The organism is Neisseria brasiliensis (genome assembly GCF_009671065.1).
Classification (GTDB): Bacteria; Pseudomonadota; Gammaproteobacteria; order Burkholderiales; family Neisseriaceae; genus Neisseria; species Neisseria brasiliensis.
Genome location: NZ_CP046027.1, coordinates 226,136 through 282,335, shown reverse-complemented (window position 1 = coordinate 282,335; position 56,200 = coordinate 226,136). Strand labels below are relative to the sequence as shown.

General features: G+C 49.8%; 57 protein-coding genes, 6 tRNA genes, 2 pseudogenes and 1 riboswitch (1 of these 66 only partly in view). Of the genes and pseudogenes, 46 read left to right on the top strand and 19 right to left on the bottom strand.

Translation table 11 applies throughout. From position 1 onward, the window contains the following. The 12 genes from GJV52_RS01575 to greB form a co-directional block, all read left to right on the top strand. Positions 1-406, top strand: partial view of a gamma carbonic anhydrase family protein gene (locus tag GJV52_RS01575; RefSeq protein ID WP_100563251.1) — the 3' portion only. Its footprint begins 119 nt before the window's first position; the window shows 406 of its 525 coding nt (coding positions 120-525); its start codon lies off the left edge, out of view; it ends in the stop codon at positions 404-406. Between the two features lie 54 nt (positions 407-460). Beyond that, positions 461-1,063, top strand: a complete 603-nt coding sequence (locus GJV52_RS01570; protein ID WP_100563253.1) for a Maf family protein — start codon at positions 461-463, stop codon at positions 1,061-1,063. A gap of 122 nt (positions 1,064-1,185) precedes the next feature. Next, positions 1,186-1,965 carry a 16S rRNA (adenine(1518)-N(6)/adenine(1519)-N(6))-dimethyltransferase RsmA gene (gene rsmA, locus GJV52_RS01565; RefSeq protein ID WP_100563255.1) on the top strand — a complete coding sequence of 260 codons (780 nt, stop codon included), beginning with the start codon at positions 1,186-1,188 and terminating at the stop codon, positions 1,963-1,965. Positions 1,966-1,979: 14 nt separating this feature from the next. Next, positions 1,980-2,549: a nucleotidyltransferase family protein gene (locus GJV52_RS01560; protein ID WP_095503638.1), complete on the top strand. Its 570-nt coding sequence runs from the start codon at positions 1,980-1,982 to the stop codon at positions 2,547-2,549. Between the two features lie 30 nt (positions 2,550-2,579). Beyond that, positions 2,580-3,308 (top strand): amino acid ABC transporter ATP-binding protein, encoded by a 729-nt coding sequence (locus GJV52_RS01555; RefSeq protein WP_095503639.1) that lies wholly within the window; start codon positions 2,580-2,582, stop codon positions 3,306-3,308. A gap of 67 nt (positions 3,309-3,375) precedes the next feature. Then, entirely contained in the window at positions 3,376-3,735 is a 360-nt protein-coding gene (locus tag GJV52_RS01550; RefSeq protein ID WP_095503640.1) for a hypothetical protein, read from the top strand. Between the two features lie 2 nt (positions 3,736-3,737). Then, the gene (locus GJV52_RS01545; protein WP_095503641.1) at positions 3,738-4,181 is read left to right on the top strand and encodes a protein YgfX; all 444 of its coding nucleotides are present in this window, start codon (positions 3,738-3,740) and stop codon (positions 4,179-4,181) included. Positions 4,182-4,249: 68 nt separating this feature from the next. Then, positions 4,250-5,527 (top strand): bifunctional tetrahydrofolate synthase/dihydrofolate synthase, encoded by a 1,278-nt coding sequence (gene folC, locus GJV52_RS01540; protein ID WP_095503642.1) that lies wholly within the window; start codon positions 4,250-4,252, stop codon positions 5,525-5,527. 12 nt (positions 5,528-5,539) lie between these two features. Further along, positions 5,540-6,577: an SPOR domain-containing protein gene (locus GJV52_RS01535; protein ID WP_100563257.1), complete on the top strand. Its 1,038-nt coding sequence runs from the start codon at positions 5,540-5,542 to the stop codon at positions 6,575-6,577. After that, positions 6,570-7,082 carry a CvpA family protein gene (locus GJV52_RS01530; RefSeq protein ID WP_095503644.1) on the top strand — a complete coding sequence of 171 codons (513 nt, stop codon included), beginning with the start codon at positions 6,570-6,572 and terminating at the stop codon, positions 7,080-7,082. The genes GJV52_RS01535 and GJV52_RS01530 overlap by 8 nt, the downstream gene beginning before the upstream one ends. Before the next feature lie 99 nt (positions 7,083-7,181). Then, positions 7,182-8,717: an amidophosphoribosyltransferase gene (purF, locus tag GJV52_RS01525; protein ID WP_100563259.1), complete on the top strand. Its 1,536-nt coding sequence runs from the start codon at positions 7,182-7,184 to the stop codon at positions 8,715-8,717. 87 nt (positions 8,718-8,804) lie between these two features. After that, positions 8,805-9,296 (top strand): transcription elongation factor GreB, encoded by a 492-nt coding sequence (greB, locus tag GJV52_RS01520; protein WP_100563261.1) that lies wholly within the window; start codon positions 8,805-8,807, stop codon positions 9,294-9,296. 188 nt (positions 9,297-9,484) lie between these two features. Here greB and ykgO read toward each other — a convergent pair whose 3' ends face one another. Both ykgO and GJV52_RS01510 read right to left on the bottom strand, forming a co-directional pair. After that, on the bottom strand, positions 9,485-9,610 hold the full coding sequence (gene ykgO / locus GJV52_RS01515) for a type B 50S ribosomal protein L36 (RefSeq protein WP_002222621.1): 126 nt from the start codon (positions 9,608-9,610) through the stop codon (positions 9,485-9,487). Beyond that, a complete protein-coding gene (locus GJV52_RS01510) occupies positions 9,610-9,885 on the bottom strand; it encodes a type B 50S ribosomal protein L31 (RefSeq protein WP_100563263.1) in 276 nt (91 codons plus the stop codon). The genes ykgO and GJV52_RS01510 overlap by 1 nt, the downstream gene beginning before the upstream one ends. Positions 9,886-10,161: 276 nt before the next feature. Between GJV52_RS01510 and GJV52_RS01505 the strand changes: the two genes are divergently transcribed. Then, on the top strand, positions 10,162-11,619 hold the full coding sequence (locus tag GJV52_RS01505) for a TrkH family potassium uptake protein (RefSeq protein WP_095503648.1): 1,458 nt from the start codon (positions 10,162-10,164) through the stop codon (positions 11,617-11,619). 62 nt (positions 11,620-11,681) lie between these two features. On the opposite strand, the gene galU is transcribed toward GJV52_RS01505, so the two are convergent. From galU to ampD, 4 genes are all read right to left on the bottom strand, one after another. Continuing rightward, positions 11,682-12,548, bottom strand: a complete 867-nt coding sequence (galU, locus tag GJV52_RS01500) for a UTP--glucose-1-phosphate uridylyltransferase GalU (RefSeq protein ID WP_100563265.1) — start codon at positions 12,546-12,548, stop codon at positions 11,682-11,684. Positions 12,549-12,617: 69 nt separating this feature from the next. Further along, complete coding sequence (gene ligA, locus GJV52_RS01495; RefSeq protein ID WP_100563267.1) at positions 12,618-15,086, bottom strand: NAD-dependent DNA ligase LigA; 2,469 nt, start codon at positions 15,084-15,086, stop codon at positions 12,618-12,620. Between the two features lie 133 nt (positions 15,087-15,219). Continuing rightward, positions 15,220-16,455, bottom strand: a complete 1,236-nt coding sequence (locus GJV52_RS01490; RefSeq protein WP_095503651.1) for a cell division protein ZipA C-terminal FtsZ-binding domain-containing protein — start codon at positions 16,453-16,455, stop codon at positions 15,220-15,222. 161 nt (positions 16,456-16,616) lie between these two features. Then, positions 16,617-17,174, bottom strand: coding sequence for a 1,6-anhydro-N-acetylmuramyl-L-alanine amidase AmpD (gene ampD, locus GJV52_RS01485; protein WP_100563269.1), 558 nt, complete (start codon positions 17,172-17,174; stop codon positions 16,617-16,619). A 118-nt stretch (positions 17,175-17,292) separates the two neighbouring features. Between ampD and mltG the strand changes: the two genes are divergently transcribed. From mltG to GJV52_RS01465, 4 genes are all read left to right on the top strand, one after another. Then, positions 17,293-18,288 (top strand): endolytic transglycosylase MltG, encoded by a 996-nt coding sequence (mltG, locus tag GJV52_RS01480; RefSeq protein WP_100563271.1) that lies wholly within the window; start codon positions 17,293-17,295, stop codon positions 18,286-18,288. 83 nt (positions 18,289-18,371) lie between these two features. Then, positions 18,372-18,992, top strand: coding sequence for a dTMP kinase (tmk, locus tag GJV52_RS01475; protein ID WP_095503654.1), 621 nt, complete (start codon positions 18,372-18,374; stop codon positions 18,990-18,992). A gap of 264 nt (positions 18,993-19,256) precedes the next feature. Beyond that, positions 19,257-20,537 carry a malic enzyme-like NAD(P)-binding protein gene (locus tag GJV52_RS01470; RefSeq protein ID WP_095503655.1) on the top strand — a complete coding sequence of 427 codons (1,281 nt, stop codon included), beginning with the start codon at positions 19,257-19,259 and terminating at the stop codon, positions 20,535-20,537. Positions 20,538-20,679: 142 nt separating this feature from the next. Continuing rightward, the gene (locus tag GJV52_RS01465) at positions 20,680-21,159 is read left to right on the top strand and encodes a YqhA family protein (protein ID WP_157798110.1); all 480 of its coding nucleotides are present in this window, start codon (positions 20,680-20,682) and stop codon (positions 21,157-21,159) included. 61 nt (positions 21,160-21,220) lie between these two features. Here GJV52_RS01465 and GJV52_RS01460 read toward each other — a convergent pair whose 3' ends face one another. Next, complete coding sequence (locus tag GJV52_RS01460; RefSeq protein ID WP_195690075.1) at positions 21,221-21,670, bottom strand: c-type cytochrome; 450 nt, start codon at positions 21,668-21,670, stop codon at positions 21,221-21,223. 130 nt (positions 21,671-21,800) lie between these two features. On the opposite strand from GJV52_RS01460, the gene GJV52_RS01455 reads away from it, so the two are divergent. The 10 genes from GJV52_RS01455 to GJV52_RS01410 all read left to right on the top strand — a co-directional run bounded on the left by GJV52_RS01455 (position 21,801) and on the right by GJV52_RS01410 (position 32,238). After that, positions 21,801-22,631: an SDR family oxidoreductase gene (locus tag GJV52_RS01455; protein WP_095503658.1), complete on the top strand. Its 831-nt coding sequence runs from the start codon at positions 21,801-21,803 to the stop codon at positions 22,629-22,631. 117 nt (positions 22,632-22,748) lie between these two features. Further along, a complete protein-coding gene (locus GJV52_RS01450) occupies positions 22,749-23,219 on the top strand; it encodes a Fur family transcriptional regulator (protein WP_095503659.1) in 471 nt (156 codons plus the stop codon). Continuing rightward, positions 23,210-24,133 carry a CobW family GTP-binding protein gene (locus tag GJV52_RS01445; protein ID WP_100563275.1) on the top strand — a complete coding sequence of 308 codons (924 nt, stop codon included), beginning with the start codon at positions 23,210-23,212 and terminating at the stop codon, positions 24,131-24,133. Before GJV52_RS01450 ends, GJV52_RS01445 begins: the two co-directional genes overlap by 10 nt. Before the next feature lie 119 nt (positions 24,134-24,252). Beyond that, a complete protein-coding gene (locus tag GJV52_RS01440) occupies positions 24,253-25,299 on the top strand; it encodes an ABC transporter permease subunit (RefSeq protein ID WP_095503661.1) in 1,047 nt (348 codons plus the stop codon). A 9-nt stretch (positions 25,300-25,308) separates the two neighbouring features. Continuing rightward, a complete protein-coding gene (locus GJV52_RS01435) occupies positions 25,309-25,650 on the top strand; it encodes a hypothetical protein (RefSeq protein ID WP_095503662.1) in 342 nt (113 codons plus the stop codon). 42 nt (positions 25,651-25,692) lie between these two features. Beyond that, positions 25,693-26,715, top strand: coding sequence for an ABC transporter permease (locus GJV52_RS01430; protein WP_100563276.1), 1,023 nt, complete (start codon positions 25,693-25,695; stop codon positions 26,713-26,715). Positions 26,716-26,887: 172 nt separating this feature from the next. Next, a complete protein-coding gene (locus GJV52_RS01425; RefSeq protein ID WP_100563278.1) occupies positions 26,888-28,438 on the top strand; it encodes a fatty acid--CoA ligase in 1,551 nt (516 codons plus the stop codon). Between the two features lie 51 nt (positions 28,439-28,489). Further along, a complete protein-coding gene (locus GJV52_RS01420; protein ID WP_100563286.1) occupies positions 28,490-30,037 on the top strand; it encodes an ABC transporter ATP-binding protein in 1,548 nt (515 codons plus the stop codon). Between the two features lie 62 nt (positions 30,038-30,099). Further along, positions 30,100-30,432: a thioredoxin TrxA gene (gene trxA / locus GJV52_RS01415; protein WP_095503665.1), complete on the top strand. Its 333-nt coding sequence runs from the start codon at positions 30,100-30,102 to the stop codon at positions 30,430-30,432. A gap of 486 nt (positions 30,433-30,918) precedes the next feature. Beyond that, positions 30,919-32,238, top strand: coding sequence for a DUF445 domain-containing protein (locus GJV52_RS01410; protein ID WP_100563280.1), 1,320 nt, complete (start codon positions 30,919-30,921; stop codon positions 32,236-32,238). An 812-nt stretch (positions 32,239-33,050) separates the two neighbouring features. Here the strand turns inward: GJV52_RS01410 and GJV52_RS01405 are convergent. After that, a complete protein-coding gene (locus tag GJV52_RS01405) occupies positions 33,051-34,247 on the bottom strand; it encodes an acetate kinase (RefSeq protein WP_095502864.1) in 1,197 nt (398 codons plus the stop codon). A 283-nt stretch (positions 34,248-34,530) separates the two neighbouring features. On the opposite strand from GJV52_RS01405, the gene GJV52_RS01400 reads away from it, so the two are divergent. The 8 genes and pseudogenes from GJV52_RS01400 to GJV52_RS01365 all read left to right on the top strand — a co-directional run bounded on the left by GJV52_RS01400 (position 34,531) and on the right by GJV52_RS01365 (position 39,593). Continuing rightward, entirely contained in the window at positions 34,531-34,848 is a 318-nt protein-coding gene (locus tag GJV52_RS01400) for an HLGFF motif protein (protein ID WP_095502863.1), read from the top strand. Continuing rightward, on the top strand, positions 34,848-35,042 hold the full coding sequence (gene ccoS / locus GJV52_RS01395) for a cbb3-type cytochrome oxidase assembly protein CcoS (RefSeq protein WP_095502862.1): 195 nt from the start codon (positions 34,848-34,850) through the stop codon (positions 35,040-35,042). The genes GJV52_RS01400 and ccoS overlap by 1 nt, the downstream gene beginning before the upstream one ends. Then, positions 35,039-36,337 (top strand): MFS transporter, encoded by a 1,299-nt coding sequence (locus tag GJV52_RS01390; RefSeq protein ID WP_100563282.1) that lies wholly within the window; start codon positions 35,039-35,041, stop codon positions 36,335-36,337. The genes ccoS and GJV52_RS01390 overlap by 4 nt, the downstream gene beginning before the upstream one ends. Positions 36,338-36,427: 90 nt before the next feature. Next, the gene (locus GJV52_RS01385) at positions 36,428-37,405 is read left to right on the top strand and encodes a DNA polymerase III subunit delta' (RefSeq protein ID WP_095502860.1); all 978 of its coding nucleotides are present in this window, start codon (positions 36,428-36,430) and stop codon (positions 37,403-37,405) included. Positions 37,406-37,414: 9 nt separating this feature from the next. Continuing rightward, positions 37,415-37,765 (top strand): PilZ domain-containing protein, encoded by a 351-nt coding sequence (locus tag GJV52_RS01380; protein WP_095502859.1) that lies wholly within the window; start codon positions 37,415-37,417, stop codon positions 37,763-37,765. A gap of 17 nt (positions 37,766-37,782) precedes the next feature. Further along, positions 37,783-38,559 carry a TatD family hydrolase gene (locus GJV52_RS01375; RefSeq protein WP_095502858.1) on the top strand — a complete coding sequence of 259 codons (777 nt, stop codon included), beginning with the start codon at positions 37,783-37,785 and terminating at the stop codon, positions 38,557-38,559. Positions 38,560-38,621: 62 nt separating this feature from the next. Beyond that, positions 38,622-38,858: a putative hemolysin gene (locus GJV52_RS01370; protein WP_095502857.1), complete on the top strand. Its 237-nt coding sequence runs from the start codon at positions 38,622-38,624 to the stop codon at positions 38,856-38,858. 58 nt (positions 38,859-38,916) lie between these two features. Beyond that, positions 38,917-39,593: pseudogene (locus GJV52_RS01365) on the top strand (IS1595-like element ISNme3 family transposase). A 190-nt stretch (positions 39,594-39,783) separates the two neighbouring features. Here the strand turns inward: GJV52_RS01365 and lysM are convergent. Further along, the gene (gene lysM, locus GJV52_RS01360; RefSeq protein WP_095502856.1) at positions 39,784-40,260 is read right to left on the bottom strand and encodes a peptidoglycan-binding protein LysM; all 477 of its coding nucleotides are present in this window, start codon (positions 40,258-40,260) and stop codon (positions 39,784-39,786) included. A gap of 178 nt (positions 40,261-40,438) precedes the next feature. Between lysM and GJV52_RS01355 the strand changes: the two genes are divergently transcribed. Next, positions 40,439-41,107, top strand: coding sequence for a sulfite exporter TauE/SafE family protein (locus GJV52_RS01355; RefSeq protein ID WP_095502855.1), 669 nt, complete (start codon positions 40,439-40,441; stop codon positions 41,105-41,107). A gap of 175 nt (positions 41,108-41,282) precedes the next feature. Here GJV52_RS01355 and GJV52_RS01350 read toward each other — a convergent pair whose 3' ends face one another. From GJV52_RS01350 to xseA, 3 genes are all read right to left on the bottom strand, one after another. Continuing rightward, the gene (locus GJV52_RS01350) at positions 41,283-42,089 is read right to left on the bottom strand and encodes a sulfite exporter TauE/SafE family protein (protein ID WP_100564557.1); all 807 of its coding nucleotides are present in this window, start codon (positions 42,087-42,089) and stop codon (positions 41,283-41,285) included. 6 nt (positions 42,090-42,095) lie between these two features. Next, positions 42,096-42,848, bottom strand: coding sequence for a CDP-diacylglycerol--serine O-phosphatidyltransferase (gene pssA, locus GJV52_RS01345; protein WP_369832077.1), 753 nt, complete (start codon positions 42,846-42,848; stop codon positions 42,096-42,098). Between the two features lie 133 nt (positions 42,849-42,981). After that, on the bottom strand, positions 42,982-44,337 hold the full coding sequence (xseA, locus tag GJV52_RS01340) for an exodeoxyribonuclease VII large subunit (protein ID WP_100564561.1): 1,356 nt from the start codon (positions 44,335-44,337) through the stop codon (positions 42,982-42,984). 181 nt (positions 44,338-44,518) lie between these two features. On the opposite strand from xseA, the gene lpxK reads away from it, so the two are divergent. The 3 genes from lpxK to kdsB are packed head-to-tail and all read left to right on the top strand — an operon-like array spanning position 44,519 to position 46,554. Beyond that, positions 44,519-45,565: a tetraacyldisaccharide 4'-kinase gene (lpxK, locus tag GJV52_RS01335; RefSeq protein ID WP_154212840.1), complete on the top strand. Its 1,047-nt coding sequence runs from the start codon at positions 44,519-44,521 to the stop codon at positions 45,563-45,565. 51 nt (positions 45,566-45,616) lie between these two features. Further along, positions 45,617-45,799, top strand: coding sequence for a Trm112 family protein (locus GJV52_RS01330; RefSeq protein ID WP_095502851.1), 183 nt, complete (start codon positions 45,617-45,619; stop codon positions 45,797-45,799). After that, positions 45,796-46,554: a 3-deoxy-manno-octulosonate cytidylyltransferase gene (gene kdsB / locus GJV52_RS01325; RefSeq protein WP_095502850.1), complete on the top strand. Its 759-nt coding sequence runs from the start codon at positions 45,796-45,798 to the stop codon at positions 46,552-46,554. The genes GJV52_RS01330 and kdsB overlap by 4 nt, the downstream gene beginning before the upstream one ends. Positions 46,555-46,710: 156 nt before the next feature. Here the strand turns inward: kdsB and GJV52_RS01320 are convergent, their stop codons facing one another. Then, the gene (locus GJV52_RS01320; protein ID WP_095503172.1) at positions 46,711-47,853 is read right to left on the bottom strand and encodes an RNA-guided endonuclease InsQ/TnpB family protein; all 1,143 of its coding nucleotides are present in this window, start codon (positions 47,851-47,853) and stop codon (positions 46,711-46,713) included. Positions 47,854-47,897: 44 nt separating this feature from the next. Between GJV52_RS01320 and tnpA the strand changes: the two genes are divergently transcribed. The 7 genes and pseudogenes from tnpA to GJV52_RS01285 all read left to right on the top strand — a co-directional run bounded on the left by tnpA (position 47,898) and on the right by GJV52_RS01285 (position 55,448). After that, positions 47,898-48,314: an IS200/IS605 family transposase gene (tnpA, locus tag GJV52_RS01315; RefSeq protein ID WP_095503171.1), complete on the top strand. Its 417-nt coding sequence runs from the start codon at positions 47,898-47,900 to the stop codon at positions 48,312-48,314. Between the two features lie 200 nt (positions 48,315-48,514). Continuing rightward, on the top strand, positions 48,515-49,162 hold the full coding sequence (gene adk, locus GJV52_RS01310) for an adenylate kinase (protein ID WP_095502849.1): 648 nt from the start codon (positions 48,515-48,517) through the stop codon (positions 49,160-49,162). Between the two features lie 147 nt (positions 49,163-49,309). Beyond that, a complete protein-coding gene (pyrF, locus tag GJV52_RS01305; RefSeq protein WP_100564569.1) occupies positions 49,310-50,047 on the top strand; it encodes an orotidine-5'-phosphate decarboxylase in 738 nt (245 codons plus the stop codon). A 125-nt stretch (positions 50,048-50,172) separates the two neighbouring features. Then, positions 50,173-51,135, top strand: a complete 963-nt coding sequence (gene rfaE1, locus GJV52_RS01300; RefSeq protein WP_100564571.1) for a D-glycero-beta-D-manno-heptose-7-phosphate kinase — start codon at positions 50,173-50,175, stop codon at positions 51,133-51,135. A 68-nt stretch (positions 51,136-51,203) separates the two neighbouring features. Then, a complete protein-coding gene (gene rfaD / locus GJV52_RS01295; RefSeq protein WP_100564573.1) occupies positions 51,204-52,208 on the top strand; it encodes an ADP-glyceromanno-heptose 6-epimerase in 1,005 nt (334 codons plus the stop codon). A 124-nt stretch (positions 52,209-52,332) separates the two neighbouring features. After that, positions 52,333-52,430, top strand: a riboswitch (TPP riboswitch). 98 nt (positions 52,431-52,528) lie between these two features. Then, positions 52,529-54,403 (top strand): phosphomethylpyrimidine synthase ThiC, encoded by a 1,875-nt coding sequence (gene thiC / locus GJV52_RS01290; RefSeq protein WP_095502845.1) that lies wholly within the window; start codon positions 52,529-52,531, stop codon positions 54,401-54,403. Between the two features lie 368 nt (positions 54,404-54,771). Continuing rightward, positions 54,772-55,448, top strand: a pseudogene (locus GJV52_RS01285) (IS1595-like element ISNme3 family transposase). A 131-nt stretch (positions 55,449-55,579) separates the two neighbouring features. Here GJV52_RS01285 and GJV52_RS01280 read toward each other — a convergent pair. From GJV52_RS01280 to GJV52_RS01255, 6 genes are all read right to left on the bottom strand, one after another. Then, positions 55,580-55,669, bottom strand: a tRNA-Leu gene (locus tag GJV52_RS01280). A 30-nt stretch (positions 55,670-55,699) separates the two neighbouring features. Beyond that, positions 55,700-55,773 (bottom strand) — tRNA-Cys (locus GJV52_RS01275). A gap of 41 nt (positions 55,774-55,814) precedes the next feature. Further along, a tRNA-Gly gene (locus tag GJV52_RS01270) sits at positions 55,815-55,890 on the bottom strand. Between the two features lie 28 nt (positions 55,891-55,918). Continuing rightward, a tRNA-Gly gene (locus GJV52_RS01265) sits at positions 55,919-55,994 on the bottom strand. Positions 55,995-56,022: 28 nt separating this feature from the next. Further along, positions 56,023-56,098: transfer RNA gene (locus GJV52_RS01260), tRNA-Gly, on the bottom strand. Positions 56,099-56,115: 17 nt separating this feature from the next. Continuing rightward, positions 56,116-56,191, bottom strand: a tRNA-Gly gene (locus tag GJV52_RS01255). Positions 56,192-56,200 lie beyond the last annotated feature (9 nt).

The window sequence follows — 56,200 nt, the reverse complement described above, 5'->3', positions numbered from 1 at the left end:
GGTGGCCATGCGCGGCGATGTGAACCACATCCGCATCGGTGCGCGCACCAATATTCAAGACGGCAGCGTGTTGCATGTCACCGGCGTACGCCCCCAAAAGCCGGAAGGCTCGCCTTTAATCATCGGCGAAGACGTGACCATCGGCCACAAAGTAATCCTGCACGGCTGCACCATCGGCAACCGTGTATTGGTCGGCATGGGCGCGATTGTGTTGGACAACGTGGTGATTGACGATGAAGTGATGGTCGGTGCGGGCAGCGTGGTGCCGCCGGGTAAGCATCTGCAAAGCGGCTTTTTGTATCTCGGCTCGCCCGTCATACAAGCGCGTGCGTTGACGGATGAAGAAAAAGCGTTTTTAAAACAATCGGCTGTGAATTATATTAATCTTGCTGAAGAGTATAAATAAGTTTCAGACGGCCTATCTTGAGGCCGTCTGAAAATACAATAAAGCGATCACCTTATGAACTACATTTATCTCGCTTCCGGCAGCCCGCGCCGCCGTGAAATTTTAGAAAACTTAGGCTATACCGTGCAGCGCCTGCCTGCCGAAATCGATGAAACGCCGTATCCGCAAGAAAAGGCTGCCGATTATGTGCAACGCTTGGCGCGTGAGAAAAATGCCGCTGCAGTGGTGCAATGGCAGGCTAAGAATACCGAGCCGCCCGAGTTTCCGATTCTCACCGCCGACACCACCGTCGCTTATCAAAACCAAATCTTAGGCAAACCGGAAAACGAAGCCCATGCGGCGGAAATGTTGACGCAATTATCCGCCACCACGCATCAGGTCTATACCGCCGTCAGCGTGTATTGGCAGGGCGAAACATGCACACTGTTGCAGCAGAGTGATGTGACCTTCAAAACCATGAGTACGGCTGAAATCGCAGCCTATATTGCCAGCGGCGAACCGATGGATAAGGCCGGAGCGTATGGGATTCAAGGTTTGGGTGGTGTATTTGTCGCGCATTTGCAAGGCAGTTTTACCGGTGTGATGGGCTTGCCGGTGTTTGAAACAGTCGAACTTTTGGCGCAATTTGGTTTGGCTGTGCCGCCATTTGAAAAATGACAAAATAGGCCGTCTGAAAGCATGGCAAAAAAATATGCCGTTTTCAGACGGCCTTTTCTCAATCGGCGGATATTTTCAGTTACAATACATCCTTGAAAAAATCCCCCGAATAAAGACGCCGTATGAAAGAACACAAAGCCCGCAAACGCTTTGGGCAAAACTTTTTGCAAGACACGCGCATCATCAGCGATATTGTCAACGCCGTGCGCCCCGAGGTCGATGATATCGTTATCGAAATCGGCCCGGGTTTGGCCGCGATTACCGAGCCGCTGGCGAAAAAACTCAAGCAATTGCACGTTTGCGAAATCGACCGTGATATTGTCAAGCGATTGAAAACGCTGCCGTTTGCCGATAAATTGGTGATACACGAAGGCGATGTGCTGCAATTTGATTTCAACAGCATTGCAGGCAAAAAGAAAATTGTCGGCAACCTGCCTTATAATATTTCCACGCCGCTGCTGTTTAAATTGGCCGAAGTGGCCGATGACGTGATTGATATGCACTTTATGCTGCAAAAAGAAGTGGTCGAACGCATGGTGGCCGAGCCAAAAACCAACGACTACGGCCGCTTGGGCGTGATGCTGCAATACTTTTTTGAGATGGAGTCGCTAATTGACGTGCCGCCAGAGTCATTCGACCCCGCGCCGAAAGTCGATTCCGCCGTGGTGCGCATGATTCCGTCGAAACACCGCATCGGCAAAGCCGATGATTTCGAGCATTTTGCCAAACTGGTCAAGCTTGCTTTCCATCAGCGCCGCAAAACCATCCGCAATAATTTGAAAGAATTGGCCGACGATGCCGATTTAGAAGCCGTGGGCATCAGCCCGCAAGATCGCGCCGAACACATCGCGCCGGAAAAATATGTCGCCTTGAGCAATTATTTGGTGAATAAGGCCGTCTGAACAGAAGGGCATCCATGGAAACCAATCTGCGTAAAACCGAGCGGTTAATCCGCGAAATTAACCGCATTCATGCGCAATATTCGCAGGATTATTTCGAAAGCGGCAAAGTGGCCAAAATTAATTTGAGCCACACGTTGCGTAAAGTACCGACCGAGCATATTTTGTCTTACCGCCTGAATCTGCACGAAGCGATTAACGATTATCTGGCTTTTGCCGATACGCGCGGTATCGACTTTTTTTACCGCGTGAAAACCGCCGAAAGCATACACCATAAAATCGAGCGTTATCTGGCGCGCGACAACCAGTATCCGGTCAACAATATCCTCAACGATATTTTCGGCGCACGCCTGATTTGGCCGTCTGAAACCGTGGCTGAGATTTTGGAAAAGCTGGATGATTGGAAAGCGGAATATGGTTTGAAAAACTGGTATTTGCGCGATATTGACGGCTACATCGGCGTGCATATTTATTTTAAAAACAGCAGCAATTTCTATTATCCTTGGGAATTGCAGATTTGGGATGAAAAAGACGCCCAAGCCAATATTGAAAACCACATGGCGTATAAACGCGATTTTGTGCGCTAAACGGTCAAGCAGGCCGTCTGAAAGTAAAATATGATTAAATTCAAAAATGTACACAAACATTTCAAAGATTTGCACGTTATCAATGGTGTGAATCTGGAAGTCAAACAAGGCGAAGTGGTGGTGGTTTGCGGCCCGTCGGGCAGCGGCAAATCGACCTTAATCCGCACCGTCAACCAGCTGGAAAGCATTGAAAGCGGCGAAATCTGGGTCGATGGCGTGAATGTGGCCGATCCGAAAACCAATCTCAATAAAGTGCGTGAAGAAGTGGGCTTTGTGTTCCAAAGTTTCAATCTGTATCCGCATTTGAGCGTGTTGGAAAACATTGTGTTGTCGCCGATGAAAGTGAAAGGGCAGAGCCGCGCCCAAGCCGAAGCCAAGGCAATGGAATTGCTGGAGCGCGTCGGTTTGGCGCACAAAAAAGATGCCTTGCCGAGCCAATTGTCCGGCGGTCAGCAGCAGCGTGTGGCAATTGCCCGCGGTTTGGCGATGGAGCCGCGTGTGATGCTGTTTGACGAACCGACTTCGGCGCTGGATCCGGAAATGGTCGGCGAAGTGTTGCGGGTGATGAAAGACTTGGCGATGAGCGGCATGACCATGATGTGTGTGACGCACGAGATGGGTTTTGCCCGCGAAGTGGCCGACCGTGTGATTTTTGTCGATCACGGCCAAATCATCGAAGAAGCCACGCCGGAAGAATTTTTCACTAATCCGAAACACGAGCGCGCCAAGCAGTTTTTACAGCAGGTGATGACGCATTAATCAATGTGCAAGGCCGTCTGAACAGTATTCAGACGGCATGAAAGACAATAGCAATCAAAGGATAGTCATGTATTTTGTTGACCGCACCGCCGTGGTGTTAAAACCGACCGCACGTTTTTTGGAATGGCTGAAATCGGCCGATGAAAATATGCCTGATTTGACGGTAGAGCAAATCCGCACCAATTGCTCGGTGTTTTTGGTGCCGGAATTTGATGAGCCGGAAGCGGTGATTTCGTATTTTGACGAGCGTTACCAGCAGATTTTTGAAGCAGAAATTGCCGGTTGGGACGTGGATAAAGCCAAATGGCCGCAAGACATGAGCTTGAAGGCGTTTTGGGAATTTTTTGAAATTGAAATCCACGATATGGTTTTGGACATGGAAGATGCTGATTTAAACGTCAGCCCTGTGTTCGACAACATGATGTAACCATGCGCGCATTTCAGACGGCCTTGAAGCCTTCCCGCAGCCTGAAAATCATGGTGTTGATTTTGCACTTGGCGGCAGTAGTGATGTGTGCAGCGTGGTTTTACGGCGTGATGTTTTGGCTGGGTTTGCTCGGTTTGGCAGTAAGCTTGGTTTACGCTTGGTATCATGCCGATTTAAAAGGCAATCAGGCAATAAAGCAGATTGCGGTAAACCGTTTGCAGCAGGCCGCCATTTTTGTCGGGCGCGAGCAGACGGCTTTTGAAGCAGTATTGGGCGGCGCATCGCTGGTGACGTGTTATGTGTTGTTTTTGCAATGGCATACTGGCAGCCGCACCATTTGGCTATTGGTGTTGCCCGATATGTTGGATAAAGAAACCCACCGCCGCTTGCGCGTATGGGCGCGTTGGTGTCAAGTGGCGCAAACGCCGTCTGAACAAAAAATCTGATGTGCATTAAATATCATAAAACGCTGGTCTGTTTCAGACGGCCTTAAATAATAAATACCTGAAAAATAATGAAAACACTACAAGACTGGCTCTCTCATTTAGAAACCTCCCACAGCACCGGCCTTATCGATATGGGCTTGGAACGCGTCGGCGAAGTGAAAACCCGCATGGGCTTAACGCCGCAATGTCCTGTGGTGGTGGCGGCGGGCACCAACGGCAAAGGTTCGGTGTGTGCTTATTTGTCGCAGATTTATAAACAGGCCGGTTTTAAAGTGGGTACGCTGACCAGCCCGCATATTTTGCGCTTTAACGAACGCATTGCCGTGAATGCCGCGCCGGTTGACGACGAAACCATCGTGGCGGCGTTTGAGCGCATTGAAGCGGCGCGTGGCGATATTTCGCTGACTTATTTTGAATTCAATACCTTGGCGGCGGTGGATATTTTCATGCGTGCCGAAGTGGATGTGATGGTGCTGGAAGTCGGCTTGGGTGGGCGTTTGGACGCGGTAAATGTGTTCGATGCCGATTGCGCGGTGGTGACCAGTGTGGATTTGGATCATCAGGCGTTTTTGGGCGATACGGTCGAGCAGGTCGGCTTTGAAAAAGCGGGCGTGTTCCGCAGCGGCAAACCGGCGATTTGCGGTCAGAATCCGCCGCCGGAATCCTTGCGCCAACACGCTGAAAAAATCGGCGCGCATTTGTTGTTGGTCAAAGAAGATTTTGATTTCAACACCTTGGAAAATGTACAATGGAATTATCAGTTCCATCCGAAAGTTTCAGACGGCCTTTTCCCCAAACGCCGTAATGCCTTGCCATTTCCGGCTTTGCGCGGTGCGTACCAAATCGGCAATGCCGCCATCGCGCTAACAGTGTTGGAATGCTTGGCCGACAAGCTGCCGATTGATATTGGGGCAATTAAGCGCGGTTTGCTGCTGGTGGAAAATCCGGGGCGTTTCCAAGTGTTGCCGGGTCGTCCGCTGACTATTTTGGATGTCGGACACAATCCGCATGCCGCGCGTGCCTTGCGCCGCAGCCTGATTAATCTGGCATTTGCGCAAAACCGTATTGCCGTGTTCAGCATGTTGGCCGATAAAGATATTGACGGCGTGCTGGAGCTTGTGAAAGACCAGTTTGACGAATGGTATATCGCGCCTTTAAATATGTCGCGCGGCATGACGATTGATGCTTTGCAAGACAAACTGGCGCAGCACGACATCGATAAAATCAAAGTCTTTGACCATGTTCAAAGCGCTTACCAAGCCGCTTTGGCGAAAGCTTCTGAAAATGATAGAATTGTCGTTTTCGGTTCGTTTCATACTGTTGCCGATGTGATGGCGACCTTGTAAATAGGAAATTTCATGTCTGACGATAAGCAAAAAGAAGTTTTAACCGGTTATGAGCAGCTCAAACGCCGCAACCGCCGCCGCTTGGTGATGACGTCAGGATTGGTCGTGGTTGCCGGTATTTTGTTGGCTTCTGTATTGAGCACGGGCAGCGACGATGAAGAAAAAGCAGCACTAACAGCCGCAGTAGCACAAAATGATGCGCAAGGCGATGTCGCCAATGCTGCCGTGTTGGAACCGAGCAATAAGGAAGAAGCACAAGCCGCCGCTCAAGAGCAAGCTGCCGCACAAAGCAGTGAGCCTGAACAACCGGTGGAAGTGTTGAGACCTGCCGCCGCTACGCCACCGCAAGACATCGGTGCGCCGTTGGTGTTGATTAACGACAAATTGGTCGACAGCGACATCAAAGGCTTGGAAGAATCAGAGCGCATTCGTAAAGCCGAAGAAGAAAAACGCGCAGCAGAAGAGCAGAAGGCTGAAGCGCGCCGTCAACGCTTGGCAGAACAACGCGCAGCCAAACGCGCCGAAGAAAAACGTTTAGCAGCGGAAAAAGAAGCAGCGAAGAAACGTGCTGCGGCAGCGAAGGCTGAGAAATCAGAACGTAATGCAGAAGCTGAACGCAAGCAAGCAGAAAAAGCTGCCGCCGAGCGTAAAGCCAAACAAGCTGAAGAGAAGAAAGCAGCTGCGGCCAAATCCAAAGCAGAAGCCGATAAAAAAGCAGCGGCTGCTAAAGCCAAAGAAACCGAGAAAAAAGCCGCCACCAAAAAAGCAGAACCGGCTAAGGCTAAATCGACTGAAAAAGCAGCCGATAGCGGTTCTAAAGGTCAAAAAGCTGCTATTCAGGCCGGTTATTCCGATAAAGAACGCGCCCAAAGCCTGCAGCGCAAAATGAAAGCAGCCGGTATTAATGCCACCATTAGCGAAGTCAAAACCGATAAAGGTGTGGTTTACCTTGTGAAATCAAACTCATATAAGAGCCGCCAAGAAGCTGCGAAAGATTTGGAAAAATTGCGCTCTAAAAACGGCATCGCAGGACAGGTCGTGAATGAGTAATATTCCTTTGGCGGATTTATTGGCTTTCGGCGTGATTGCGGCCTGTATTATCATGTCGCTCATGCGCGGCGTGATTGCCGAAATCAGCTCACTGATTACTTGGGTTGTGGCGTTTTTCATTGCCAAGTGGTTTGCCGTGCCATTTTCTGAAATTGCCTTTAAATCTTTCGAGCCGCAAGCCTTGGGTGTGGCATTGGCCTTTATCATGCTGTTTGTTGCGGCATGGTTGGTGCAACGTTTCTTGCGCTCATTGCTGACTGCCGGTGTATCGGCCATCGGGCTGGGCAGCGTTAACCGCTTGCTTGGCGGTGTATTCGGTGCAGCTAAAGGCGTATTGCTGGTGACGCTGGCCGTGATGGTGTGTTCCTACACCGATTTGCCGGAAACGGATGACTGGCAGGCATCGCACACCATTCCTTATTTTGAAACCTTGGCGCATGATGTGGTGATGCCTTATTTGCCGACGATTGGCAACAGATTAAACGATACGGATATTCCTTCATAATACAACCGGTTTCAGACGGCCTTTTTGATACAGGCTGTCTGAAACCGGTTTAATCTTGTTTTATTTCATTGGGTTAATTCTTTTATTCGGAGAACACAAATGTGTGGTGTATTAGGGTTGGTGAGTAACGAGCCGGTCAATCAGCTTTTGTATGATGGTTTGCAGATGCTGCAGCATCGCGGTCAGGATGCGGCGGGCATCGTGACAGCTGAAGGCAGCATGTTCCATATGCATAAAGGCAAAGGCATGGTGCGCGAAGTGTTCCGCACGCGTAATATGCGCGATTTAATCGGTCATTCCGGCATTGCTCATGTGCGTTACCCAACCGCAGGCAATGCAGGCAGCAGCGCCGAAGCGCAGCCGTTTTACGTGAGCTCGCCTTTCGGTATCGTGTTGGCGCACAACGGTAATTTGACCAATACTGCCGAACTGTATGAAAACGTGTGCCACAAACACCTGCGCCACATCAATACCAGCTCCGATTCGGAAGTATTGCTGAATGTATTCGCGCATGAGTTGCGTCATGAAGTCTCGAAAAACAGCGACAAAGTGTTGAGCACCGACAATGTATTTACCGCTGTTAAAGCCGTGCATGAATTGGTGCGCGGTGCCTATGGTGTGGTGGCGATGATTGCCGGCTACGGTATGGTGGCTTTCCGCGACCCGCACGGCATCCGTCCGCTGGTGTTGGGTTCGAAAACCGATGAAAACGGTTTCAAATCTTACGCCGTAGCTTCCGAATCGGTGGCTTTCAATGCTTTAGAATACGATTTAGAACGCGATATTGAGCCGGGTGAAGCGGTGTTTATCAGCTTTGACGGCCAGTTTTTCTCGCGCCAATGCAGCGCATCACAATTGAAACCATGTTTGTTTGAATACGTTTATTTTGCCCGTCCGGACTCGGTGATTGACGAAGTATCGGTGTATCAGGCGCGTTTGGATATGGGCGTGTCGCTGGCAGAAAAAATCAAGCGTGAATTGCCAATTGACGACATCGACGTGATTATGCCAATTCCCGATACCAGCCGCCCGAGCGCTATGGAATTGGCCATGCACTTGAACAAACCTTACCGCGAAGGTTTGATTAAAAACCGCTACATCGGCCGCACCTTCATCATGCCGGGGCAGGCGACGCGTAAAAAATCCGTTCGCCAAAAATTGAGCCCGATGGAAACCGAATTCAAAGGCAAAAGCGTGTTGTTGGTGGATGACTCCATCGTACGCGGTACCACCAGCCATGAAATTGTCGAAATGGTTCGCGCTTCAGGCGCACGCAAAGTGTATATCGCATCGGCCGCACCGGAAGTGCGCTTCCCGAACGTGTACGGCATCGACATGCCGACGCGTGAAGAACTGATTGCCAACGGCCGCACACCGGCTGAAATTGCACAGGAAATCAGCGCCGACGGCATTGTGTTCCAAGATTTGAACGACTTGGAAGCGGTAGTCAAAGCCTTGAATCCGAAAATCGAAGGTTTTGATTCTTCATGCTTTAACGGCATTTACCTGACCGGCGACATCGACGAAGCCTATTTGCAGCGTTTATCAGAAGGCAAAACCGGCTGCGGCGGCCTGAAAGTCATGCCAAGCAAAATGGAACACAGCATCACCATCAGCAGCAGCGACGAAGAATAAGCAGGAAAGAAAAGGCCGTCTGAAAGCGCAAAGGGTTTTCAGACGGCCTTTCGATTGAATTAAAATAAAGTCCGTAAAGGATTTATTATGACAGCAGAAACCAAAAATTACATCACGCCCGTCGGCTGGCAGGCATTAAAAGACGAACTTTATCAACTGGTCAACAAAGAGCGTCCTGAAATCGTGCAAATCGTCAACTGGGCAGCAAGCAACGGCGATCGCAGTGAAAATGGCGATTATCTTTACGGCAAACGTCGTATGCGCGAAATTGACCGTCGTATCCGTTTCCTAACCAAGCGTTTGGAAGCCGCGGTAGTGGTCGATCCGGAAGCACGCGAAGCGACTGATCAAGTATTTTTCGGCGCGACTGTCGAATTATTGCGCGGTGATGGCAGCGAGCAAACTGTGAAAATCGTCGGCGTGGACGAGATTGATACCGCACAAAACAAAATTTCGTGGATTTCCCCTTTAGCGCGTTGCCTGATTAAAGCGCGCGAAGGCGATGAAGTGGTGCTCAACGGGCCGGAAGGGCGTGAAGAGATTGAGATTTTATCGGTTGAATATTGCCGCATTGATTGAGGCTGTCTGAAAAAAATCAGTAATTCTTTCTAAGCATTCATATCGAGGCCGTCTGAAATTCAGACGGCCTTTCATCATTTGCATAACGTTCATAAAAAATAAACAAAAAAATGCCGCACCAAGGGGATGCGGTGCGGCCAAATCTCAATAGCCAGAGAGAGTTACATAAAAAATCACAGCAAAAAAGGTTAACGCTGACGCGCCTTGAAACGCGGATTGCTCTTACAAATCACATACACTTTGCCTTTACGGCGCACGATTTGGCAATCTCGGTGGCGCTGTTTCGCCGTTTTCAGAGAAGATAAAACCTGCATCATTTATCCTTTCTCAAAGAACCCATCATGGATTGGAAACGTTGATGGAACTTGCTGGCGCGGCCTTCGGTGGTCACGTTGCGCTGTTTGCCGGTGTAAACAGGGTGGGAGGCGGAAGAGGTATCCAAAGAAAACAATGGGTATTCGTTGCCGTCTTTCCAAACCATGGTTTTGCCGTGGGTATTGGCGCATGAACGGATGAGCCAGCCTTCGTCGGCGCCGCTGTCGTAGAATAAAACGGTGCGGTAATTATCCGGATGAATATCAGGTTTCATAAAATTTCCTAGCAAATGTTATGGTATAACATTATATACCTATTTTGCTAAAAGACAAGTTTGTGACAAGATAAAACCCCAGTATTAAACCTAATCATCTGTTTTATTTTGAGATTTATTCTCATTTTAAGCGGTTTAAAATCGAAATATCCATATCCATTTGTAGAGAATTTGATAAAATACGCTTTCAGACGGCCTTATTAATAGCAAGGCCGTCTGAAATTTTTGAATTGTTTCGGCAGCCGTGTTCAAACGGCCTGCGTTTAAAAGATTGATATGTATAAAGTCATACCGATTATCCACGTGCTGTCCAAGCTCGGCGTATTGTTTTCGCTGTTGCTGATGGTGCCGACGCTGATGTCGTATTTTTTTCTCGACAGCGCGTTTCCGGCATTTGCCCGCACCGCGCTGGTGACGACGTTTTCTTCCTGCACCATCTGGCTGCTGACGCTGCGCTATAACCGCGAGTTGCGCCCGCGCGACGGTTTTACTTTGGTGATTATGCTGTGGCTGGCGTTCGCCATAGTGGCGGCGGTGCCGATTTATTTATATGTGCCGCACATGAGTTTTACCGATGCGTTTTTTGAGGCGATGTCGGGCTTAACCACTACGGGGGCGACGGTTATCAGCAGCTTGGATACCTTGGCGCCGTCGGTCAATTTTTGGCGGCACATGCTCAACTGGCTGGGCGGCATGGGTATTATCGTGTTGGCGGTGGCGATTTTGCCGATGTTGGGTGTCGGTGGTACGCAGCTTTTCAAGGCTGAAATCCCGGGTTTGGACAAAGAAAGCAAGATGGCGCCGCGGATTTCGCAGGTGGCCAAAAAGCTGTGGGGTGCTTATATTTTAACCACAGTGGCGGCATTTTTTTCCTTGCATTGGGCGGGGATGAGCTGGTTTGATGCGCTTTGCCACGCCATGTCGTCGGTGGCTTTGGGCGGATTTTCCACGCATGATGACAGCATCGCTTATTTCAATTCGGTGAAAATCGAATGGACGATTATGTTTTTCACGCTGTTTGGCGGCATCAATTTTGCCAGCCACTTTGCTGCACTGGGCGGGCGTTCGCTGAAAGTGTATTGGAAAGACGAAGAATGCCGCGTGTTGTTGCTGGCGATGACATGCAGCATCATCATGGCCAGTCTGTATTTGTGGCATAAAGAATTTTATCCGTCGCTGGCTGATGCATTTCGTTTTGTCAGCTTTAATTTTGTGTCGATTGGCTTGGCCAGCGGCTTTGCGAATACCGATTTTGCCAAATGGCCGCTGCTGATTTCGTTGTGGATGTTTTTCTTGTCTAACGTATTGGCGTGTTCCGGCTCGATGGGTGGCGGCATTAAAAACGTGCGCGCTTTGGTGCTGTTTAAATTCAGTTTGCGCGAAATGATGATTTTGTTGCACCCGCGCGCGGTGCGTACGGTGAAGGTGAATAATCGCAGCATTTCCGAACGCATGGCCTTGACAGTGATGTCGTTTATTTTTGTGTATTTTATGACGGTGGTCGTGTTCACCTTCTTGATGATGGTTACCGGCTTGGATTTTGTTTCCGCGTTTACAGCGGTGATCGCCTGCATTACCAATGCGGGGCCGGGCTTGGGTGAAGTGGGGCCGGCGCATAATTACGCCAGCTTGAATGATGTGCAGAAATGGCTGTGCACCATTGTGATGCTGCTGGGGCGTTTGGAAATTTTCACGGTGTTGATTCTGTTTACACCGGCGTATTGGAAAAAATAAATGACTATAAAGTAGGCCGTCTGAAAAAATCATTTTCAGACGGCCTGTTTTATGGTCACAAATTATTTAACGTATTGTTTCAATAATTCGGCAAAGTCTTTTGCGGTTTCTGGGTGTTTCAAACCATAAGCCAAAGTGGCTTCCAGATAACCTAATTTGCTGCCACAGTCGTAGCGCTTGCCTTCGAACGCGTGTGCCAACACAAATTCGTGATCCAGCAGGCGGGCGATGGCATCGGTAAGTTGGATTTCATTGCCTGCACCGCGTGGCAAGTTGGTCAGTAAATCAAAAATGCGCGGGGTCAGGATGTAGCGGCCGACCACGGCTAAGTTGGAAGGGGCTTCTTCCGGTTTTGGTTTTTCCACAATATTGGTGATGCGCTGGAAGCTTTTGAGTTGTTCCACTTCAACAATGCCGTATGAACCGGTTTGCGATGGATCAACAGTTTCCACGCCCAATACGCTGTTGCCGCTTTGATTGTAGATATCGACCATTTGCTTCAACGCGCCTTGTGGGGCATCGATTAAGTCATCCGCCAAAATGACGGCAAACGGCTCATCGCCGACAGCGGCGCGAGCGCACAATACGGCATGACCCAAGCCCAAGGCTTCGGCTTGGCGGATATACAGACAAGTGATTTCAGGTGGCAAAATGTCTTTAACGTGCGCCAGCAGTTTTTCTTTGTTACGATGTTCCAATTCGGTTTCCAGCTCGTAGGCTTTGTCGAAATGGTCTTCAATGCTGCGTTTGTTGCGGCCGGTCACAAACACCATTTCGGTGCAGCCGGCGGCAACGGCTTCTTCAACCGCATATTGAATCAAAGGCTTATCAACGATAGGCAGCATTTCTTTCGGGCTGGCTTTAGTAGCAGGTAAAAAACGTGTGCCCATGCCGGCAACGGGAAATACGGCTTTTTTAATCGGTTTCATGATGTCTCCGTGTGTAACAATTTCTAATCTTACCTGTTTGACCGAGAAACGATAAAAAATTCATTTTCTTTACGAATTTAACAATGTCAACAAGGCAGCCTCATCCAAAACAGTCACACCTAGCGCATTGGCTTTTTCCAATTTACTACCGGCGGCTTCACCTGCGACCACAAAATCGGTTTTTTTCGAGACGCTGCCGGAAACTTTACCGCCGGCGGCTTCAATCATGGCTTGGGCTTCGTCACGTTTTAAGGTCGGCAGGGTGCCGGTTAAGACGAAGGTTTTGCCAAACAGGCTGCTTGAATGGGATTCGGCTATTGTGTCGGTTTCAGACGGCATGTGTATCAAAAATTGCTGCATGGTCGTTAAAAGCGATGAATTGGCATCAACGTTGCGCCATTGCTGCCAATCAGCGGGCAAAGCTTTGTCGTGGATTAAACCTTCGACAGTTTTACCAGCCAAATCCCATAGCGCGGCGGCTTTTTTCTCGCTGATTTTGAAGCCGGGCAGGCGGTTGAGCCAGCGTTCGGGGGTGACGTATTGCGCCAGCGGCAGGGTGATGGCTTGGGTTTGCGGTGCAACGCCGACAGCCAGCAATTCGTCAATCATGTTTTGCTGTTCGGGTTGGGCGAAGAAATGGGCAATGGAATGCGCCACCACGCTCCCGATGTCTGGCAGGCAAGCCAAAACAGGTTCGGGTGCGCGGCGGACACTTTCCAAATCGCCGAATGCTTGTGCCAGCGATTTGGCCGTGCGTTCACCGACATGACGGATGCCGAGAGCAAACAAGAAGCGCGCCAAATCAGGCTGTTTGCTCGCTTCGAGGCCGTCGAGAATATTTTGCGCCCATTTAGTCGGCGAGGCTTTTTTGCTGCTTTTGAGGCCGTCTGAAAGCGGTAAGATAGTTTCAGACGGCATGTCTTCTGCGTTGAGTTGCGCTTCCGTTTGCTCGGTGGTTTCCTTCATTTTTTGCAGGGTGGTGATGTCCAAGCGGTATAGGTCGGCAAAATGCTGTACCAAATCTTGCGCCACCAATTGTTCGATTTGGCGTTGACCGAGGCCGTCGATGTCCATGGCTTTGCGCGAGGCAAAGTGAATCAAACCTTGTACCCGCTGCGCTTGGCACAGCATACCGCCGCTGCAACGCGCCACGGCTTCGCCTTCTTCGCGCTCGATGTCGCTGCCGCAAATCGGGCAATGCTCGGGCAGGCGGTATTGCGGATAAAGCGGCTGGGTGTCCGTTTGCGTGTTTTCAGATGGCATGGCAAACAAATCATCTTGCAGGCCGTCTGAAAGATGATTTTGTGTTTCAATGGTTTGCATCGGCCGGCGGTCGAATACCACGCGCACCACTTCGGGAATCACGTCACCCGCGCGGCGCACAATCACCGTATCGCCAACGCGCACGTCTTTACGCTGCGTTTCGCCTTCATTGTGCAGCGTGGCATTGGTCACGGTTACGCCGCCGACAAACACCGGCTGCAAACGCGCCACGGGGGTCACGGCACCGGTGCGGCCGACTTGCACGTCAATCGCTTCCACCACGGTCAAGGCTTCTTCGGCAGGGAATTTATGCGCAATCGCCCAGCGTGGCGCGCGCGAAATAAAGCCCAGCGTATCTTGCTGTGCCAAACTGTTGACCTTGACCACCATGCCGTCAATTTCATACGGCAGGGAAGGGCGTTTTTGCTGCATTTGCTCGTAAAAAGCCAATACTTCGCCAATATTGGGGAAACAACCGAATTGGCCGTAAGGTAGACTGAAGCCAAGTTCGATCAAATAAGCCAATTCTTGAATGTGTTCTTCCGAAACGAAGCCGCCTTCTTGTTGCGCGATGCCGTAGGCGAAAAAGTGCAGTTTGCGCTGGGCGGTGATTTTGGAATCGAGTTGGCGCAGGCTGCCGGCCGCGGCATTGCGCGGATTAGCAAACGCTTTTTGATTTTGCTCGGCTTGGCGTTGGTTGAGCGCGGCAAAATCGGCTTTGAGCATCAACACTTCACCGCGCACTTCAATCAGTTGCGGCACATTGTCGCCATGCAAACGCAAGGGAATATTGGCGATGGTTTTCACATTTTGCGTCACATCTTCGCCGGTTGCCCCATCGCCACGCGTAGCCGCTTGCATCAATACGCCGTCGCGATACAGCAGACTGATGGCTAAGCCGTCGAATTTGGGTTCAATGACATATTCAACCGCCGCACCGTTTAAACCGCCGCGCACGCGTTCATCAAAAGCATACATTTCCTTATGGTCGAACACGCCTTCTTCGTTTTGTGGTGAAAAAGCATTGTTCAGCGATAACATTGGCACGGTATGGCGCACGCTGGTAAAACCATCCAAAGCCGCACCGCCGACACGCTGGGTCGGGCTGTCGGGCTGTTTTAAATCAGGATGCGCGGCTTCTAAAGCCTCCAGCTCGCGGAACAGGCGGTCGTATTCGGCATCGGGCACAGTCGGTGCATCGAGCGTGTAGTATTCGTAGGCGTAGCGGTTGAGCAGGGCGGTGAGGTCTTGGATTTTTTGTTCGGTTGCGTTCATTGAGTCAAATATTCAGACGGCCTTTATAAAATAAACAGGCCGTCTGAAAAAACATAAAAAAGATAGGTAGATTTTACCTGAAAAAAGCGGATACGCTGTTGTGCATATCCGCTTTTTTTTGAGAAAAATGGCGTTATGAGAACAAACGTAGCGATTGTTTGCTGCCCGGTTTGATGCCCACTTTCAGCATTTCTTCCTGACGCGCCAATACATAATTGCGCACGTCTTTCAGCCAAGGGGTAGACACTTCTTCCATTTTGTCGTTGACCAAATCTAAGCTCAGTTGGCCGGACAATTTAACCGCCAAGTCCATAAACAGGTCGAAAGTTTTTTCACCGGCCGGAATATGCGGAATATCAAACAGCATACTGAAGCCGCGATAGGCTTGGTTGTTCAGCAATGCACCGGTAAAGGGTGAATTATCGAGCGATGCCAAGATAAACATTGGATTGCCGTTTTCATCAGGGTAGTGGAACGTGCCGTCTTCAGCCAAATTGAAACCCACGCCTTCCACAGCGGAACGCAATTCCAAACCACTGATGCTGGAGCGCGATACCAAGTGGATGGCGATGGTTTGGTCAACGCGTTCGCAGAAGCTGTCGAGCGCTTGGGCCACTTCAACAAAAGCCGGTAAATCGGTGCAACGCACTTGACCGCCAACCAATTGGGCAAAGGCAGAAACTTGTTGGTTGAATTGATCTAATTCTTCTTCAGAAGCCAAACCATTGCGGCTAACGGCTTGCAAGCCCATTACGAAACCTTGGTAATACACGCCCGGAATCGGCTCGGCCACTTGGAAACGGTCGTCCATGGTGCAGCCGATGATTTGGAAGCGGTGACGGTTAGATAAGCGCGGCAAGGCATGCAGCTCTTGCGCTTCATTCAACGCGATGTAGGCCAGATAATCAAAGCGCGGGTCAAACCAAGGCAATTCAACTTGCACCAATTCATCCAAGCTCACTAAATTGCCGTGATGGGCAGTAGGCGTAGCTTGAGTGTTGATTTCATTGTTTAAACCGATGACGGTGTGTTGCACTTGTTCTTCGGTGAAATCGTCTTCCATCGCCAATTCAATATCGGTTTTGATGGCCGATGGTTTCGCCAATTTGGCTTTGGCGGCATAAATTTCATCTTGCTCTTGCAGGTTGCGCAAAGCAGCGTCTTCGGCTTTTTTTTTCTTTTTCAACAACAAACCGTGGCCGCCGGATTCTTTGCCGTCGCGCACATGGTTGGTTTTGCTGGCCAACAGCGCATCTTTATCGGAGTGGCCGAATTGTTCGCGCACTTGTTTGCGGTATTGGTTTTCTTGATACATATTGTAGGCAATCACAGCTAAAATAATAGCCAAGCCTAAAACGATAATAATCATGGTGGGCACTCTCGGGGAAGTAATTTCTGGAGTGGCGCAATGCCGGACTTGAACCGCAATCGGGACATCACGGTAATGTTCGGATTATAACGAAATTTACCTGTTCTGACAGCATTAAGCATAAAACCGGCGGCAACTTTGCTTCAGGCCGTCTGAAAAAGTCAACGCTCGACAGGAAAACCCGCTTTGATTAAACGCGCCCAATCGAAAAAATGACCCGGATCGGTTTTGCGGTCGGGGGCAATATCCTGATGACCGGTGACAGCCTCGATAGGGTAATGTGCTTGTAATGCATTTAATAGATGGTGCAAGGTTTGGTATTGTGCTTCAGTAAACGGCTCAAAATCGCAGCCTTCCATTTCAATGCCGATGGAAAACTGGTTACATTTTTCCCGTCCTTGAAATGACGATACTCCGGCATGGTAGGCCATATCGTCGCACGAAACGAATTGTACCGCTTCTCCTTCGCGGGTGATGAAAAAATGGCTGGAGACGCGCAAGGTGTGAATTACGCTGAAAAACGGATGTTCTTGCGGCTGGATTTGGTTGGTAAACAGCTTTTCTACCGCGCCGTTGCCATATTCAAAGGGCGGCAGGGAAATATTGTGCAGCACCACCAGCGAGATTTTCTCGCCGGCAGGGCGCGTTTCAAAATTGGGAGAATGGGCTTGGCGGGCAGCCGACCAACGGCCTTGTTGCCAAGAAGATGCGAAATTCATGTTTCAGACGGCCTTTAATACTTTTATTCGATAAATGCTGCGTTAAGTGTAAATCTTCGGCAAAGACAGCGCATTCGGTTATACTGTCGCCCGATTAAACTTAATAACACATCCTACCATGTTGAATAAATTGTTGAAATGGCTGCTGGTGTTTTTGCTGGCCGTAATTGCTACGGTGACGGCGTTGTTGTTCGTGCCGAAAGACAACGGCAAAACCTATCGCGTAAAAGTGGCTAAAAACCAAGGCATTTCATCGGTGAGCCGCAAATTGGCTGACGACGACTTGATTTACAACCGCCATGTTTTAATGTTGGCCGCGTATGCAACCGGTATGCACGATCAATTAAAAGCAGGTACCTACCGTATGCCGGCCAAAGCTTCGGCGTGGGATGTGTTGCAAAAATTACGCAGCGGCCGTCCGGATACCGTAAGCGTGAAAATTGTTGAAGGCATGCGTTTTGCCACCATGCGCAAAATCATCAACGAAACCGAGAGCATTCAGCACGACACCGCCCAATGGAGCGATGAAAAGCTGATGGCTGAAATCGCGCCGGAGGCGCTGAATCCGAATCCGGAAGGCCAGTTCTTCCCGGATAGCTACGAAATCGATGCCGACAGCAGCGATATTCAGATTTACCGTTTGGCCTATAAAACCATGCAGTGCGAACTTAGCGCCGCATGGGATGAGCGTCAAAGCGGTTTGCCATATAAAAATCCGTATGAATTGCTGATTATGGCGAGCATCATCGAAAAAGAAACCGGCCATCCGGCCGATCGCGCGCATGTGTCGTCGGTGTTTAAAAATCGTTTGGCCATCGGCATGCGCCTGCAAACCGATCCTACTGTAATTTACGGCATGGGTGCAGCGTATCAGGGCAAAATCAGCAAAGCCGATTTACGCCGCGATACACCTTACAATACTTATACTCGGGCCGGTCTCACGCCGACCCCGATTGCCTTGCCGGGCAAAGCCGCGTTGGAAGCCGCCGCGCATCCTTCGACTGAGAAATACCTGTATTTTGTGTCCCGTATGGATGGCACCGGCTTGAGTCAATTCAGCCATACTTTGGATGAACACAACGCCGCTGTGCGTAAGTATATTTTGAAAAAGTAATTTTAGTATCAATGAAAGGCCGTCTGAAAATACAATATTATTGTAGAATTTCAGACGGCTATTATTTAGATTAAAGGAATCCCATGAACGCCCAATTCATTACGCTCGACGGCATAGACGGTGCCGGAAAATCAACCAATTTGGCCGTGATGCAGGCATGGTTTGATGAACGCGGATTGCCAGTGGTGTTTACGCGCGAGCCGGGCGGCACAGCAATGGGCGAAGCCTTGCGCGAATTGTTGCTGAATCCGCAAACCCAAGTCAGCCTGCGGGCAGAAACGTTACTGATGTTTGCCGCGCGCCAGCAGCATTTGGAAGACGTGATTTTGCCGGCGTTGGAAAAAGGCATTCATGTGGTGTCCGACCGTTTTACCGATGCCACGTTTGCCTATCAGGGCGGCGGCCGCGGTGTGCCGTTGCAGGATATTGAAGTATTGGAAAACTGGGTGCAGGAAAGTTTGCGACCGGATTTGACGGTGTTGCTGGATGTGCCACTTGAGGTGTCGATGGCGCGCATCAATAAGAGCCGCGAAAAAGACCGCTTCGAGCAAGAGCAGGCCGATTTTTTTGTGCGCGTGCGCGAGGTGTATCTCAACCGTGCCGCCGCCGCGCCAAACCGCTACGCCGTGATTGACAGCAATCGTGAGCGCGAACAGGTTAAACAGGATATTGAAACGGCATTAAGCCGCCATTTCGGGCTTTGATTCAAAATTAAACAAAAGGCCGTCTGAAAAACACAATGAAGGTTTTTCAGACGGCCTTTATTGCGTCTTATCAAATACTTTCCTATTGTTGACAAAAATAATCAAATTATCGGTATGCCCGCTTCAGGTTGCATGTTAAAATTACGTCTAATTACATCGGCTTGAAATCATAGATATTTACTTGCTTTTGTATACTACCGCCTGACCGATTTTCAGACGGCATACACTCTTCACAGCGTAAATTATTGCAACAGGATTATCCTAATGGAAAACACATTAAAAGAAGCATCACTGAAATTTCACGAATTCCCCGTTCCGGGTAAAGTATCCGTTACCCCGACAAAATCTCTGAGCACTTCGGAAGATTTGGCATTGGCCTACTCTCCGGGTGTTGCATTCCCTTGCTTGGAAATCGAAGCCGACCCACAAGCCGCCTACAAATACACTTCTAAAGGTAATTTGGTTGGCGTGATTTCCAACGGTACCGCCGTTTTAGGCTTGGGCAACATTGGCGCATTGGCCGGTAAGCCTGTTATGGAAGGCAAAGGCGTATTGTTCAAAAAATTCGCCGGCGTGGATGTATTTGATATTGAAATCGACGAAAAAGACCCACAAAAATTAGTCGACATCATCGCTGCATTGGAGCCGACTTTCGGCGGTATCAACTTGGAAGACATCAAAGCCCCTGAGTGCTTCTACATCGAAAGCGAATTGCGCAAACGCTGCAAAATTCCAGTATTCCACGACGACCAACACGGCACCGCCATCATCACCGCTGCCGCTGTATTGAATGCTTTGCGCCACACCGGCCGCGACATCAGCGAAGCCACTTTGGTGTGTTCCGGCGCAGGTGCTGCTGCGATTGCGTGTTTGAACCAATTGTTGGCAGTCGGCCTGAAACGTGAAAACGTGACCGTGTGCGACTCTAAAGGTGTGATTTACCAAACCCGCGAAGACAAAGACCGCATGGACGAATCGAAAAAATTCTACGCGGTAGAAGACCCCGGTGCACGTAACTTGGCCGATGCTGTAAAAGGCAAAGACATCTTTTTGGGCTTGTCAGGTGCCAACTTGCTGACACCAGAAATGCTGTTGAGCATGAACGACAAACCAATCGTATTTGCCATGGCCAACCCAAATCCTGAAATCATGCCACCATTGGCGAAAGAAACCCGTCCAGACGTGGTAATCGGTACCGGTCGTTCCGACTTCCCGAACCAAGTGAACAACGTATTGTGCTTCCCATTCATCTTCCGTGGTGCGTTGGATTGCGGTGCAACCACCATCAACGAAGAAATGAAACTGGCTTGCGTGTATGCCTTGGCTGATTTGGCGATGGAAGAAGTAACCGAAGAAGTGGCTGCTGCTTACGGCAAGAAATTTGAATTCGGTGCGGATTACCTGATTCCAACCCCATTCGATTCACGCCTGTTGCCACGCGTTGCTGCGGCGACTGCTAAAGCCGCGATGGAAAGCGGTGTAGCGACCCGTCCAATTGCCGATTTGGATGCATACCAAGCCAAATTGAGCGAATGGAAGCTGTAAGGTTTGAATCTATTGGGCTTGATGCCTGATTGAATCTAAACCCGAAAATACAGGCCGTCTGAAACATCTCAGACAGCCTGTGTTACTCATGTTTGACCAAGTCGTACATCGTTTAAAGAGTCGAAGACAAGATAGGAGAAGCATGTTAGAAAATATTTTCAGAAACAGCCGCTGGATGGTGTTGATTATTGTGATTGTCAGCTTTATCGCCTCGATTTTGCTTTACATCGCTTCGATTAATGCGGTATTGCATTTTATTGTCGGCTTTTTTAAAAACTTGCCCAGCGAACCGAGTGATGTGCAATATCAGGCGGTGATGTTGCTGAAAATATTAGATGTTTTGCTGATTGCGCTGACTTTTCAAATCATCAGTATTGCGCACTACCACTTTTTTATTTCTGCCAAGCCGAATAATGATTCGCGGTTTCTTAAAGCCTTGCATATTGGTAGTTTCCATGATTTGAAAATCATTATTTTGCAAGTGTCGTCTCTGATTTTGGCAATCATGTTTTTGGAGCAGATTGCGGCTGCCGGTGCGACTTTGGAAACGCTTTATTTTGCGGTTTCAATTGCGGTGGTGATGGCTGCGGTGGTGTTGACCATGAAGAGTTTACGGCATTGAAATCAACATAATCAAGGCCGTCTGAATATTCAGACGGCCTTGATTATGTCGAAAAAACCGATTATTTCGGCTTGCGGTACACATCGTGACACGATTTGCAGCTTGCGCCCACTTCGCCGTAAGCGGCTTTGATGGTTTCCAAATTACCGCCTTGTGCCGCTTCGTTGAGCTTGGCCACGGCTGCGTGGAATTCTTCTTCTTCGGCTTTGAACTTGGCTTCATCTGCCCAAATGGCCGGCAGTGCATCGCCGTTGCCTTGAGGGTCGGATTGGAAATGCTCAAAAGGCTTTTTGCTGCTTTCGGCAAATTTGGCGGCGTTGGCTTTGAAGGTTTCGACCACGTAAGTTTCTTCGCCTTTCACCATTTTGCCCATGCTCATGAATTCCGGCATCATCGATTTGAACGCGGCGGTGCGCTCTTCGGAAATCGCCCCTTTAGGTTCGGCTGGTGCGCCGCCGCAGGCGGAAAGAGCAAAAGCAGCGGTGGCCGCTAAAATCAGGGAAGTTTTGATTTTCATGGTGTGTCCTTGTGGTATGATTGTTTTGATTGAAGACGGCGAGGTCTCGGAGATCTCGGGTCGTCTGAAAAATAACATGATGCAATCATACCTGAAAACCGTGTGAAAAACGAAAGGAAACAGTATGGCGATTTTGATTACCGGCGCTTCTGCCGGATTCGGCGAGGCGATGTGCCGCAGTTTTGTGGCGGCAGGCTACCATGTCATCGGTGCGGCGCGCCGTTTGGACAAATTACAGGCATTGGCCGATGAATTGGGCGGCCAGTTCTACGCGCTGGAAATGGACGTATCCAAAACCGAATCCATCCGCAACGCGCTCGACAGCTTGCCGGAAAACTTCAGCGAAATCGATTGCCTGATCAATAATGCCGGTTTGGCCTTAGGCTTAGACAATGCCGACAAAGCCGATTTCGGCGATTGGGAAACCATGATCCAGACCAACATCGTCGGCCTGACTTTTCTCACGCGCCAAGTGTTGCCGCAGATGGTGGAACGCAATCAGGGCTACATCATGAATTTAGGTTCGATTGCCGGCACTTACCCTTATCCGGGCGGCAATGTGTATGGCGCGACTAAAGCATTTGTGCGCCAGTTTAGTCTGAATCTACGCGCGGATTTGGCAGGTAAAAACATCCGCGTGACCAACATCGAGCCGGGCTTGTGCGGCGATACCGAGTTTTCCAATGTGCGCTTCAAAGGCGACGACGAACGCGCGGCCGATTTGTATAAAAACGTGCAGTTTATCCGCCCGCAAGACATTGCCGACACCGCTTTGTGGCTGTATCAGCGTCCGGCGCACATGAACGTCAATGCCATTGAAATCATGCCGGTGGCGCAAACGTTTAACCCGCTCAAAGTTACCAAAGAAGAAACCACTGCTGTGGCGGTGGCGGAAGAGAGCTTTGAGAAACAAAGCACCTCATTATTCGGCAAAATCAAATCGTGGTTTAAATAAGTTTTCTTCATAGGCCGTCTGAAAGCAGCACAAGGCTTTCAGACGGCCTTGATGTATCTGAATGCATACAAACACGCTATAATAAGGCCATCTGAAAAGGCCGTCTGAAAGCCCGTTATGAATCCTTTGAAACAGAAAATTTTAGAACAAGCCCGCATCGACGGCGCGCAGGTGACTGCTTTGCGCGAGCAGGTGCTGGATATCGTGTTGCAGCAAACCGGCGTGATTAAAGCCTACAATGTGTTGTCGCTGATGCAGCAGCAAAGCGAAGGCGTGGTCGCACCGCCTACCGCCTACCGCGCCTTAGATTTTTGGGCGGAGCAGGGCGTGTTGCACAAAGTGGCGGCGGTGAATGGTTATGTATTGTGCAGCCACGCGCAGCATGAGTGCGGCGACCATTGCCATGACGACGAAGAAATCGCCACCCACCACAGCGCGTTTATTTTGGTGTGCACCGAATGCGGCGCGGTCGATGAGCAAACCTTAAGCCAAGAATGGACGGCCTTGCGTGCCGGTGTGGCCGAAAGCGGCTTTGCCTTGAAAGAAGAACACGTTGTTTTAACAGGAATTTGCAAGAAATGTCAGTAAAGAAAACCAAAGTCCACCTGATTTCCGGCTTCTTGGGCACCGGCAAAACCACCGCGCTCAAAAGCCTGATGGCGCAAAAAGACCCGAATGAAAAATGGGTGATTATCGTCAACGAATTTGGCGAAATCGGTATTGACGGCGCGGTATTGAGCGACGACGGCATTCCCGTGGCCGAAATCGCCGGTGGTTGCCTGTGTTGTACCGCCGGTGCACAAATGGGCAGCACCGTGCAAAAAATGCTGCGCGATGCCGAACCCGACCGCCTGATGATTGAAGCCAGCGGTTTGGCACACGCTGCCAGCGTGATTGACGAACTCAAAGCGCCGCCGTTGAAAGATTTGGTGGAAATCGCCGCCGTGTTTACCGTGGTTGATCCGCGCCAATTTATCGATCCGAATTATGCCAACCAAGCCTTGTATAAAGACCAAATCGGCGTGTGCGATGTACTGGTGGCCAGCAAAACCGATTTGTGCACGCCTGAGCAAATGGCCGAATTCCACGACAAAGCGGCCAAATTGTTCCCACCGAAAGCCAAAGTGGTTGAAGTGCAAAATGCCCAGCTTGATATCCAATGGCTGGATATTCCGGTGGTGGAAAAATCACGTTACCGCATCAAAGCTTTGCCTGACAACACCATGGGTTTCCAATCCGAAGGCTTCACTTTCCCTGCCGGTAAAGAATTTGACGGCGAACGTCTGACCCACTTTTTCAACGACCTGCCGAAAATGACCGAAGGCTTAGTACGCGCTAAAGGCGTGTTTCAAGTGCTCGGTACATGGGTGTGGCTCAACTGGGTGGACGGCCAATGGGGCGCGAACCAAGTTTCATGGCGACGTGATTCGCGTTTTGAACTGATTGCCAAATCGTTTGACGCGGATTTGATTCAGCAGAAATTGAATGAAGCGATGGAGTAAGGCCGTCTGAACAGTTAATACACGGCAAACACATCATTGAGCCATTGATAAGCGCAATAGGCCGTCTGAAAACCTTAAACCTTTTTCAGACGGCCTCAACACTCAAGAAAGCAAATCCCATGTGGCGTTATATTTTCCAACGCTTATTACTGTTAATCCCCACGCTGCTCGGTATTCTGGCGGTAACGTTTGCGATTATCCAATTCGTGCCGGGTGGGCCGGTAGAGCAGATGGTGCAGCAGTTGACCCAAAGCGCGGCGGTGGGCGAAGCGGGCAGCGGTGCGACAAATATGATGAAATCGGGCAACTTAAGCGCCGATGACATGGCGGCGTTGAATGCGCTTTATGGGTTTGACAAACCGCCGTTGACGCGTTTTGTCGAGATGGTCGGCCGTTTTGCCCGCTTTGATTTGGGCGAGAGCTTTTTTCATCATCAAACGGTGTTTGAATTGGTGAAAGAAAAAATGCCCGTGTCGATGAGCTTGGGGCTGTGGACGTTTTTCCTGACCTATCTGATTTGCATTCCGCTCGGCATTGCCAAGGCGGTGCGCGACGGCAGCCGTTTTGATATGCTCACCGGCATGGTGGTGTTGGTCGGCTATACCATTCCGCCGTTTGTGTTGGGTTTGGTGTTGCTGGTGTTGTTTGGCGGCGGCAGCTTTTTCTCGTGGTTTCCGCAGGGCGGGTTGGTGAGTGATGACTGGGAAAATTTCAGCACGTTTGCCAAAATCAAAGATTATCTGTGGCACATGGCCTTGCCGATTACCGCTTCGGTGGCCGGTAATCTGGCGGTGATGACGGTGTTGACCAAAAACGTATTTCTCGAAGAAATCCGCCGTCAATACGTCTATACCGCCCGTGCCAAAGGCTTGCCGGAGAGGCAGATTTTGTGGAAGCACGTGTTCCGCAATGCCATGATTCCGCTGATTACCGGCTTTCCGGCAGCCTTTATCGGCGCGTTTTTCACCGGCAGCCTGCTAATTGAAACGCTGTTTTCGCTCGACGGGCTGGGCTTGTTGTCCTATGAAGCAGTAATGAAACGCGATTATCCGGTGGTGATGGGCACGCTGTATGTGTTCACGCTGATGGGGCTGCTGGCGAAATTGTTGTCGGATATTTCCTATTCGTGGGTGGATCCGCGCATTCATTTTGGCGGGCAGAAGTAGGAGGTAAAAATGAGCAGAAAACGTAAAATTTTACTGGGTATGGTATTGGCTGTATTTGCTGGAGGGTGGATATATGCGCAATACCGCACGACTGATAAAGCCATTACCGGTGAAGTATGGGCAAGGCCGATAGGCGGTGATTCTTTAGAATTATCCAACTGGACTTGCTGCGGTGGAATGTGCGGTGTCAACGATAAAAATCAATACATCATCACGTATGAAACAGGTCAATCAAAAGTATTGGGTAAAGTAACCGACCGCCGCTGGCGTTTGGATAACGATATTGAAATTACGATTACAACTGATGACGGCAAGCGGGCAGATTTTTTACTGCATGAAAAAGAATGGTAACAGGCCGTCTGAAACCTTTCAGACGGCCTCAAAAGCACAACGATGAAGACACTTTCCCAAAATCCCACATGGCAGGCTTTTAAGCAGCACAAGCGCGGTTGGTTGGCCTTGCGTGTGCTGGCGGTGCTGTTTGCCGTGGCGTTGGCCGCGCCACTGTGGAGCAACGACAAGCCGCTGTGGATTCAGTATCAGGGCAAAACCTATTTTCCGCTCGTCAATACTTATCATGAAACCGAATTTAGCGGCGATTTCGACACGCCTGTCGATTATCTCGATCCCTTAATCCGCCAAAATATTACGTCCGACGGCAATTTCGCCCTTTACCTGCCTAACCCTTACGCCGCCAACACTTTAAACGATTTCGACACCCAATCCGATCCGGCAAGGCCGTCTGAACGGCATTGGTTGGGTACGGACGACCGCGGCCGCGATGTGCTGGCGCGTTTGGTGTATGGTTTCCGTGATTCGCTACTGTTTGCCTTGGCCTTGACCGCCGTTACCACGTTTATCGGCGTGGTGATGGGCGCGGTGCAGGGCTATTTCGGCGGAAAAACCGATTTGCTGATTCAGCGTTTTTTGGAAATCTGGGGCGGTTTGCCCGAGCTTTATCTGCTGATTATTTTGTCGTCATTTTTTAATCCGAGCTTGCTGATTTTATTGTTGTTGCTGTCGCTGTTTGGCTGGATGGGCTTGTCGGACTATGTCCGCTCCGAATTTTTGAAAAACCGTCAGGCCGATTATGTGTTGGCGGCAAAAAGCATGGGCGTGGGCAACGGCACGATTATGTGGCGGCACATTCTGCCCAACAGCCTCACGCCGGTGTTGGCATTTTTGCCGTTCCGCATTTCCGGCGCGGTATTGGCCTTAACCAGTTTGGACTTTTTGGGACTGGGTGTGCCCGCTTCGCAAGCCAGCTTGGGCGAACTGTTGGCGCAGGGCAAAGATAATCTCGATGCATGGTGGATAGGCTTGTCGGCAGTCGGCGCGTTGACGGTGATGTTGCTGCTGTTGGTGATGGTAGGCGAAGGCTTGCGCCATGCGTTTGACGTGCGGGCGCGGAATTGATTTCAGACGGCCTTTGCCGAATAATCTTGCCTGTTTGCCGAAAATCTCATCAGAACTTGCTTGTTTTTACGCGAGATGCCTTACTTTCTTTATGCCGATTCTATAAAATACAGGCGGCTCGCCAACGGGCGTTCATGCTGGGCATATCAAATCATTCCAATAAGAAAACTTTATGAATTATCTTTATTGTAATTTTTACCAAATGTTGTCGGCGGCAAACCATAAATCCGCCAAAAATACAGCTATTTTCAATGATCAGGAAAAAATCAGCTATCGCGAGCTTAAGCAGAAAGTCGATGCGGTCTCCGCTTATTTGCAAAGCATTGATGTAAAGTTTAGCGACAAAGTGGCACTGGCGGTATCGAATTCACCTGAATTTATCGTGGCTTACTTTGCTGTTACGGCGCTGGGCGCGGTGGCGGTGCCAATGAACACGTTTTTGAAAAACGATGAATTTGCCTATATTCTCAATGATTGCGGTGCCAAGTTTTTGTTTGCTTCAGACGGCCTGAAAGAAATCAAAGGCTTGGAAGACAAAACCAAGCTGGAGAAAATCATTTGGATCGGCGATAAACCGTTGGCTAATCCAAAACACGGCAATTTTTCGGCGGCTTTGTCGTTTCCGGAAAAGCCGGATTTAAGCCATCAGCCCGCCATTGATGATTTGGCGCACATTATCTACACATCGGGCACCACGGGTCATCCTAAGGGTGCGCTGATTACCTATAAAAACCTGTTTTCCAATCTGCAAGGCGTGGAGCAGGTGTTTAAAATTTCGCGTAAAGACCGCTTTGTCGTGTTCCTACCGATGTTCCACAGCTTCACGCTGACGGCGATGGTGTTGCTGCCGATTTATATGGCCTGCTCGATTATCTTGGTGAAATCGGTGTTTCCGTTTTCCAATGTGTTGAAACAGGTTTTGCTCAAGCGCGCGACCATTTTCTTGGGTGTACCGGCGATTTACACCGCAATGGGCAAGGCGAAAATTCCGTGGTATTTCCGCTGGTTCAATCGTGTGCGCTTGTTTGTGAGCGGGGGTGCACCTTTGGCCGAGCAAACCATTTTGGATTTCAAGGCCAAGTTCCCCAAAGCCAAACTGATTGAAGGTTATGGTTTGAGCGAGTGTTCACCGGTGGTTTCTGTCAACACGCTGGAGCAGCAGAAAGTCGGCAGTGTGGGCAAACCCTTGCCGGGCTACCAAATCAAAGCGGTTGATGACGAATTGATGGAAGTGGAAAAAGGCGGCGTGGGTGAACTCATCGTCAAAAGCGATGCGGTGATGCAGGGCTATCTGAATATGCCGGGCGCGACCGATGAAGCGATTGTCAACGGCTGGCTGCGCACAGGCGATTTGGTGCAAATTGATGATGATGGCTTTATTTTCATTGTCGACCGCAAAAAAGATTTGATTATTTCCAAAGGCCAAAACATTTATCCGCGCGAAATTGAAGAAGTGCTGTATAAAATGGATGCGGTGGAAGCCGCGGCGGTGATTGGTGTGAAAGACCAATATGCCGATGAAGAAATCGTTGCCTTTGTGCAGATCAAAGACAAAATGACGCTGGATGAAAAAGAAGTGCGCGCTTATTTGCGTAAAAATCTGGCGAATTTTAAAGTGCCCAAGCACATTTATTTTAAAGACGAGCTGCCAAAAAACGCCACCGGCAAGGTGTTGAAACGCATATTGAAGCAGCAGTTGCAAGCAGAGCAATCGGCCGGATAAGGCCGTCTGAAAAGCGTGGTTGGCCAATCACGCTTTTATGCTATGGAATCCATCATGACCCCGATTTTACACATCGAAAATCTGAATGCTTCATTCCCGGGCAAACAGGTATTGCACGACATCAATCTTACTGTGCAAGCCGGGCGCAAGCTGGCGATTGTCGGCGAGAGCGGCAGCGGCAAAACTGTGTTGGCGCAGGGTATCATGCGGCTGAATCCGGCGGTGTCGTTAACAGGCCGTCTGAAATTTGAAGACACGGATTTGTTGACGCTACCTGAGCGTAATCTGCAAAAGCTGCGCGGTCACGACATCGGCATGGTGTTCCAAGAGCCGATGACGGCCTTAAACCCCGTGATGCGCGTGGGCAAACAAATTGCCGAAGTGTTGACGCTGCATTTGGGATTGACCGCCAAACAGGCATGGGCGCGCGCCGTGGAGCTGTTGCGTGAAACCGGCATTCAGCAGCCCGAAGAAAAAGCCTTTGCCTATCCGTTTCAATTATCCGGCGGACAGCGGCAGCGGGCGATGATTGCGATGGCGGTGGCGGCAGAACCGAAATTGTTGATTGCCGATGAGCCGACTACCGCGCTGGATGTGGCAGTGCAGGCGCAGATTCTTGATTTATTGTCGCGCTTGCAACAGGCGCGCGGCATGACTTTGGTGTACATCAGCCACGATTTGAATTTGGTGCGCCGTTTTGCCGATGACGTGGTAGTGATGCAGCATGGCCGCATTGTCGAGCAGGGTAGCGTGGAAGACGTGTTCAGACGGCCTCAACATGAATACACCAAAATGCTGCTCAATGCCGGCGCGGTGCGGCAGGTGGTGGATTTGCCGCAAAATCCTGCGACGGTGTTGGAAGGCGAAGCCATCAGCGTGGCGGTAAAAGAGCAGGCCGGTTGGTTTAAGAAACGCCGCAAAACGCTCCTGCAGCCCTTGGATTTTCATTTGAAAGCGGGCGAAACCTTGGGCATTATCGGCGAGAGTGGCAGCGGCAAAACCGCGCTGGCCAAAGCGGTAATGCGTTTGATGGAGTCGGAAGGCCGTCTGAAAATCAACGGCCAAGCATGGCGGTCTGAATTGCGCAAAGAAATCCAAATGGTGTTTCAAGACCCGTTTGGCGCATTTAATCCGCGCATGAATGTGTTTGATATTGTGGCCGAGGCCTTACGTGTACACGAGCCGCAGTTGAGTCGCGAAGCCATGCACGCGCGGGTAGCAGAAACCTTGCGTCAAGTCGGGTTGCCTGAAGATGTGATGACGCGTTATCCCCATGCGTTTTCCGGCGGCCAACGCCAACGTCTCGCCATTGCACGCGCAATTATTGTGCGCCCGAAAATTTTGGTGCTCGACGAGCCGACCAGCGCGCTTGATGTGCAATGGCAGCAGCAAATTTTGGCCTTGCTGGCCGATTTGCAGCGTCAGCACGGCTTGAGCCTCATCATCATCAGCCATGATTTGGCGGTGATTCGCGCTCTGTCGCACCGCGTGATGGTGTTGAAAGACGGGCAGATTGTCGAAGAAGGGGATTTGGATGCGGTGTTTGCAAATCCTCATGCCGCTTATACGCAAAATCTATTGTTGCACGCAGGGGCTTGAAATTTTCCGCCATTAGCCCTATTCTGCCAATATACAAAAACCCTCATCTGAAAGGAAACACTATGAGCAGCGAACTGATTGTACACACCACTGATGCCAACTTCGAACAAGACGTTTTGAAATCAGACGTGCCGGTATTGTTGGATTTCTGGGCACCATGGTGCGGCCCTTGCAAAATGATTGCCCCGATTTTGGACGATGTTGCCGCTGAATACCAAGGTAAAGTGAAAGTGATTAAAATCAACATCGACGACAACCAAAATACCCCGAACCAATTCGGTGTGCGCGGTATCCCGACTTTGATGGTATTCAAAGACGGTCAAAATGTAGCCACTAAAGTGGGCGCGTTGGCAAAAGGCCAATTGACTGCATTCTTGGATGCGTCTATCGCTTAATTTTTGAGTGAGTTTAAAAGGCCGTCTGAAACCATATGGTTTCAGACGGCCTTTTTGCCATAGAAAAGATATAGACAGAATATTGAGACAAGCTGTCAGCAAGCTGTGGAAAAGTAGGTTTGGGCTTTGAAAGATATATGAAAAATTAAATTGCTTAAAATTTAAGCAGATTAATAATATGGAAAACAAGGCCGTCTGAAATAAAAAACACACAATTCCCATCATCAAAACTGTGTGCAGCCTGTGTATAAATCGCCTTGGCTATTGAAAGATAAACGAAAAATAATTCTGCTTAAAATTTAAGCAGGGATTGTGTTTGATCACAGTATCGCTGGCAAGCATTGTGTGCATTCTGTTGATAACTCATCTATCTTGATGAAATCTCAACATAAAAATACCATGCCTAAAAATTAAGCAAATGAGGGCAAGCGGTTTCAGACGGCCTGCGTTATAATTTCATTATTGGTTGCCACATAAAGGAACATTATGCACACATTATCGGCAGAAGTGCGCTTGGCGCAGGCCAAGGCGCGGTTGCGTCGCAGCCGCCGTTGGGCAACCGGCTTGCTGCTGGTTGCTTGTGTATTGTTTGTGTTGTCCACGCTGTATCTCAAGCATTATCCTTGGCTGGCGTATGTGAAAGCCTTTTCCGAAGCGGCGATGGTGGGTGCACTGGCCGATTGGTTTGCCGTGACTGCGCTGTTCAGACGGCCTTTGGGCTTGCCGATTCCGCATACCGCCATTTTGCCGCGCAATCAGGCGCGGATTGCCGATGAGTTGGGGCGGTTTATCGAAAACAACTTTTTGCAGGGCAAACCGATTGCGCTCAGGGTGTATCAGGCGCAGCCGAGTGAGAAGTTGTTGGGCTGGCTGGCAAGTGAATCGGTGCGCAGCCAATGGCTGCCGTGGGCGGCCAAGCAGATTCCGTTGTTGCTGAATATTGCCAAGCCCGAGCAAGTGGCGCGCTTTTCCGGCATGATGTTGGCGCAGCAATACAACGGTGAAAAAATTGCCAAAACGCTTTCAGACGGCCTGATTCTGCTTAAAGCCCACGGCATGCACGAAACCCTGTATTACGGCTTATTGAAGCAATTGCGCCGCTGGCTGAAAAATCCGGAAACGCGCGAAATGCTGGAGCAAAACCTGCGCGAGTGGGCGGCCAAAATCGAAAGCGATGCCCCGAGTACATGGGATAAATTTAAAGCCGCGCTGAAATCGACGGTGGTGGAAAAAGTGGATGATTGGGCGGCTGCCAAAGCTTTGGATTGGGCGGATGGTTATTTGGCCGCGGCCATGCAGGGCGACGACAATGCCATGCGCCGCCGTTTTGACGAGCAATACGATGCGATTATCGAGCGGCTGCAAACTTCACGCTTGTGGCACCGCCGTTTGGAAGCGGCCAAAATGCAGATTGCCGAATCACCGGCCTTGCAAAACAGCTTGGAAAGTTTCTGGAAAGGGCTGCAAAACTGGGCAGAAAATGATGTGGCCAAAACCGATTCGTTGTGCGCCGCACAATTACAAAAGCTGCTTGATCATATGCTGACACAGGCCGAAGCCTATCCGCAGTTTATGCGCAGGGTCGATGTGCGCCTGTCGCTGATGGTGCGCGATTTCGTTATGCGCTATAAAGAACAGGCCGCGCAATTTGTGGCGGATAAAGTGAAAAGCTGGGATAGCGCGCAAATGGTGGAAAAACTTGAGCTCAGCGTTGGCAAGGATTTGCAGTATATCCGCATCAACGGCACACTGGTCGGCGGCTTGGTCGGGCTGGTGATTTATGTGGTGTCGCAATGGTTGGGATAGTGGGATAAGTTTGAGGCCGTCTGAAAGCAAATGACTTTCAGACGGCCTTGTTTATGGGATGGGGAATCGAACAAAGCAAAATCATTTTCAGGTGAAATTTCTTTGCTTAATCAGGTGCTTAGAAAATTTCAGACGGCCTAAGTCAAGATTTGATGGCAGCGTATTGCTTATTTTTATCTTATTGGAAATAACTATTAAAAGTGACAAATTCTGTCATGTGCCAAAAAAAGTAACATCATACCTGCCGAGAATCACCAAAAGATGACAAAAAAAGGCATATTGCCGAAATTGTGTGCCATCGGGTAATATGGATATTTAATGATATATGGGTATTTTATATATTTTTATATATTTAAAACAATATATTATGAATTTAAAGTGTGCTTTTAAAATTTTTGGCACACACTTTGCTTGATAGTCAGTAAGAAACAAAACGGTGCGCAAGAAAATACGGCAATCTGTTGGGTTTCTTCATGAAAAAAGCAAACATATTACGCGGAAGTAATAAAACGGGAAACCGTTGCAATACTCAGCAATAAAATTGCGGGAAAACGTCATCACCATCTTCGGATGGTGGTGACATCTACAGAATAAAAAAAGTAACACGAATCTTACCAAATCAAAACAACAACAGGATTTAAAAATCCGATTATCTCCCAAAAACTATTACGGAAAACGCAAAGGCCGTCTGAAAAGCTGGTGATGAAGTCTGTATCACACCTGCTTGAAAGACGGCCACTTTTTTGCTGAACTGGTTAAGACAAATACAAAAAAGCCCTGTTGCAATCAACAGGGCTTTTTTTTCGGATGAATTACAGGCCGCTCAAGCGTGCGGTGTCGTGTGCAATCATCAATTCTTCGTTGGTTGGAATCACCACAGCAACGGCTTTGCTGTCGGCAGTGGTAATCACACCGGCATTGCCGAAGCGGGCTGCCAAGTTGGCATCTTGATCGACATTCAAGCCCAAGAAGCCCAAGTAGCCCAATACTTTGCTGCGGATCAATTCAGAGTTTTCACCGATACCGCCGGTAAAGGCCAATACGTCCAAACCGCCTGCGGCAACTGCCATGCTGCCGATGTATTTCGCTAAGCGGTAGCAGAACACTTCCAGCGCCAATACTGCGCCAGAGTGGCCGTTGGCTGCTTCTTCTTCGATGGTGCGGCAGTCGCTCGACAATTCAGACAAGCCCAGCAAGCCTGATTTTTTGTTCAGCATATCGGTCACTTGCGCGATGGTCATGTTGGCGTTTTCAGCCAAGAAACCGAATACCGCTGGGTCAACGTCGCCTGAGCGCGTACCCATTACCAAGCCTTCTAGCGGGGTCAAGCCCATGCTGGTGTCTTGGCATACGCCGTTGGCGATGGCGGCAATCGATGCGCCGTTACCCAAGTGGGCAATCACCATGCGCAAATCGTTTTTGTCTTTACCCAAGAAGCGGGCGGCTTCGTCAGACACATAGCGGTAGCTGGTGCCGTGGAAACCGTAGCGGCGCAGGCCGTATTTGCTGTACAACTCGCGCGGTACGGCATACATGTAGGCGCGATCCGGCATAGTTTGGTGGAACGCGGTGTCAAATACGGCCACATTTGGCAGGCCTTTGAAAATGTTTTGCGCGGCACGCACGCCCAGCAGGTTGGCAGGGTTGTGCAAAGGTGCCAATGGGATGCATTTTTCGATACCGGCAATCACATCTTCGGTAATCAAAGTAGATTCGCTGTACTCTTCGCCGCCGCTGACGATGCGGTGGCCGATGGCAGCGATTTGGCTGTCGAAGCCGTGTGATTTCAATTCTTCCATCAAGGCTTCCACTGCGCCGGTGTGGTTTGGATTGGCAGCCAATTCAACTTTGTGTTTTTCGCCGTTGAATTTGAAGGTGATGTAAGCATCAGGCAAGCCCAGCTTTTCAGCCAAGCAGCTCAGCAACACGTCGCCGCTGTCGTTATCCAAAACAGCACCTTTTAACGATGAACTGCCGCAGTTTAAAACCAAAATCAATTTTTGAGACATCTGTAGGCTCCTAAAGGTTTTCAGACGGCCTGTGGCATGATCGCCAAAACGTGGGGAAGCGTCTGAAACAGGTTAATAAAAACATTCAAAGGCTAGTCTATTCGATATAAAAAGTCAATGCCGCCGGGCGACTATCTTGATGTAGCTCTATTCATTTAAGCTTTGGTAACGGCAAACAGCTATGCACAAAAAGATGCTAAGATAGAAGGCCGTCTGAAAGCATAAAGCAAAGCGCATTGATTTGCCGTTCAGACGGCCTTTTATATGATTTAAAGACAAAACCATGCATTATTTCAGTATTCACACCCAACAAGGCGAGCATCTGGGCTTTTTCATCATGCTGGCTGATGACGAATCCGAAGCGCAGCCGCAGAGCGGGCAGTTTGCCGTTAAGCTGCAAAGCGAAGAAACACCCAGCGACCAAGCGGCAGTTGCTGCCTTGCAACCTTGGCAGGAAGTGGCCGAACCGCTGTTTTGGCGCGTGGAAAAAGACCGCGTCGAACTCTTTGCTGGTGACGCCAACATCGGCACCATCCGCAACGAATACCTGACCTTATCCGGCCAAATGCTGGTTTTAAACGATTTAACAGGGATGATGTAATGGAAAGTATGTTTATTTTGGTGCCGATCAGCATCATTTTGGCCTTTATCATCGGCTATTTTTTCTGGTGGTCGGGCAAACACGGCCAGTTTGACGATTTGGAAGGACCGGCACACCGCATTTTGATGGACGATGATTCCACCGACAAACTGCTGGAAAAAGAACAAGATTCCGCTAAAGACGACACCAAATGAGCGTAAAAAAAGATTATTTGAATTTCAAAACCAGCCGCCGCTTTGCGCCTTTATTTGGCACGCAGTTTCTCGGCGCGTTTAACGACAATGTGTTCAAAACCGCGCTGTTTGTGATGATCAGCTTCTACGGCTTGGGCGGCAACGAATGGATTCCGGCCAGCCAAATGCTGAATCTGGGCGCGTTGCTGTTTATCTTGCCGTATTTCCTGTTTTCCGCTTTGTCCGGCCAGTTGAGCAACCGCTTCGATAAAGCCGTGTTGGCGCGCTGGATTAAGCTGTTGGAAATCATCGTCATGAGTGTGGCCGCGTATGGTTTTTACATTCAATCCGCGCCGCTGTTGCTGTTTTGCCTGTTTTGCATGGGCACACAATCAACTTTGTTCGGCCCGTTGAAATACGCCATTTTACCTGATTATCTGAATGATAAAGAATTAATGATGGGCAATAGCCTGATTGAATCGGGTACATTTATCGCTATTTTGTTCGGCCAGATTTTGGGCACATCATTGGCAGGTATTCCGCCGCATATCGTTGGCATGGTGGTAATGGTGGTGGCGATTTGCGGCACCTTGACCAGCCTGTTTATGCCGTCGGCGCCCGCCAAAGCGCCGGATACCAAAATCGAGCTCAACATCGTCAAAGGCACGATGGATTTAATGCGCGAAACTGTGGCGCAAAAGTCTGTGTTCACTGCCATTATCGGCATTTCGTGGTTTTGGTTTGTCGGCTCGGTCTACACCACCCAATTGCCGACCTTCACCCAAATCCATCTGGGTGGCAACGATAATGTGTTTAACCTGATGCTGGCCTTGTTTTCCATCGGCATCGCCATCGGCTCGGTATTGTGCGCCAAACTCAGCCACGAACATTTGCGCTTGGGGCTGGTCACCGTCGGCGCCATTGGTTTGACAGTGAGCGGCTTGCTGCTGGTGTGGCTCACGCACGGGCAACGTTTTGCTGAATTGAACGGCATTATGTGGTTTTTGTCGCAAGCCAATGCTTATCCGGTGATGCTGACCATGACGGCCCTCGGCTTTTTCGGCGGCTTCTTTTCCGTGCCGCTCTATACATGGCTTCAGACGGCCTCCAGCGAAACCTTCCGTGCACACGCCGTGGCGGCCAACAATATCGTCAACGGTATTTTCATGGTAACGGCGGCGATTCTCAGCGCGGTCTTGCTGATGTTGTTTGAAAGCATTACTTTGCTGTATCTGATTGTGGCGCTGGGTAATGTGTTGCTGCTGGTTTATTTGATTAAACGCGAACCAAGGTTTATTTTGAAAAAGGGTAGTTAATCAACCATCCTAAAGGCCGTCTGAATTTTCAGACGGCCTTTCTTGTTTATCTGTATAATAAACGCTTATTTCAACCCGATTTTCAAGCGCATGATTTATCCGTGGCACCAGCAAGAATGGCAGCAGCTTGCCGCGCATTGGCAAAACCAGCCCAATGCGTGGTTGTTTACCGGTAAGGAAAACACCGGTAAAACGGCGTTTGCGCGTTATGTGGCGCAAGCGTTGCTGTGTGAAAGGCCGTCTGAAAACCATCAGCCTTGTGGTGAATGCACTTCGTGTCATTTGTTTTCGCAAAACAGCCACCCCGATTTTTACGAACTCACGCCCGAATTGCCGGATGATGGCAGCGTGGGGCGAAAATTGTTGCAGATTAAAATCGATGCCGTGCGCGATATTGTCGAAAATATTTATCTTACTGCAGTGCGCGGTGGGCGGCGCGTGGTATTGGTGCATCCGGCTGAAAGCATGAATGTGCAGGCGGCTAATGGTTTGCTTAAAGCCTTGGAAGAGCCGCCACAGCATGTGATTTTTTTGCTGGTGACACACGCGCGGGATAAGCTGTTGCCGACGATTAAAAGCCGCTGTCGGCAAATGGTGTTGCCCGCGCCGAGCCGTGATGAGGCTTTGGCTTATCTGCAAGGGCAGGGTGTGGATAATGCGGCTTCGTTGCTGGCATTTCACAGTGGTGCGCCTTTATTTGATGCTGCACCTGAGCTGGATGATTCGCGCCAAGAGTTGTTGAACATACTCGCTGCCCCGCGTTTGCTGGCGATGCTGGATTATGCGGCGGCGTTCGACAAACAAAAACAGCCGCTGGCCGTGGTCATTGATTGGCTGCAAAAATGGTTGATTGATGTCGGCTTGGGGCAGCAAAACATGCCGCCGCTTTATTATCCCGATTTTGCGGCGCAATCGGTAGCTGTTGCCGCCAAAACCGAACCACACCGCTTATTTGCACTCACAGGCCGTCTGAATCAACTCAGCCCTTACGGACATCATACCTTGAGTGTTAAAATGCAGCTTGAATATCTCCTGATTGAATATCTCAATTTTTGGCAAAATAAATAAGGTCGCCCGATGAGCACTAAAGAAATTCCAGCCAAGATGATGGCTTTGAAATTAAAAGAAAAAACCACGCTTTACAATTGCTATATGCCGTTTTTTGAACATGGTGGTCTGTTTGTGCCGACCGATGATGTGTTTTCGCTGGGCGAAGACATCTTGTTGGCGGTAGAAATCGGCGAGCATCCCAAGCTCTATTTGCCGACCAAAGTGGCATGGATTAATCCGGCGCGCACATCGGCCAACCGCCCGAAAGGCATTGGTTTGGCGTTTTCATCACACGAAAACTGCCTACAAACCAAATCCATTATTGAAGGCGAGCTGGGCAATGCATTGCGCAGCGACCGCGCCACGTTTACCCTTTAATTTAAGCCGATTTATTTATGCAACTTATTGATTCACATTGTCATCTGAATTTTGAAGGCTTGGCCGACCGTTTGCCGGAAGTGTTGGCTAATATGACGGAAAACGAAGTCAAGCAAGCGCTCGCCATCAGCGTGAGCAAGCAAAGCTTTGATGAAGTGTTTGCCATCGCCCAAGCACACGAGCAGATTTACTGCACCATCGGCGTGCATCCCGACAGCGAAGAAGCGGAAGAATTTACCGTGGCCGAAATGGTGGCGCAGGCGCAGCATCCGAAAGTGGTCGGCATTGGGGAAACCGGTTTGGATTACCACTGGTGCAAAGGCGATTTGGCTTGGCAGCATCAGCGTTTTGCCGATCATATTCAAGCGGCAAATGAAACCGGTCTGCCGGTAATCGTGCATACCCGCGATGCCGGCGAAGATACGCTGCGTATGTTGAAAGAATGCCAAACCCATTCCGGCGTGATTCATTGCTTCACCGAAGACGTGGCCTTTGCCAAAGGTGCATTGGATTTGGGGCTGTATATTTCGTTTTCCGGGATTGTAACCTTTAAAAACGCGTCGCAGATTCAGGAAGCGGCAAAATATGTACCGAAAGACAGAATGCTGGTGGAAACCGATGCGCCTTTCCTTGCGCCGGTGCCGAAACGCGGTAAACGCAACGAGCCGGCTTATGTGCGCCATACCGCTGAATTCATCGCCCAGCTGCGTGGCGAAGCGGTGGAAGACGTGGCTGTGTATACCACGGACAACTTTTATCAGTTGTTTCAAAAAGTGCCGCGTTGGGTGGGATAAGGCTGCCTAAATGATTTTATGTTTTTCAGACGGCCTGCCTGAAATGATGAAAAGGAAACAAAATGTTGAAAGTTTTAATGATGACTGCTATCACTGCTGCATTGGCCGCTTGCGCGCAACAAAACGAGCCTGAATCGCCGGTAGTCGGCATGGCTAATCCCGCTGCCGAATTTTGCGTGAAGCAGGGTGGCAAGTCGGTAATCAAAAAAGATGCGCGAGACAATGAATATGGCGAATGCCACTTACCCGATGGCAGTGTGGTGGAAGAATGGGCATATTTCCGTCAACACCATCAATAATGTAATTGTTTAGGGGCTTAGGAAGCAAAATCATCAAAAAACCTGATAAGCTCCTAATATGAAACTAAAAAATAAGTATCAAAAGTTCAGCAAAATTTCAGAGCAGAAATTTAGAGAAATAATTCGCTGTTTCGCTCTTGATTTGACCGCTTCCGATACCGCTAAAATGACCGGCATTAGTGTACGCAGCATCAATCCTATTTTCCTGAAAATCAGACACAGGATTGCCGCTCTGTGCGAACAAAGCTCACCACTGTCCGGTGTGGTCGAATTAGATGAATCTTACTTTGGTGCGCGACGTATCAGGGGTAAGCGCGGTCGCGGAGCGTCAGGTAGAACCATCGTATTTGGCATACTGAAACGCAATGGCGTGGTCTATACGGAAATCGTTCCGGACGCTTCGAAAGCTTCACTCATCAAGGTTATACGCGGCCACATATCCGCTGACAGCGAAATCAATACTGACGGCTGGAAAGCATATGACGGTCTTGTCGATATGGGCTATGAAAGCATTACCGTGTTCATCACGGTTCTAATGAGTTTGCTCGAGGAAAGCAACATATCAATGGTATTGAATCTTTTTGGAGTTATGCTAAGGGGCGTTTGGCTAAATTTCATGGTATTTCCAAAGAGATGTTTTATCTGCATCTCAAAGAAACGGAGTTTAGGTTTAACCACCGGCATGAAGATTTAGGTAAAATATTAATGAAGATGCTTCGAAATAACCCAATTTAATATTTTTGCTTCCTAAGCCCCTTGTTTAAAATAGAAATAATGTGATACAGCGTTACAACTTACTCATGTGTTGGGTGTACGTGGCAGCCGTTGTTGCCTTGTTTTATTTCTATGTCAAAACGACTAGATAGCCATACAAAAGACCGTCTGAAGAAAATTTCAGACGGTCTTTTATCATCAAATCAATTTATTACGCAGGAATACGCAATTTCTGACCCACGTAGATTTTATCAGGGTGGCTCAACATTGGTTTGTTGGCTTCAAAGATTTTCATGTATTGGTTGGCATCGCCGTAATATTTTTTCGCGATGGCAGACAAAGTGTCGCCGCTGACTACGTCGTGGTATTGTGCTGCTGCTTCGGCAGGGAATTGCAGGTTGTTGTCGACATCAGAAACCCCGGTCACGTTGCCCGCTGCCAAAACGGCTTTTTCGGCTGCTTCTTGTGAAGGGGCGGAGCCGCTCAAGGTTACTTTACCGCTGGCGCCATCGAAAGCCACGGCCAAGCCGGTCAGGCCTAAGTTTTGTTTTTCGATGTATGTTTGAATAGCAGCCGCTGCTTTGGTGTTCAAATCATCGACGTTGGCAGCTGCTTGTGCCGCCACTTCTTTTTCGTCTTTACCAAACAGTTTTTCGCCTGCGTTTTTAATAAAGCTGAACAAACCCATAAATCCACTCCTTTAAATGTGTTTAAAAAATTCGGTTTATCCGAATAAATCAATAATCATACGAAACGCGCCGAAATACAAGCAGGGCAAGGCTTGTATTACCTTGTTTTACAAATGCAGGCGGCCAGCCTTCATTATTGCTACAATAACAATCTGAAACTTTACCCGCAAACCTACCATGAACAACGAAATCACTTTGCTCACCCTTTTTCTGCTCGGCTTTTTCGGCGGCGGTCATTGCGCAGGCATGTGCGGCGGCTTGAGCAGCGCATTTGTGTTGCAGCTGCCGCCCAATCTGAATCGGGCAGGGCTGATTATTTTGCTGAATTTGGGGCGCGTGAGCAGCTATGTGTTGATTGGTTTGATTTTAGGCTTGGTTGGGCAAGTTGGGATTTCGCTGGATGAAACGCGTTGGCTGCAAAATATTTTGTATGTTGCGGCCAATGTGTTGCTGTTGTTGCTGGGGCTTTATTTGGCGGGCATTTCCAGCGTGGCGACCAAAATCGAAGGGTTGGGGCGGCCGGTGTGGAAGCGCTTAAATCCTGTCTTGAACAAGCTGTTACCCATCCGCTCGATTCCGGCGTGTTTCGCAGTGGGCATGCTGTGGGGCTGGCTGCCGTGCGGTTTGGTGTACAGCGCGTCTTTGTATGCTTTAGGCAGCGGCAACGCATGGCATGGCGGCCTGTATATGCTGGCGTTTGCGTTGGGTACGTTGCCGAATTTGCTCGCAATGGGTTTCTTTGCCGCGCAGTTGAAAAGCTTTTTGCAAAACCGCAAGGTGCGTTTAATCGCCGGACTACTGGTGGCGGCGTGGGCCGTGTGGCGTTTGGCCGTATTTTTTAGGTAAACTGGGCATGATGTTCAAAGGCCGAGACCTTTGCAAACTCCCCATCTTTGCACATTTCTTCGTTATGTGCTGCTCGAAAGCTTGCCTATCTTTGTGATATGTCTTCGCTTTCTGCGCTGCTACAACTTTGAACCGTACTCAAATCTAGGGTTTTGCAAAGGTCTCGGCCTTTCATTTATAACAACTTCCACAACATACGCAGTGCAATCAACAGCAACAACACACCAAAAGTTTTTTTCAATTTATCCGCAGGCAGTTTGTGCGAAAATTTCACGCCCAGCGGGGCAAACAACATGGTTGCAATGCTTAATACCAATACCGCAGGTAAATAAACAAAGCCCAGCGAGCCTTCAGGTAAATCCGCAATCTGCCAGCCTGCGGCCAAATAACCGATTGTGCCCGCCACCGCAATCGGCCACGCCAATCCGCTGGAAGTGCCGATGGCGCGGTGTGCCGGCATATTGCAATACATTAAAAACGGTACCGACAACGAGCCGCCACCCACACCAACCCAGCTTGATGCCGTGCCGAAAATCACGCCTACGCTGCTGAGTCCGGCAAAACCGGGCAGATGGCGTGAAGGCACGGTTTTGCTGTTCATCAGTGTGCGCAGGGCAATCAACGTGATGAATACGATAAAGAAAATTTGCAGCCCGTAAGTGGGGATAAATTTGGCCGAAGCCGCGCCGATAAACACACCGCCAATCATACCGGGCGACATTTTGCCGACAGTCGGCCAACCGATAGCGCGTTTTTTGTGTTGCGCATACATGCTGGATAAAGTGGTAAACACCATCACGGCAAACGATGAACCAATGGCCAAATGCTGGGCGTAAGGGTGTTCGCCGCCATATTGCAAATGCAATACCCACAAAACAATCGGCACGATAATCGTGCCGCCGCCGACGCCAAACAGACCGGCCAAAAAACCGGCCGCGCTGCCGCCAGCCAGCAGCGCGAGAATCACATCAAGATTATCCATTGAACATTAAGCGGTTTTATGGCGGCGTTTGCGCAACCAACGGCGCGCCGCCAGAATATAGCCCGACAGGCTGTAGCCGAAGAAGAATAAGAATAACACCAGCAACGGTTCCCACGTCACCAGCAGCAAAATCAACACGGCCAGCACCATGCCCATAAATGGCACCTTGCGGCGGATATTGATTTCTTTAAAGCTCCAAAACGGAATTTGCGCAATCATCGACAAACCGGCAAACAGCGTAATGCCCAGCGCCCACCAATGTACGCCGGGGAAACGCTCGACGCTGTGGTTGACCCAAATCAGGCCGACAATCAGCGCGGCGGCGGTCGGGCTTGGAATGCCGATAAACCAGCGTTTGTCCACTTTGCCGATTAAGGTGTTGAACAAAGCCAAACGCAAAGCAGCGCAGGCGCAATAGATAAAGGCGACCGAATAGCCGATTTTGCCGAACTGCCAAAGCTGCCATTTATAGGCAATCAAGGCAGGTGCCACGCCGAAGCTGACCATATCGGCCAAGCTGTCGAGCTGCTCGCCGAACGCACTTTGCGAATTGGTCAGGCGGGCGACGCGGCCGTCCATGCCATCGAGCAGCATGGCGATAAACACCGCAATCGCCGCCGTTTCATATTGGCCGTGCATGGCTTGGGTGATGGCGTAAAACGCGGCGAAAAGCGCCGCAATCGTGAAGGAATTGGGCAAAAGGTAAATGCTGTTCTGACGTAAAGACGCGCGTGGCGGAACCGGGTTGGGGTTTTCCATGTTTTCCATATTTTTCCGTAAGAATGCATGTTATTGAATGTAGGGATACCTTATACCGTTTCTCAAATGATGGCAACTCTCAAAGAGCTCAGGTATCGGCGGTTTTCGTATTTTTACCGGCCTGACGACGGCTTCACGAAAAATCAAACAAATCAGGCTGCGCCGTTTCGCCAGTAACGCGCACATCGGTTTCACCATCGGCAAACACAATATGCAGCTTTTGGCCTTGCTTCAATCCGGCCGAACTTTGCACCACTTGGCCGCGGCTGTTTTTCACCACCGAAAAACCGCGTGCCAAAATGTGTTGCGGCGACACGGCTTCCAATAGCGCAGATTGTTTTTCCAAGGTTTGACGGCGTTGTTTCAGCAAAATGGCAAACGATTGCGCTAAGGCCGTCTGAAATTGTGCTACTTCACGTTTCGGCTGCGAAACATCAAGGCGCAAATGGCGTAAAGCCTGTGTTTGGCGCGACAATTGTTGCGTGTTGAAGCGGTGGTTTTGCTGCATGGCAAAGCGCAAATGCTGCGCCAAGCCTTGCACTTGCACGCGCTGCTCGGTTAACTTTTGGCGCGGATGACGGATTTGTCGCGCCAGCCAATCCACTTTCTGACTGGCATCATAATAACGCTGTTGCAACACCGTTTTCAGACGGCCTTGTGCTTGTGCTAATTTATGCAGTGATTCCAAACGGTTAGGGCTGACCAATTCCGCCGCACCGGTTGGTGTAGGGGCGCGCACATCGGCCACAAAATCTGCCAGCGTGAAATCCGTTTCATGGCCTACACCGCTGACCACCGGAATCGCGCATTGCTCAATCGCCCGCACCACTGGCTCTTCGTTAAACGCCCACAAATCTTCAATGCTGCCGCCGCCGCGACACACAATCAACACATCACATTCCGCCCGCGCCGAGGCCGTCTGAATCGCTTGGGCAATCTGCAATTCGCTGCCTGCACCTTGCACCGCGGTCGGGTAAATAATCACCGGAATTTCCGGCGCACGGCGTTTCAGCGTCGACGCCACATCACGCAAAGCTGCCGCCGCCAAGCTGGTGACAATGCCAATGGTTTGCGGATGGGGGGGCAGCGGCTTTTTGCGTGCCAAATCGAACACGCCCTCAAGCTGCAATTTGGCTTTCAGCTTTTCATACGCCTCATACAAACGCCCCAAACCAACCATGCGTACTTCGTTGACCGTAATCTGAAATTCACCGCGCGCCTCGTAAATGCTGATTTTGCCGCTGACTTCGATGTGATCGCCTTCCTTCAAAGGCTGGCTCAAACGTACCGCTGCCCCCTTAAACATCGCACAACGCACCTGCGCGCGGCTGTCTTTCAGCGAAAAATAATAATGCCCGCTCGCCGCCCGCGTGAGATTCGACACCTCGCCCGCAATCCACAAACCGGAAAGATGGTCTTCCAGCAGGTTTTTGGCCAGCGCGTTGAGTTCGGAAACGGATAGGGAAGCAGCGGTGAATAAATCGGACATGGCGGGTGTTGGGGATTAGGGGAAAGTGGGGATTATAAAGGTTTTCGTTGCATTCAAGCTATGCTTTCAGACGGCCTTGTGAAGAAAAGGCCGTCTGAAAGCAGATTATATTGAGGGTAAACTTTATATCTTTTCCCTTTCAATGCTATATTATCGTTCCCAGTTCACAAAGGCCGTCTGAATGCCCAAGCTGCATCAAATTATTGAACAACATTGGCAACAGCCCAAGCCGTGGCTGCGTGTGTTACTGAAGCCTTTGTCGGCCGTGTTCGCCCGCATTGCGGTCAAGCGGCGGCAGGATTTTTTGGCGGGGCGCACGCCGAGCGAAAAATTGCAGGTGCCGGTGGCGGTGGTGGGCAATATTCACGCGGGTGGCGCGGGTAAAACGCCGATTGTGTCTGCGCTGGTGTCGGGTTTGCAGCAGCGCGGGGTAAACGTGGGCATCATCAGCCGCGGTTATGGGCGGACGGAAAAAAATGTGCATGTGTTGACTGCAAACAGCACCGCCGCGCAAGCCGGTGACGAGCCTTTGCTGCTGTATCGTCAAACCGGTGCGCCGGTAGCGGTCGGCAGCAGTCGGGTGGCGGCAGGGCGGGCGTTGTTGGCGGCTCATCCGCATGTGCAAATTATTGTGGCTGATGACGGTTTGCAACACTATGCTTTGCAGCGCGATATTGAAATTGTGGTGTTTCCGTTTGCCGATACCGCGCGTAACGATTTGGATTTGCTGCCCAACGGCGGCTTGCGCGAACCTTTATCGCGCTTGGCTTCGGTGGATGCGGTGGTGGTCAGCGGTGGGCAAAATCCGACCTTTAGGCCGTCTGAACATATGTTTGCCAGCCGTGTGGAAAGCGGCCAGATTTATCGTTTGAACCGGCCGTCTGAAAAATTAGATTTAGGCCGTCTGAAAAACAGCCATGTCGCCGCCGCGGCAGGCATTGCTAGGCCGGAGCGTTTTTTTAATTCTTTGCGTGCGCTGGGCATTGAATTGCAACAAACGCTGGCGCTGCCCGACCATGCCGCCATCACGCCGCAGGATTTGCCACGCGCTGATTTTGTGTTCATCACCGAAAAAGACGCGGTGAAACTTTCAGACGGCCTTGATTCCGATGCTTTAAATCATGTGTGGGTGTTGCCTATTTGTGCGATAATCGAGCCTGATTTAGCTGATTTTGTATTAGGCTGTCTGAATATCGAATCGTCAGCCAAGCGGTGTGATGAAGATTGAAGCAAACCCGTCAGACGACCGCCAACCACTTTCCCAAAGAAAGCCGAAACCATGGAAAAAAAATTCTTAGACATCTTGGTCTGCCCCGTAACCAAAGGCCCGCTCGAATACCATCAAGACAAGCAGGAATTGTGGAGCCGCCAAGCGAAATTGGCTTATCCGATTCGTGACGGCATTCCGTTTATGCTGCAAAACGAAGCGCGTGAATTGACCGAAGAGGAATTGCACGCATGACCGAATTTGTGGTGTTGATTCCGGCGCGTTTGTCGTCTTCACGCTTGCCGGGTAAGGCGTTGGCCGATATTCACGGCAAACCGATGGTGGTGCGCGTGGCCGAGCAGGCCGCCAAAAGTCATGCCGCGCGCGTGGTGGTAGCTACCGATCACGCCGACATTCAAGCGGCTTGCCAAGCGCACGGCGTGGAAGTGGTGATGACGGCCGATACGCATGAGAGCGGCAGCACGCGTTTAGCCGAAGCGGTGAAAAAGCTGAATTTGCCGCAGCATTTGATCGTGGTGAATGTGCAGGGCGACGAGCCGTTAATCGAGCCGGAACTGATCAACCGCACCGCCGAAGTGTTGGTGGAAAACAATGTGCAAATGGCCACTGCCGCGCATGAATTGCACGATTTTGATGAATTTATGAATCCGAACGTGGTCAAAGTGTTGCTGGATAAAAACCGCAATGCCATGTATTTCAGCCGCGCACCGATTCCGTTCCCGCGCGACACCATGCGCGAAAATCTGCATGAATTGCCGCAGGAAACACCGGTCTTGCGCCACATCGGCATTTACGCCTACCGCGCCGGCTTCCTGCAACGCTATGCCGAAATGAGCGTGTCACCGCTGGAAACCATTGAATCGTTGGAACAATTGCGCGTATTGTGGTACGGCTTCCCGATTGCGGTGGAAGTCACCGACCACGCACCGGCCGCCGGTGTGGACACGCAGGAAGATTTAGAACGCGTGTTGCAGGTGTTTCAAGCTTGACGTCCTTCCCTCCCTGAAGGGAGGGAATTCCTACGGCGATTTGTGAACGGCATTGAGCCATTCACAAATCGCTTCGGTGGGTTTCTGCTGCTGACCGCCTTACTGCACGGCTCACTTCACAGACGCTACGGGCACGTCCTGCCCTGAAACTTCATTTTACTTTTGCGCTGCCAAAATCTCTTGACCGCGCTTTAACACATTGATTGCACCCACAATATCCGCATTGTTTTGATAGCCACATTGCACACATTCAAAGTTTGCCTGTGTTTGACGGTTATCTTTGGCAGTATGTCCGCAAGCTGGGCAACAACGACTGGTATTTTGTGGCGGAACAGCCACCAAATGCCCACCGCGCCACAACAGCTTATAGTCCAACTGACGGCGAAACTCAAACCAAGACTGGTCTAAAATCGCACGGTTTAAGCTTGATTTGGCAGCAACGTTTTTTCCATGCTGCACGGCGTTGCCTTTAGCGGATTTGGACATATTCGCCACCTGCAAATCTTCCACATACACAATCGCGTGGTTTTGGCTGATTGCGCTGCTGATTTGGTGCAGGTAGTTTTTACGGATATTGCTGATTTTGTGGTGCAAACGGCTGATTTTTGCTTTCAGTTTCTGCCAGTTTTTGCTGAATTTGGTTTTGTGTTTGAACTGTTTTTGCAGTTTTGCTAGTTTGCCTTTCAACGTTTTGAATGCGTTGATTGGCTCAAAAAACTGACCATTGGACAATGTTGCAAATTTGGCAACACCCATATCAATCCCAGTTTCGCCACCGTTTGGCTGCGCGATTTCCTGCTCGGTTTCGGTTTGCATAGATACAAACCATTTACCGCATTTTTGCGATACGGTTACGTTTTTCAGGCTGCCTGAAACGTGTCGGCTGTTGCGATAGCGCACCCAACCGATTTTGGGCAAATAGATACGATTATTTTGCTGCTCCAATTTACAGCCTTGCGGAAAGCGGAAACTGTCTTTTTCGCCTTTGCGTTTGAATTTGGGGAAATCTGCGCGTTTGGCAAAGAAGTTTTTGAATGCGCTTTCCAAGTCTTTCAAACTTTGCTGCAAAACTTGGCTGTGGCAGTCTTTTAGCCAGTCTAATTCTCGTTTCCATTCAGGCAGCAAATTTGCGATTTTGGTGTAGCTAAATTTGAACGAATTATCTTGTTGATATTGTTCGTTTTGATACGCCAAAGCACGATTGAATACGAAACGCGAACAACCGCAAAATTGTTTCATTTTGCGGATTTGCTCGCCGTTTGGCATCAGTTCAAATTTGAATGTTTTGAGTATTAACATGATTTCATGGATAATGGAATTTTTAGCAATTTTACACTTGGTCTATGGAAAAAGAAACTGATTTAAGACGTGGTCGGCACGTTGTTTTTAATCTTCATGTACATTTGGTATTTGTCGCAAAATATCGCCGAAAAGTGTTCACAAAAGAAATTTTGGACGATATGCGCGGTATTTTTGAGAGCGTCTGCACCGATTTTGAAGCGCAACTGGTGGAATTTGACGGCGAAGATGACCATGTTCATTTACTTGTGAACTATCCGCCCAAAGTGTCTATTTCAAAACTGGTGAACAGCTTGAAAGGTGTATCTAGCCGCATGATTAGACAGAAAAATTATCCAAGCATCAAACAAAAATTATGGGGCGGTGCGTTGTGGTCGCCGTCTTATTTTGCAGGTAGCTGTGGTGGTGCGCCGATTACGATTATTCGGCAGTATATTGAACAGCAGAAAACGCCTGATTAACTGAATATCAACGGTTTTAGGACTGCTACGCAGTCCGCGCCTTATATCTCCGCCGTGAACGGCGAAGTTTTACGGCGCAGCCTGATAAATATGAGCAGGCCGTCTGAAAAAACCGTGCGCTTGCCGCAAGCCTTTTCAGACGGCGTGTAAAGTATTATGATAGTAATGTAAAAATCATGAACACAAACAGAGGACAAACCATGAAAGTATTATTGTTGGGTGCACCGGGTGCAGGTAAAGGCACACAGGCGCAATTCATTACCGCCGCTTTTGGCATTCCGCAAATCTCGACCGGCGACATGTTGCGCGCGGCCATCAAAGCCGGCACACCGCTGGGCTTGGAAGCAAAAAAAATCATCGATGAAGGCGGCTTGGTACGCGACGACATCATCATCGGCATGGTTAAAGAACGCATCGCCCAAGACGATTGCAAAGATGGTTTCCTGTTCGACGGTTTTCCACGCACTTTGGCGCAAGCCGAAGCCATGGTTGAGGCCGGCGTGGATTTAGACGCGGTAGTCGAAATCGATGTACCCGACAGCGTGATTGTTGACCGCATGAGCGGCCGCCGCGTGCATTTGCCATCAGGCCGCACTTACCACGTTTCTTACAATCCGCCGAAAGCTGAAGGCAAAGACGACGTAACCGGCGAAGATTTGATCCAACGTGATGACGACAAAGAAGAAACCGTGAAAAAACGCTTGGACGTGTATCACGAGCAAACCGAAGTGCTGGTGGGTTTCTACAGCAAATTGGAAGGCGAACACGCACCGAAATACATTAAAGTTGACGGCACGCAAGCTGTTGAAGCAGTGAAAGAGCAAGTGTTGACTGCATTGGGTAAATAATTTTGCACCCATGAAAAGATAAAAAGGCCGTCTGAAAAATTTCTTTCAGACGGCCTTTTTGTATGGAAAAACTGTTAAAATCCAGATGAACTGATGATAAAGGCCGCTGCGGATGTTGCCGCGCGGCTTGCTTTGATAGGAATCATAATGAACCCGTTAATCACTGATTTTCACCTGCCGCAAACCCGCACGCCGGTGATTGTGGCTTTGGATTTTGCCAACGAAGCCGATACGCTGAATTTTGTGCGCACGCTCGACCCGAGCTTGTGCCAAATCAAAATCGGCAAAGAATTGTTTACCGCAACCGGCCGCCCGTTGGCGGAAAAACTGATTAACCAAGGCTTTAAATTATTTTTGGATTTGAAATACCACGATATTCCGAATACCGTTGCCCAAGCCTGCCGCGTGGCGGCCGATATGGGCGTGTGGATGGTTGATTTGCACGCTTCGGGTGGCCGCCGCATGATGGAAGCTGCAGCAGAAGCCATTGCCAATCATGCGCAAAAACCTTTGTTGATTGGTGTAACCGTATTGACCAGCATGGAACAAAGCGACATGACGGAAATCGGCTTGGACATCGAGCCGGAGCAGCAAGTATTGCGTTTGGCAAAATTAACCCAAAGCTCGGGCTTGGATGGCGTGGTCTGCTCGCCTTTGGAAGCCACGCCGCTGCGCCGTGAGTTGGGCGAAGATTTTGTGTTGGTCACGCCGGGCATCCGCTTGGATATTGCCGGCAACAACGACGACCAACGCCGCATCATGACCCCAGCTCAAGCCTTAGCCGCCGGTTCGACTTATCTGGTGATGGGGCGTCCGGTCACGCAAGCGGCTGACCCGATTGCCGTGTTGCGCGAAGTAAACCGCGTGGCCAATCCGGCGGAATAATTTAAGACGGCCTTAAGATTGGTTATAAACATAAATCATTAAATTGAAAAAATAACCATATCGGCGTGAACGAAAAACCGATTCACGTCATCAAGCAGCATACTCAAATCAGGAATTGATTCAATATGGTACAAAAATTACAAGCAGCAGATGTACAGCAGCGTTTCGCCCAAGCGCGTGTGTTGGTGGTGGGCGATGTTATGCTCGACCGCTATTGGTTCGGCGACGTATCGCGCATTTCGCCTGAAGCGCCTGTGCCGGTGGCTAAAATCAACCAAATCGACCAACGCGCGGGCGGGGCGGCCAATGTGGCGCGCAATATTGCTTCTTTGGGCGGCAAGGCCGGATTATTGTCGGTTACCGGTCATGATGAAGCCGCCGATTCTCTCGATAAGCTGATGCAGCAAGACGGCGTGGAATCTTACTTAATGCGCGACGAACAAATCGCCACCACGGTGAAATTGCGCGTGGTCGCCCGCAATCAGCAATTGATTCGTCTGGATTTTGAAGAATTGCCGCATCACGAAGTACTGGAGCAAGTTAAAACACGTTATCAAGAAGTGTTGCCCGATTACGATGCGGTGATTTTTTCCGATTACGGCAAAGGTGGCCTGACCCACATCGCCGACATGATTGATTGGGCGAAACAGGCGGGCAAAATCGTGTTGATTGACCCGAAAGGCGACGATTACGAAAAATACGCCGGTGCGACCTTGATTACGCCCAACCGCAGTGAATTGAAAGAAGTGGTCGGCAGCTGGCGCAACGAAGACGAGCTGACAGACAAAGCACAACACCTGCGCCGCCATCTCGATTTAACCGCCATTTTGCTGACCCGCAGCGAAGAGGGCATGACGCTGTTTAACGACGGCGAAGCGGTGTACCAGCCGACGCGTGCGCAGGAAGTGTATGACGTGTCCGGCGCGGGCGATACGGTGATTGCCGGTATGGGCTTGGCAATGGCCGCCGGTTTCACCATGCCCGAATCCATGCATTTGGCCAATACCGCCGCCGGTGTGGTGGTAGCGAAATTGGGTACGGCGGTTTGCTCGTTTGATGAGTTACAAGCCGCATTGGCCGACCAATAAACATTGAATATTCAACGATTCAGACGGCCTTGGTTGAATAGGCCGTCTGAAAAACAAAAGGAATTGTTATGACCATCATCGTAACCGGTGCTGCCGGCTTTATCGGCAGTAACATCGTCAAAGCGCTGAATGCACGCGGCATCACCGACATCGTGGCAGTGGATAACCTGACGCGCGGTGAAAAATTCAAAAATCTGGCCGAATGTGAAATCAGCCATTATCTCGACAAACACGAATTCATCCGCCAAGTGCGCGAACATGCCCTGCCTTACGACGACATTCAAGCCGTATTCCACCAGGGCGCGTGTTCCGATACCATGAATCACGACGGCCTGTATATGATGGACAACAACTATCAATACACGCTGGATTTGCTCGATTGGTGCCAAGATGAGCGCATTCCGTTGCTGTATGCGTCTAGCGCGGCGGTGTACGGTAAGGGCGAGATTTTCCGCGAAGAGCGCGAATTGGAAAAGCCGCTGAATGTGTACGGCTATTCAAAATTCCTGTTCGACCAAGTATTGCGCCGCCGCATGGAAGAAGGCTTGACTGCGCAAGTGGTGGGTTTCCGCTATTTCAATGTTTACGGCCAAATGGAGCAACACAAAGGCCGCATGGCTTCGGTGGCATTCCATCATTTCAACCAATACCGTGAAAACGGCTACGTGAACCTGTTCGGCGCCAACGACGGCTACGGCAATGGCGAGCAAACCCGCGATTTCGTCAGCGTGGAAGACGTGGCCAAAGTAAACCTGTTCTTCTTCGATAATCCTGAATTATCCGGCATTTTCAACTTAGGCACCGGCCGCAGCCAGCAATTTAACGACTTGGCCGCCGCCACTGTCAACGCCTGTCGCTCCGCCGAAGGCAAGCCGGAAATGAGCTTGGAAGAATTGGTCAAAGAAGAACTGATTCGCTACATCCCGTTCCCCGACGCATTAAAAGGCAAATACCAAAGCTTTACCCAAGCCGACATCAGCAAGCTGCGTGCAGCCGGCTATAATGAATCTTTCTTTGATGTCAAAGAAGGTGTGAGCCGCTATGTGCAATGGATGCTGGCGAACTTGGTTTAAGCATTGAATTTAATTCAACAGGCCGTCTGAAAAATTTTCAGACGGCCTGTATCTTTTTGAGAAAGGATGGGAACTCACGCAAATCAGGATTTACAATATTTGCAGTTTATGATTTAATTTTCCTTAACCGAAACAGGGGTGCTGCGCCATGCGCAGCTGAGAATTACCCTTATACCACCCGATCAGGATAATACCTGCGTGGGGAGTTTCAGCGAGTTTATTGTTCAGACGGCCTGATTTTATCCATCAGGCCGTCTGAAAGCCCAAACACCGCTCCTGTTTCGTTTTATTCTGATAAACGAGAAACAGGAGCACTTTTTATGGCACTCAAAACCAACGGCAACGAAGCCGCCCAACTCGACCAGCTTTCCCATGATTTGGGCATTCAGTTTGCCTATCCCAATTCCGACAAAGTCTATCTTTCCGGCAGCCGCGCCGACATCCGCGTGCCTTTGCGGGAAATCCGTCAAGATGATACTGTGAGCGACCGCGGCCGTGAGCCGAATCCGCCGATTCCGGTGTACGATACCAGCGGCGCATACGGCGACCCGACCGCTAAAATCGATTTGAAACAAGGCTTGCCTCATATCCGTAGCGCATGGCTGGACGAACGCGGCGACACGGAAATCTTGAGCGGCTTATCCAGCGAATATGGCTTGGAACGAGCCCATGATCCGCAAACCGCGCATCTGCGTTTCAATCAAATTACCCAGCCGCGCCGCGCCAAAGCCGGTAAAAATGTCACGCAAATGCACTATGCGCGCCAAGGCATCATCACGCCGGAAATGGAGTTTGTTGCTTTGCGCGAGCGCATGAAGATGGACGAATTATTCAGACGGCCTGAGTACGCCAAATTAATCAAGCAACACCCCGGCGAAAGTTTCGGCGCCAATCTGCCAACCCATCCTGACCAAATTACGCCTGAATTTGTGCGTCAAGAGATCGCCGCCGGCCGCGCCATCATTCCGGCCAACATCAACCACCCCGAATTGGAACCAATGATTATCGGCCGCAATTTCCGCGTCAAAATCAATGGCAATTTGGGTAATTCGGCGGTAACGTCCAGCCTGACCGAAGAAGTGGAAAAAATGGTGTGGGCGCTGCGCTGGGGTGCGGATACGATTATGGATTTGTCCACCGGTGCGCATATTCACGAAACGCGCGAATGGATTATCCGCAATGCGCCCGTGCCGATTGGTACTGTGCCGATTTATCAGGCTTTGGAGAAAACCGGCGGCATTGCCGAAGATTTAACTTGGGATTTGTTCCGCGATACCTTGATTGAGCAGGCCGAGCAGGGGGTAGATTATTTCACCATTCATGCCGGTGTACTGCTGCGCTATGTGCCGCTGACTGCCGACCGTCTTACTGGTATTGTGTCGCGCGGCGGCTCGATTATGGCGAAATGGTGCTTGGCGCATCATCAGGAAAACTTCCTTTACACGCATTTTGACGAAATTTGCGAAATCATGAAGGCGTATGACGTGTCGTTCAGCTTAGGCGACGGCTTGCGCCCGGGCTGCGTGGCCGATTCCAACGATGCGGCGCAGTTCGGCGAATTGCACACACTGGGTGAATTGACGGCCAAAGCATGGGAACATGATGTGCAGGTGATGATTGAAGGCCCCGGCCATGTGCCGTTACAACGCGTGAAACAAAACATGACCGAAGAATTGCAGCATTGTTTTGAAGCACCGTTTTACACCTTAGGCCCGTTGGTCACCGACATCGCTCCAGCTTACGACCACATCACCTCCGGCATCGGCGCGGCCAATATCGGCTGGTACGGCACGGCCATGCTGTGTTACGTTACCCCGAAAGAGCATTTGGGCTTGCCGGACAAAGAAGACGTGCGCACCGGCATCATTACTTACAAACTTGCTGCCCATGCCGCCGATTTGGCTAAAGGCTGGCCGGGTGCACAAGTGCGGGATAATGCCTTATCCAAAGCCCGTTTTGAATTCCGCTGGCGCGACCAGTTCCGCCTGAGCCTCGACCCCGAACGTGCTGAAAGCTACCACGATGCCACTTTGCCTGCCGAAGGCGCGAAAATCGCCCATTTCTGCTCAATGTGTGGGCCAAAATTCTGCTCAATGAAAATCACGCAGGAAGTGCGTGATTATGCCGCTGCGCAAAAAGGCATGGCGGAAAAAGCGGTGGAATTTGTACAAAAGGGTGCTAAGATTTATAGCTGATAAATAAAATGCCGTCTGAAAGGAATGTGTTTCAGACGGCATTTTATTGCTGTTTAAGGTAAAAGCTTGAGCGAAGATTATTTAAAGGTAATGTCGGAGCTGATTTTCAATTTGATGGAAAGGCCATCTGAAAAATACCGTCATTTATATAGTGTTTTACAGGCAATATGAGACCTTTGCAAAATCCCCATCTTTGGTACATTTCTTCGTTGTGCGCTGCTCGAAAGCTTGCCTATCTTGATGATATGTCTGCGCTTTCTGTGCTGCTATAACTTTGAACTGTACTCAAATCTAGTGTTTTGCAAAGGTCTCAATATATTTAGGGGCTTAGGAAGCAAAATCATCAAAAAACCTGATAAGCTCCTAATATGAAACTAAAAAATAAGTATCAAAAGTTCAGCAAAATTTCAGAGCAGAAATTTAGAGAAATAATTCGCTGTTTCGCTCTTGATTTGACCGCTTCCGATACCGCTAAAATGACCGGCATTAGTGTACGCAGCATCAATCCTATTTTCCTGAAAATCAGACACAGGATTGCCGCTCTGTGCGAACAAAGCTCACCACTGTCCGGTGTGGTCGAATTAGATGAATCTTACTTTGGTGCGCGACGTATCAGGGGTAAGCGCGGTCGCGGAGCGTCAGGTAGAACCATCGTATTTGGCATACTGAAACGCAATGGCGTGGTCTATACGGAAATCGTTCCGGACGCTTCGAAAGCTTCACTCATCAAGGTTATACGCGGCCACATATCCGCTGACAGCGAAATCAATACTGACGGCTGGAAAGCATATGACGGTCTTGTCGATATGGGCTATGAAAGCATTACCGTGTTCATCACGGTTCTAATGAGTTTGCTCGAGGAAAGCAACATATCAATGGTATTGAATCTTTTTGGAGTTATGCTAAGGGGCGTTTGGCTAAATTTCATGGTATTTCCAAAGAGATGTTTTATCTGCATCTCAAAGAAACGGAGTTTAGGTTTAACCACCGGCATGAAGATTTAGGTAAAATATTAATGAAGATGCTTCGAAATAACCCAATTTAATATTTTTGCTTCCTAAGCCCCATATTTATTACAAAACAGCATCCAGAACAACATAACATAAAAGCCGTCTGATTTTTTCAGACGGCTTTTTTATATTGGTTTCCTGAATAAGCAGGAATAAAAATGAGTGGTGGTGCCCGGAGCCGGAATCGAACCGGCACGACCTGTTTAGGGTCGACGGATTTTAAGTCCGTTGTGTCTACCTATTTCACCACCCGGGCAATAGTTTTATCGGAATAAAACTATTGAAGTGGAGGCGGGAGTCGGAATCGAACCGGCGTAGACGGATTTGCAATCCGCTGCATAACCACTTTGCTATCCCGCCATAATCAAAAAGTTGCTCTATTTCAAACAACTTTGTTATTTTGGAGCGGGAAACGAGTCTCGAACTCGCGACCTCAACCTTGGCAAGGTTGCGCTCTACCAACTGAGCTATTCCCGCATTCGGTGTTACATTTAACGATAAACTTTGGAGCGGGAAACGAGTCTCGAACTCGCGACCTCAACCTTGGCAAGGTTGCGCTCTACCAACTGAGCTATTCCCGCATTCGGTGTTACATTTAACGATAAACTTTGGAGCGGGAAACGAGTCTCGAACTCGCGACCTCAACCTTGGCAAGGTTGCGCTCTACCAACTGAGCTATTCCCGCATTTGATTAAATTTGAATGGAGCGGGAAACGAGTCTCGAACTCGCGACCTCAACCTTGGCAAGGTTGCGCTCTACCAACTGAGCTATTCCCGCTCAAATTTA

Coding starts and splice junctions, on each gene's coding strand:
- tmk (WP_095503654.1), top strand. CDS start 18,372: ATGAACGCCCAATTCATTACGCTCGACGGCATAGACGGTGCCGGAAAA.
- GJV52_RS01400 (WP_095502863.1), top strand. CDS start 34,531: ATGCATTATTTCAGTATTCACACCCAACAAGGCGAGCATCTGGGCTTT.
- GJV52_RS01535 (WP_100563257.1), top strand. CDS start 5,540: ATGTCTGACGATAAGCAAAAAGAAGTTTTAACCGGTTATGAGCAGCTC.
- GJV52_RS01560 (WP_095503638.1), top strand. CDS start 1,980: ATGGAAACCAATCTGCGTAAAACCGAGCGGTTAATCCGCGAAATTAAC.
- GJV52_RS01550 (WP_095503640.1), top strand. CDS start 3,376: ATGTATTTTGTTGACCGCACCGCCGTGGTGTTAAAACCGACCGCACGT.
- pssA (WP_369832077.1), bottom strand. CDS start 42,848: ATGGAAAACCCCAACCCGGTTCCGCCACGCGCGTCTTTACGTCAGAAC.
- purF (WP_100563259.1), top strand. CDS start 7,182: ATGTGTGGTGTATTAGGGTTGGTGAGTAACGAGCCGGTCAATCAGCTT.
- GJV52_RS01350 (WP_100564557.1), bottom strand. CDS start 42,089: ATGGATAATCTTGATGTGATTCTCGCGCTGCTGGCTGGCGGCAGCGCG.
- GJV52_RS01370 (WP_095502857.1), top strand. CDS start 38,622: ATGTTGAAAGTTTTAATGATGACTGCTATCACTGCTGCATTGGCCGCT.
- GJV52_RS01470 (WP_095503655.1), top strand. CDS start 19,257: ATGGAAAACACATTAAAAGAAGCATCACTGAAATTTCACGAATTCCCC.
- lpxK (WP_154212840.1), top strand. CDS start 44,519: ATGCCCAAGCTGCATCAAATTATTGAACAACATTGGCAACAGCCCAAG.
- GJV52_RS01465 (WP_157798110.1), top strand. CDS start 20,680: ATGTTAGAAAATATTTTCAGAAACAGCCGCTGGATGGTGTTGATTATT.
- GJV52_RS01375 (WP_095502858.1), top strand. CDS start 37,783: ATGCAACTTATTGATTCACATTGTCATCTGAATTTTGAAGGCTTGGCC.
- GJV52_RS01320 (WP_095503172.1), bottom strand. CDS start 47,853: ATGTTAATACTCAAAACATTCAAATTTGAACTGATGCCAAACGGCGAG.
- greB (WP_100563261.1), top strand. CDS start 8,805: ATGACAGCAGAAACCAAAAATTACATCACGCCCGTCGGCTGGCAGGCA.
- kdsB (WP_095502850.1), top strand. CDS start 45,796: ATGACCGAATTTGTGGTGTTGATTCCGGCGCGTTTGTCGTCTTCACGC.
- mltG (WP_100563271.1), top strand. CDS start 17,293: ATGTTGAATAAATTGTTGAAATGGCTGCTGGTGTTTTTGCTGGCCGTA.
- GJV52_RS01545 (WP_095503641.1), top strand. CDS start 3,738: ATGCGCGCATTTCAGACGGCCTTGAAGCCTTCCCGCAGCCTGAAAATC.
- galU (WP_100563265.1), bottom strand. CDS start 12,548: ATGAAACCGATTAAAAAAGCCGTATTTCCCGTTGCCGGCATGGGCACA.
- rfaE1 (WP_100564571.1), top strand. CDS start 50,173: ATGGTACAAAAATTACAAGCAGCAGATGTACAGCAGCGTTTCGCCCAA.
- folC (WP_095503642.1), top strand. CDS start 4,250: ATGAAAACACTACAAGACTGGCTCTCTCATTTAGAAACCTCCCACAGC.
- GJV52_RS01430 (WP_100563276.1), top strand. CDS start 25,693: ATGAAGACACTTTCCCAAAATCCCACATGGCAGGCTTTTAAGCAGCAC.
- adk (WP_095502849.1), top strand. CDS start 48,515: ATGAAAGTATTATTGTTGGGTGCACCGGGTGCAGGTAAAGGCACACAG.
- GJV52_RS01555 (WP_095503639.1), top strand. CDS start 2,580: ATGATTAAATTCAAAAATGTACACAAACATTTCAAAGATTTGCACGTT.
- GJV52_RS01385 (WP_095502860.1), top strand. CDS start 36,428: ATGATTTATCCGTGGCACCAGCAAGAATGGCAGCAGCTTGCCGCGCAT.
- rfaD (WP_100564573.1), top strand. CDS start 51,204: ATGACCATCATCGTAACCGGTGCTGCCGGCTTTATCGGCAGTAACATC.
- ligA (WP_100563267.1), bottom strand. CDS start 15,086: ATGAACGCAACCGAACAAAAAATCCAAGACCTCACCGCCCTGCTCAAC.
- lysM (WP_095502856.1), bottom strand. CDS start 40,260: ATGGGTTTGTTCAGCTTTATTAAAAACGCAGGCGAAAAACTGTTTGGT.
- GJV52_RS01440 (WP_095503661.1), top strand. CDS start 24,253: ATGTGGCGTTATATTTTCCAACGCTTATTACTGTTAATCCCCACGCTG.
- pyrF (WP_100564569.1), top strand. CDS start 49,310: ATGAACCCGTTAATCACTGATTTTCACCTGCCGCAAACCCGCACGCCG.
- GJV52_RS01435 (WP_095503662.1), top strand. CDS start 25,309: ATGAGCAGAAAACGTAAAATTTTACTGGGTATGGTATTGGCTGTATTT.
- GJV52_RS01330 (WP_095502851.1), top strand. CDS start 45,617: ATGGAAAAAAAATTCTTAGACATCTTGGTCTGCCCCGTAACCAAAGGC.
- tnpA (WP_095503171.1), top strand. CDS start 47,898: ATGGAAAAAGAAACTGATTTAAGACGTGGTCGGCACGTTGTTTTTAAT.
- xseA (WP_100564561.1), bottom strand. CDS start 44,337: ATGTCCGATTTATTCACCGCTGCTTCCCTATCCGTTTCCGAACTCAAC.
- GJV52_RS01425 (WP_100563278.1), top strand. CDS start 26,888: ATGAATTATCTTTATTGTAATTTTTACCAAATGTTGTCGGCGGCAAAC.
- GJV52_RS01445 (WP_100563275.1), top strand. CDS start 23,210: ATGTCAGTAAAGAAAACCAAAGTCCACCTGATTTCCGGCTTCTTGGGC.
- GJV52_RS01390 (WP_100563282.1), top strand. CDS start 35,039: ATGAGCGTAAAAAAAGATTATTTGAATTTCAAAACCAGCCGCCGCTTT.
- thiC (WP_095502845.1), top strand. CDS start 52,529: ATGGCACTCAAAACCAACGGCAACGAAGCCGCCCAACTCGACCAGCTT.
- GJV52_RS01380 (WP_095502859.1), top strand. CDS start 37,415: ATGAGCACTAAAGAAATTCCAGCCAAGATGATGGCTTTGAAATTAAAA.
- GJV52_RS01405 (WP_095502864.1), bottom strand. CDS start 34,247: ATGTCTCAAAAATTGATTTTGGTTTTAAACTGCGGCAGTTCATCGTTA.
- ykgO (WP_002222621.1), bottom strand. CDS start 9,610: ATGCAGGTTTTATCTTCTCTGAAAACGGCGAAACAGCGCCACCGAGAT.
- GJV52_RS01505 (WP_095503648.1), top strand. CDS start 10,162: ATGTATAAAGTCATACCGATTATCCACGTGCTGTCCAAGCTCGGCGTA.
- ampD (WP_100563269.1), bottom strand. CDS start 17,174: ATGAATTTCGCATCTTCTTGGCAACAAGGCCGTTGGTCGGCTGCCCGC.
- GJV52_RS01455 (WP_095503658.1), top strand. CDS start 21,801: ATGGCGATTTTGATTACCGGCGCTTCTGCCGGATTCGGCGAGGCGATG.
- GJV52_RS01410 (WP_100563280.1), top strand. CDS start 30,919: ATGCACACATTATCGGCAGAAGTGCGCTTGGCGCAGGCCAAGGCGCGG.
- ccoS (WP_095502862.1), top strand. CDS start 34,848: ATGGAAAGTATGTTTATTTTGGTGCCGATCAGCATCATTTTGGCCTTT.
- GJV52_RS01355 (WP_095502855.1), top strand. CDS start 40,439: ATGAACAACGAAATCACTTTGCTCACCCTTTTTCTGCTCGGCTTTTTC.
- GJV52_RS01490 (WP_095503651.1), bottom strand. CDS start 16,455: ATGATTATTATCGTTTTAGGCTTGGCTATTATTTTAGCTGTGATTGCC.
- trxA (WP_095503665.1), top strand. CDS start 30,100: ATGAGCAGCGAACTGATTGTACACACCACTGATGCCAACTTCGAACAA.
- GJV52_RS01450 (WP_095503659.1), top strand. CDS start 22,749: ATGAATCCTTTGAAACAGAAAATTTTAGAACAAGCCCGCATCGACGGC.
- GJV52_RS01510 (WP_100563263.1), bottom strand. CDS start 9,885: ATGAAACCTGATATTCATCCGGATAATTACCGCACCGTTTTATTCTAC.
- GJV52_RS01570 (WP_100563253.1), top strand. CDS start 461: ATGAACTACATTTATCTCGCTTCCGGCAGCCCGCGCCGCCGTGAAATT.
- rsmA (WP_100563255.1), top strand. CDS start 1,186: ATGAAAGAACACAAAGCCCGCAAACGCTTTGGGCAAAACTTTTTGCAA.
- GJV52_RS01530 (WP_095503644.1), top strand. CDS start 6,570: ATGAGTAATATTCCTTTGGCGGATTTATTGGCTTTCGGCGTGATTGCG.